52 protein-coding genes and 1 pseudogene (1 of these 53 only partly in view) are annotated in these 55,947 nt (G+C 66.5%); 21 read left to right on the top strand and 32 right to left on the bottom strand.

From position 1 onward, the window contains the following. The 3 genes from dinG to aroE all read right to left on the bottom strand — a co-directional run. A protein-coding gene (gene dinG / locus G4G00_RS16275) for an ATP-dependent DNA helicase DinG (protein WP_164275025.1) crosses the window boundary here: on the bottom strand, positions 1 to 61 show its 5' end (the start). It extends 2,042 nt beyond the left edge of the window; only the first 61 of its 2,103 coding nucleotides appear in the window; the start codon lies at positions 59 to 61; its stop codon lies beyond the left edge, outside the window. Positions 62 to 334: 273 nt separating this feature from the next. Continuing rightward, complete coding sequence (locus G4G00_RS16270; protein ID WP_108751257.1) at positions 335 to 691, bottom strand: hypothetical protein; 357 nt, start codon at positions 689 to 691, stop codon at positions 335 to 337. A gap of 3 nt (positions 692 to 694) precedes the next feature. Next, entirely contained in the window at positions 695 to 1,540 is an 846-nt protein-coding gene (gene aroE / locus G4G00_RS16265; RefSeq protein ID WP_108751258.1) for a shikimate dehydrogenase, read from the bottom strand. A 48-nt stretch (positions 1,541 to 1,588) separates the two neighbouring features. On the opposite strand from aroE, the gene G4G00_RS16260 reads away from it, so the two are divergent. Beyond that, entirely contained in the window at positions 1,589 to 2,452 is an 864-nt protein-coding gene (locus G4G00_RS16260) for a PD40 domain-containing protein (protein WP_164275077.1), read from the top strand. A 113-nt stretch (positions 2,453 to 2,565) separates the two neighbouring features. Here G4G00_RS16260 and G4G00_RS16255 read toward each other — a convergent pair whose 3' ends face one another. The 4 genes from G4G00_RS16255 to G4G00_RS16240 form a co-directional block, all read right to left on the bottom strand. Beyond that, positions 2,566 to 2,835, bottom strand: a complete 270-nt coding sequence (locus tag G4G00_RS16255; RefSeq protein ID WP_108751260.1) for an SHOCT domain-containing protein — start codon at positions 2,833 to 2,835, stop codon at positions 2,566 to 2,568. A 45-nt stretch (positions 2,836 to 2,880) separates the two neighbouring features. Beyond that, positions 2,881 to 3,870, bottom strand: a complete 990-nt coding sequence (gene hemB, locus G4G00_RS16250) for a porphobilinogen synthase (protein ID WP_164275023.1) — start codon at positions 3,868 to 3,870, stop codon at positions 2,881 to 2,883. Positions 3,871 to 3,889: 19 nt separating this feature from the next. Next, positions 3,890 to 4,807: a bestrophin family ion channel gene (locus tag G4G00_RS16245; RefSeq protein WP_164275020.1), complete on the bottom strand. Its 918-nt coding sequence runs from the start codon at positions 4,805 to 4,807 to the stop codon at positions 3,890 to 3,892. 124 nt (positions 4,808 to 4,931) lie between these two features. Further along, on the bottom strand, positions 4,932 to 5,180 hold the full coding sequence (locus tag G4G00_RS16240) for a hypothetical protein (RefSeq protein ID WP_108754522.1): 249 nt from the start codon (positions 5,178 to 5,180) through the stop codon (positions 4,932 to 4,934). A gap of 177 nt (positions 5,181 to 5,357) precedes the next feature. Between G4G00_RS16240 and G4G00_RS16235 the strand changes: the two genes are divergently transcribed. Next, entirely contained in the window at positions 5,358 to 5,822 is a 465-nt protein-coding gene (locus G4G00_RS16235) for a hypothetical protein (RefSeq protein ID WP_108754523.1), read from the top strand. Positions 5,823 to 5,997: 175 nt separating this feature from the next. Here the strand turns inward: G4G00_RS16235 and G4G00_RS16230 are convergent, their stop codons facing one another. The 3 genes from G4G00_RS16230 to G4G00_RS16220 form a co-directional block, all read right to left on the bottom strand. Then, positions 5,998 to 7,794, bottom strand: a complete 1,797-nt coding sequence (locus G4G00_RS16230; RefSeq protein WP_108754524.1) for a DUF885 domain-containing protein — start codon at positions 7,792 to 7,794, stop codon at positions 5,998 to 6,000. A 155-nt stretch (positions 7,795 to 7,949) separates the two neighbouring features. Next, positions 7,950 to 8,300, bottom strand: a complete 351-nt coding sequence (locus G4G00_RS16225) for a hypothetical protein (RefSeq protein WP_164275017.1) — start codon at positions 8,298 to 8,300, stop codon at positions 7,950 to 7,952. Positions 8,301 to 8,352: 52 nt separating this feature from the next. Next, complete coding sequence (locus G4G00_RS16220) at positions 8,353 to 8,712, bottom strand: hypothetical protein (RefSeq protein ID WP_108754526.1); 360 nt, start codon at positions 8,710 to 8,712, stop codon at positions 8,353 to 8,355. 1,262 nt (positions 8,713 to 9,974) lie between these two features. Here G4G00_RS16220 and G4G00_RS16215 point away from each other — a divergent pair. Further along, positions 9,975 to 10,340, top strand: a complete 366-nt coding sequence (locus tag G4G00_RS16215) for a hypothetical protein (protein WP_108754527.1) — start codon at positions 9,975 to 9,977, stop codon at positions 10,338 to 10,340. 27 nt (positions 10,341 to 10,367) lie between these two features. Continuing rightward, on the top strand, positions 10,368 to 10,871 hold the full coding sequence (locus G4G00_RS16210; RefSeq protein ID WP_159094022.1) for a hypothetical protein: 504 nt from the start codon (positions 10,368 to 10,370) through the stop codon (positions 10,869 to 10,871). A gap of 171 nt (positions 10,872 to 11,042) precedes the next feature. Here the strand turns inward: G4G00_RS16210 and G4G00_RS16205 are convergent, their stop codons facing one another. The 10 genes and pseudogenes from G4G00_RS16205 to G4G00_RS16160 all read right to left on the bottom strand — a co-directional run bounded on the left by G4G00_RS16205 (position 11,043) and on the right by G4G00_RS16160 (position 23,935). Continuing rightward, a complete protein-coding gene (locus G4G00_RS16205) occupies positions 11,043 to 11,363 on the bottom strand; it encodes a hypothetical protein (protein WP_108754529.1) in 321 nt (106 codons plus the stop codon). Between the two features lie 394 nt (positions 11,364 to 11,757). Next, positions 11,758 to 12,087: a hypothetical protein gene (locus G4G00_RS16200; RefSeq protein ID WP_159094023.1), complete on the bottom strand. Its 330-nt coding sequence runs from the start codon at positions 12,085 to 12,087 to the stop codon at positions 11,758 to 11,760. A gap of 603 nt (positions 12,088 to 12,690) precedes the next feature. After that, entirely contained in the window at positions 12,691 to 13,083 is a 393-nt protein-coding gene (locus G4G00_RS16195; protein WP_108754530.1) for an ankyrin repeat domain-containing protein, read from the bottom strand. Between the two features lie 442 nt (positions 13,084 to 13,525). Beyond that, a pseudogene (locus G4G00_RS16190) lies at positions 13,526 to 13,996 on the bottom strand (RHS repeat-associated core domain-containing protein); the annotation flags it as partial. An 82-nt stretch (positions 13,997 to 14,078) separates the two neighbouring features. Then, a complete protein-coding gene (locus tag G4G00_RS16185; RefSeq protein WP_159094024.1) occupies positions 14,079 to 14,441 on the bottom strand; it encodes a hypothetical protein in 363 nt (120 codons plus the stop codon). Positions 14,442 to 14,498: 57 nt separating this feature from the next. Continuing rightward, complete coding sequence (locus tag G4G00_RS16180; RefSeq protein ID WP_205515568.1) at positions 14,499 to 19,175, bottom strand: RHS repeat-associated core domain-containing protein; 4,677 nt, start codon at positions 19,173 to 19,175, stop codon at positions 14,499 to 14,501. Between the two features lie 214 nt (positions 19,176 to 19,389). After that, positions 19,390 to 20,019 carry a hypothetical protein gene (locus G4G00_RS16175; protein ID WP_164275011.1) on the bottom strand — a complete coding sequence of 210 codons (630 nt, stop codon included), beginning with the start codon at positions 20,017 to 20,019 and terminating at the stop codon, positions 19,390 to 19,392. Between the two features lie 326 nt (positions 20,020 to 20,345). Continuing rightward, a complete protein-coding gene (locus G4G00_RS16170; protein ID WP_164275008.1) occupies positions 20,346 to 20,861 on the bottom strand; it encodes a cytochrome c oxidase assembly factor Coa1 family protein in 516 nt (171 codons plus the stop codon). Between the two features lie 24 nt (positions 20,862 to 20,885). Next, positions 20,886 to 23,111 carry a S9 family peptidase gene (locus tag G4G00_RS16165; RefSeq protein ID WP_164275005.1) on the bottom strand — a complete coding sequence of 742 codons (2,226 nt, stop codon included), beginning with the start codon at positions 23,109 to 23,111 and terminating at the stop codon, positions 20,886 to 20,888. 134 nt (positions 23,112 to 23,245) lie between these two features. Next, the gene (locus G4G00_RS16160; RefSeq protein WP_108751277.1) at positions 23,246 to 23,935 is read right to left on the bottom strand and encodes a glutathione S-transferase N-terminal domain-containing protein; all 690 of its coding nucleotides are present in this window, start codon (positions 23,933 to 23,935) and stop codon (positions 23,246 to 23,248) included. 110 nt (positions 23,936 to 24,045) lie between these two features. Here G4G00_RS16160 and G4G00_RS16155 point away from each other — a divergent pair, with 110 nt between their 5' ends. The 3 genes from G4G00_RS16155 (at position 24,046) to G4G00_RS16145 (ending at position 26,732) form a co-directional block, all read left to right on the top strand. Then, positions 24,046 to 24,669 carry a TIGR00645 family protein gene (locus G4G00_RS16155; RefSeq protein ID WP_164275002.1) on the top strand — a complete coding sequence of 208 codons (624 nt, stop codon included), beginning with the start codon at positions 24,046 to 24,048 and terminating at the stop codon, positions 24,667 to 24,669. A 199-nt stretch (positions 24,670 to 24,868) separates the two neighbouring features. Then, positions 24,869 to 25,885: a TonB family protein gene (locus G4G00_RS16150; protein ID WP_108754535.1), complete on the top strand. Its 1,017-nt coding sequence runs from the start codon at positions 24,869 to 24,871 to the stop codon at positions 25,883 to 25,885. A 208-nt stretch (positions 25,886 to 26,093) separates the two neighbouring features. Further along, positions 26,094 to 26,732 carry a transposase gene (locus tag G4G00_RS16145; RefSeq protein WP_164274999.1) on the top strand — a complete coding sequence of 213 codons (639 nt, stop codon included), beginning with the start codon at positions 26,094 to 26,096 and terminating at the stop codon, positions 26,730 to 26,732. Here the strand turns inward: G4G00_RS16145 and G4G00_RS16140 are convergent. From G4G00_RS16140 to G4G00_RS16125, 4 genes are all read right to left on the bottom strand, one after another. Continuing rightward, positions 26,719 to 27,903: an ABC transporter permease gene (locus tag G4G00_RS16140; RefSeq protein WP_108754537.1), complete on the bottom strand. Its 1,185-nt coding sequence runs from the start codon at positions 27,901 to 27,903 to the stop codon at positions 26,719 to 26,721. The two genes, G4G00_RS16145 and G4G00_RS16140, sit on opposite strands and share 14 nt — an antisense overlap. Continuing rightward, positions 27,900 to 28,646 carry an ATP-binding cassette domain-containing protein gene (locus G4G00_RS16135; protein WP_164274996.1) on the bottom strand — a complete coding sequence of 249 codons (747 nt, stop codon included), beginning with the start codon at positions 28,644 to 28,646 and terminating at the stop codon, positions 27,900 to 27,902. The genes G4G00_RS16140 and G4G00_RS16135 overlap by 4 nt, the downstream gene beginning before the upstream one ends. Continuing rightward, the gene (locus G4G00_RS16130; RefSeq protein ID WP_164274993.1) at positions 28,643 to 30,169 is read right to left on the bottom strand and encodes an alpha/beta fold hydrolase; all 1,527 of its coding nucleotides are present in this window, start codon (positions 30,167 to 30,169) and stop codon (positions 28,643 to 28,645) included. Before G4G00_RS16130 ends, G4G00_RS16135 begins: the two co-directional genes overlap by 4 nt. Before the next feature lie 144 nt (positions 30,170 to 30,313). After that, entirely contained in the window at positions 30,314 to 31,063 is a 750-nt protein-coding gene (locus G4G00_RS16125) for a ferredoxin--NADP reductase (protein WP_108751286.1), read from the bottom strand. A gap of 84 nt (positions 31,064 to 31,147) precedes the next feature. Here G4G00_RS16125 and G4G00_RS16120 point away from each other — a divergent pair, with 84 nt between their 5' ends. The 5 genes from G4G00_RS16120 to G4G00_RS16100 all read left to right on the top strand — a co-directional run bounded on the left by G4G00_RS16120 (position 31,148) and on the right by G4G00_RS16100 (position 35,692). Next, positions 31,148 to 32,116, top strand: a complete 969-nt coding sequence (locus tag G4G00_RS16120) for an ABC transporter ATP-binding protein (protein WP_164274990.1) — start codon at positions 31,148 to 31,150, stop codon at positions 32,114 to 32,116. Continuing rightward, positions 32,113 to 32,904 (top strand): ABC transporter permease, encoded by a 792-nt coding sequence (locus tag G4G00_RS16115; protein WP_108751287.1) that lies wholly within the window; start codon positions 32,113 to 32,115, stop codon positions 32,902 to 32,904. The genes G4G00_RS16120 and G4G00_RS16115 overlap by 4 nt, the downstream gene beginning before the upstream one ends. 165 nt (positions 32,905 to 33,069) lie before the next feature. After that, a complete protein-coding gene (locus G4G00_RS16110) occupies positions 33,070 to 33,621 on the top strand; it encodes a hypothetical protein (protein WP_159094025.1) in 552 nt (183 codons plus the stop codon). 221 nt (positions 33,622 to 33,842) lie between these two features. Then, positions 33,843 to 34,781, top strand: a complete 939-nt coding sequence (gene panE, locus G4G00_RS16105; protein ID WP_164274987.1) for a 2-dehydropantoate 2-reductase — start codon at positions 33,843 to 33,845, stop codon at positions 34,779 to 34,781. Then, positions 34,778 to 35,692, top strand: a complete 915-nt coding sequence (locus G4G00_RS16100) for an NAD-dependent epimerase/dehydratase family protein (protein WP_108754542.1) — start codon at positions 34,778 to 34,780, stop codon at positions 35,690 to 35,692. Before panE ends, G4G00_RS16100 begins: the two co-directional genes overlap by 4 nt. 304 nt (positions 35,693 to 35,996) lie before the next feature. Here the strand turns inward: G4G00_RS16100 and G4G00_RS16095 are convergent, their stop codons facing one another. Beyond that, positions 35,997 to 36,794 (bottom strand): TatD family hydrolase, encoded by a 798-nt coding sequence (locus tag G4G00_RS16095; protein WP_108754544.1) that lies wholly within the window; start codon positions 36,792 to 36,794, stop codon positions 35,997 to 35,999. A gap of 68 nt (positions 36,795 to 36,862) precedes the next feature. Between G4G00_RS16095 and hrpB the strand changes: the two genes are divergently transcribed. Both hrpB and G4G00_RS16085 read left to right on the top strand, forming a co-directional pair. After that, positions 36,863 to 39,367 (top strand): ATP-dependent helicase HrpB, encoded by a 2,505-nt coding sequence (hrpB, locus tag G4G00_RS16090; RefSeq protein WP_108754545.1) that lies wholly within the window; start codon positions 36,863 to 36,865, stop codon positions 39,365 to 39,367. Between the two features lie 214 nt (positions 39,368 to 39,581). Beyond that, positions 39,582 to 39,971, top strand: a complete 390-nt coding sequence (locus G4G00_RS16085) for a hypothetical protein (RefSeq protein ID WP_108751293.1) — start codon at positions 39,582 to 39,584, stop codon at positions 39,969 to 39,971. Positions 39,972 to 40,069: 98 nt separating this feature from the next. Here the strand turns inward: G4G00_RS16085 and G4G00_RS16080 are convergent, their stop codons facing one another. Next, positions 40,070 to 40,609: a pseudouridine synthase gene (locus G4G00_RS16080; RefSeq protein ID WP_108754546.1), complete on the bottom strand. Its 540-nt coding sequence runs from the start codon at positions 40,607 to 40,609 to the stop codon at positions 40,070 to 40,072. 80 nt (positions 40,610 to 40,689) lie between these two features. Next, on the bottom strand, positions 40,690 to 41,550 hold the full coding sequence (locus tag G4G00_RS16075; protein ID WP_108754547.1) for a class I SAM-dependent methyltransferase: 861 nt from the start codon (positions 41,548 to 41,550) through the stop codon (positions 40,690 to 40,692). Positions 41,551 to 41,719: 169 nt separating this feature from the next. Between G4G00_RS16075 and G4G00_RS16070 the strand changes: the two genes are divergently transcribed. Together G4G00_RS16070 and G4G00_RS16060 are read left to right on the top strand one after the other, a co-directional pair. Beyond that, the gene (locus G4G00_RS16070) at positions 41,720 to 42,676 is read left to right on the top strand and encodes an aldo/keto reductase (protein WP_108754548.1); all 957 of its coding nucleotides are present in this window, start codon (positions 41,720 to 41,722) and stop codon (positions 42,674 to 42,676) included. A 396-nt stretch (positions 42,677 to 43,072) separates the two neighbouring features. Beyond that, the gene (locus G4G00_RS16060; RefSeq protein WP_108754550.1) at positions 43,073 to 44,293 is read left to right on the top strand and encodes an RtcB family protein; all 1,221 of its coding nucleotides are present in this window, start codon (positions 43,073 to 43,075) and stop codon (positions 44,291 to 44,293) included. Between the two features lie 50 nt (positions 44,294 to 44,343). On the opposite strand, the gene G4G00_RS16055 is transcribed toward G4G00_RS16060, so the two are convergent. Next, entirely contained in the window at positions 44,344 to 45,285 is a 942-nt protein-coding gene (locus G4G00_RS16055; protein ID WP_164274984.1) for an NAD(P)/FAD-dependent oxidoreductase, read from the bottom strand. Further along, on the bottom strand, positions 45,275 to 45,730 hold the full coding sequence (locus G4G00_RS16050) for an Rrf2 family transcriptional regulator (RefSeq protein ID WP_108754552.1): 456 nt from the start codon (positions 45,728 to 45,730) through the stop codon (positions 45,275 to 45,277). The genes G4G00_RS16055 and G4G00_RS16050 overlap by 11 nt, the downstream gene beginning before the upstream one ends. A gap of 183 nt (positions 45,731 to 45,913) precedes the next feature. On the opposite strand from G4G00_RS16050, the gene G4G00_RS16045 reads away from it, so the two are divergent. After that, entirely contained in the window at positions 45,914 to 48,034 is a 2,121-nt protein-coding gene (locus G4G00_RS16045; protein ID WP_108754553.1) for a methyl-accepting chemotaxis protein, read from the top strand. Positions 48,035 to 48,078: 44 nt separating this feature from the next. Here the strand turns inward: G4G00_RS16045 and G4G00_RS16040 are convergent, their stop codons facing one another. Continuing rightward, a complete protein-coding gene (locus G4G00_RS16040; RefSeq protein WP_164274981.1) occupies positions 48,079 to 48,981 on the bottom strand; it encodes a LysR family transcriptional regulator in 903 nt (300 codons plus the stop codon). 105 nt (positions 48,982 to 49,086) lie between these two features. On the opposite strand from G4G00_RS16040, the gene G4G00_RS16035 reads away from it, so the two are divergent. Next, positions 49,087 to 50,301 carry an MFS transporter gene (locus tag G4G00_RS16035; RefSeq protein WP_164274979.1) on the top strand — a complete coding sequence of 405 codons (1,215 nt, stop codon included), beginning with the start codon at positions 49,087 to 49,089 and terminating at the stop codon, positions 50,299 to 50,301. Positions 50,302 to 50,387: 86 nt separating this feature from the next. Then, positions 50,388 to 51,197, top strand: coding sequence for a 2,5-didehydrogluconate reductase DkgB (gene dkgB, locus G4G00_RS16030; RefSeq protein WP_108754556.1), 810 nt, complete (start codon positions 50,388 to 50,390; stop codon positions 51,195 to 51,197). 115 nt (positions 51,198 to 51,312) lie between these two features. Here dkgB and G4G00_RS16025 read toward each other — a convergent pair whose 3' ends face one another. Next, a complete protein-coding gene (locus G4G00_RS16025; protein WP_108754557.1) occupies positions 51,313 to 52,020 on the bottom strand; it encodes an alpha/beta hydrolase in 708 nt (235 codons plus the stop codon). Between the two features lie 123 nt (positions 52,021 to 52,143). On the opposite strand from G4G00_RS16025, the gene G4G00_RS16020 reads away from it, so the two are divergent. Both G4G00_RS16020 and G4G00_RS16015 read left to right on the top strand, forming a co-directional pair. Further along, entirely contained in the window at positions 52,144 to 52,524 is a 381-nt protein-coding gene (locus G4G00_RS16020) for a YbjQ family protein (RefSeq protein WP_108754558.1), read from the top strand. 157 nt (positions 52,525 to 52,681) lie between these two features. Then, positions 52,682 to 53,041, top strand: a complete 360-nt coding sequence (locus G4G00_RS16015) for a hypothetical protein (protein ID WP_108754559.1) — start codon at positions 52,682 to 52,684, stop codon at positions 53,039 to 53,041. Between the two features lie 31 nt (positions 53,042 to 53,072). Here the strand turns inward: G4G00_RS16015 and G4G00_RS16010 are convergent, their stop codons facing one another. After that, positions 53,073 to 55,793, bottom strand: a complete 2,721-nt coding sequence (locus tag G4G00_RS16010) for a bifunctional acetate--CoA ligase family protein/GNAT family N-acetyltransferase (RefSeq protein WP_164274976.1) — start codon at positions 55,791 to 55,793, stop codon at positions 53,073 to 53,075. Positions 55,794 to 55,947: the final 154 nt, after the last annotated feature.

Below are 55,947 nucleotides of genomic sequence, written 5' to 3'. Positions count from 1 at the left end.
TGCGGATCGCGTCCTTCAAGGCGTCATCGAGTTTGCGGGGGGCGGCGACAGTTTCGGTCACGCCGGAAGTTACCGTGGCTGGATCAGGCCGGTCATTGTCGCATGGCCGGCCGACGGGACCGGCGCGGCGGCGCTGAACAGGGTCAGCGGCGTCGGCCGTTGGCGGCCATGGGCCGGGCGCAGCCCCGCGGCCAAGGCAGATGGCGCCACCCGCACACCGCCTGGTAGGTGCCAACCTTGGTTGGCACAGCTCTGGTAGGTGCCAACCTTGGTTGGCACACCCCAACAGCGCCGACCAAGGTCGGCCACTACCAACAGCAGGCGTGGCCCCGCGTTACGGCGCCGACGCCGCCGGGCGGGCGCGCAGCAGCCGCACCAGCGCCCAGACCAGCAGCACGATGCCGAAGGCATCCAGCAGGGCCAGCACGAAGTGCACCCCGCCCAGCACCGCGCTCATCGCCGAAACGGCGCTGAAATCGCCGCTGCTGACCAGCCACAGCGGCACCACGCTGGCACCCAGGCTGCCCAGGTTGGCAGCCAGCAACAGCAGCAGGCCGGCCAGCGCGCCGCTGCGGGCCGCATCACGCGGCGCGCCCAGCACCCACACCAGGCCCACGCACAGTGCGATCAGCACCGGCAGGCGCACGCCCAGCAGGCTGAGCACGCTCATCAGCATGGCCGATGCATCCATGGTTCAGTCCTGCCCGGCGAAGGTGCCGGCACCGGCGCGCAGCTGCTGGTAGACCTCGTCGGTCTGCGGGCGCACGCCATGCCACTGCAGGAAGCTTTCGGCCGCCTGTTCGACCAGCATGCCCAGGCCATCGACGGTGTTGCGGCAGTTGGCCGAACGCGCCCAGGCCAGGAAGGCGATGGCGGCCTCGCCGTAGTTCAGGTCCACCGCGGTGGTCATCGAATTGACCAGCGACAGCGGCAGCTTGAACTCGACATCGCGGTCGCGACCGGCCGAGGTGGCGTTGAGGATCAGTTCGAAATCGCCCAGCTCGCGCAGGTCTTCCCAGTAGCGGCTGATGGCGCGGCCGGGTTCACCCATCGCATCGATCAGTTCGTCGGCACGTTCCGGCGTGCGGTTCACCACCACCAGTTCGGTGATACCGGCATCCAGCAGTGCCGGTGCCACGCTGCGCGCCGAACCACCGGCGCCGATCAGCAGCACGCGGCGGCCGCGCAGGTCCAGGCTGTGGCGGTCGGTCAGGTCACGCACCAGGCCGATGCCATCGGTGGTGTCGCCGTGCCAGCGGTCGCCCTTGCGCAGCAGCGTGTTGACCGAGCCGGCGCGGCGCGCACGTGCGGTCAGGGTGGTGCACACGGAAAACGCGGCTTCCTTGTGCGGCGAGGTGACATTGGCACCCACGCCGCCTTCGGCAGCGAAGGCTTCCAGCCCGGCCAGGAAAGCGTCCGGGGCCAGGTCGATGGCGCGGTAGTCCACGCTGATGCCTTCCTGGCGACCAAACGTCGCGTGGATCTGCGGCGACTTCGAGTGGGCGACGGGGTGTCCGAAGACGGCGTAACGGTCGGTCATGGAATCCTCAAGCTGGCTAGACTGATGCTCTTTCGTGCACGGACCTGGATGATGCGCATCACCCCGACCCTGCTGGTGCTCGCCGCCAGTCTACTCTCTGCCCCCGTGGCGATGGCGTTGAACGAGTACGGCATTGAAGGCATGGGGGTGGTATCGACCCGGGCCGATGAAGGGCGCGCGACGATCAGTGCCGATGGCCAGCGCATCGTCTTCGCCCGCCGCGGCGAAGCGGGCTGGGGGCTGTGGCAGGCACGGGTGGTGGACGGGCGCTGGCAGCAGGCGCAAGCCCTGCCGGTGGCGGTGCCCGGCGAGGTGGTCGATCCGTACTTCAGCCGCGATGGGCGCTGGCTGCTGTTTGCCGCCGGCCGCGAGGACGCGCTGGCGCTGTACCGCGCGCCGCTGGCGGCCGATGGCAGCCTGGGCCCTGCGCAGGCGCTGGCCGGCATTGGCAAGAGCCGCCCCGAGCGTGGCCCGGCGCTGAGCGCCGATGGCCGCCGGCTGCTGTTCGCGCGCCACCAGGGCCGGGGGACGGGCTGGGATCTGTTCGTGGCACCGCTGGATGCGCAGGGCGTGCGTGGCGCGGCGGTGGCACTGGACGCGCTGAACAGCGCGGGCGACGAGACCGATGGTGACTGGCTGGGCCAGGACGGCGCGGTGGTGTTCAGCCGCGTGGGCGCCACCGCGGCGCAGGTGATGACCAGCGGCTGCGCGTGGACCGGGGCGGCGCTGCAGCCTTTGGGGCTGTCGTTCAACCAGAACGGCGGCTGGACCGCGGCACCGGTGATCGACAACGCCAAGCCCGGCGAAATGCTGGTGGCCAGCAGTGCCGCACGCGCGCCGCGCGCCGGTGGCGTGGATGTTTACCGGTTGGCAGTGCCGAAGATCGCGGCCGTGGCCGGGTGCGTACAGTAGATCCACGCCATGCGTGGATTAACGTCACGGTAGGTGCCAACCTTGGTTGGCACACCCGCGAAGGGGTCAGAGCCCTTTCCTGCGGAAAGGGATCCGACCCCGGGTCGCGAAGTTCAGCGCGCCAACACCTTGGCCCGCTGCTGTTCGTACTCGGCTTCGCTGATCTGGCCGCTGTCCTTGCGCTGGTTCAACGCGGCCAGCTCGGCTTCCACCGCATCCGGCAGGGCCTGGCTGCGGGCCACATGGCGCGCGGCGGACGGCTGTTCCGGCGCGCGCCGGGCGGCACGGCGGGCGGCCAGGAACACGAACACGATGATGGCGCCGAAGATCGTGGTGCCCACGATCCAGATCAACCACTGCATCCATCCCAGTTCCGGTGCCATCGCCTGTGTCTCCCTAGTTCGTGAACGCGTTCGTGGGCGCTATTGTCAGCGCTCGCGCAGCCAGCGCGCTACCTGCGGGGCGAAATAGGTCAGCACGCCATCGGCGCCGGCGCGCTTGAAGCCCAGCAGCGATTCCAGCACGCAGGCGCGTTCGTCCAGCCAGCCGTTGGCGAAGGCGGCCTTCATCATCGCGTACTCGCCGCTGACCTGGTAAGCAAAGGTCGGCACGCCGAACTTCTCCTTCACCCGGCGCACCAGGTCCAGGTAGGGCATGCCCGGCTTGACCATCACCATGTCGGCGCCTTCTTCCAGGTCCAGCGCGATCTCGCGCATCGCCTCATCACCGTTGGCCGGGTCCATCTGGTAGGTCTTCTTGTCGGCCTTGCCAAGGTTGCCGGCGCTGCCCACCGCATCACGGAACGGGCCGTAGAAGGCCGAGGCGTACTTGGCCGAGTAGGCCATGATGCGCACGTTGACGTGGTGGTCGGCATCCAGCGCACGGCGGATGGCGCCGATGCGGCCGTCCATCATGTCCGACGGCGAGATGATGTCGGCGCCGGCTTCGGCGTGCGACAGCGACTGCTTCACCAGCGCTTCCACGGTGATGTCGTTGAGCACGTAGCCCTTGTCGTCGATGATCCCGTCCTGGCCGTGGGTGGTGTACGGGTCCAGCGCCACGTCGGTCATCACCCCCAGTTCCGGGAAGCGGGTCTTCAGCGCGCGGATCGCGCGCTGTGCCAGGCCGTCCTCGGCCCACGCCGCCGACGCGTCCAGCGTCTTCTGCGAGGCATCGATGACCGGGAACAGGTCGATGACCGGAATGCCCAGCTCCAGCGCTTCTTCGGCCACCTTCAGCAGCTCTTCGATCGACAGCCGCTCCACGCCCGGCATCGACGGCACGGCCACGCGACCGGCCGGCTCGTGCACGAACACGGGGTAGATCAGGTCGTCGGTGGTCAGCGTGTTCTCGCGCATCAGGCGGCGCGAGAATTCGTCATGGCGCATGCGCCGCGGGCGGTAATGGGGGTGAGGCATGGCAGGCTCCGAGGAGTGGCTATTGCAACAGGTAGCCCTGCGGCAGCAGGGGTTCGGGCAGGGGGCGTTCGCCCAGCGCATCCAGCTGGTCGATTTCGATGGTGCGCACCAGGGCATCCAGCGGCAGATCGTTCGGCTCCAGGCCGAACGGGTCCTCCATCTCTTCGCCCAACTGGTCCAGGCCGAAGAACGCATAGGCCAGCACCGCCGACAGCACCGGGGTGGCCCAGCCCAGCGAGCTGGCCAGGCCGAACGGCAGCAGCACGCAGAACATCCAGGCGCAGCGGTGCAGCAGCAGGGTGTAGGCGAACGGCAGCGGCGTGGTGACAATGCGCTCGCAGCCGGCCTGGATGGACGACATGGCGTGCAGGCGCTCTTCCAGCTGCGTGTACAGGATCGAATCGAGGGTGCCGGCGCGCAGGGCCTGGGCCAGTTCGGCGGCGATCATCGCCAGCAGCGCATCGGGCACGTTCTCGCGCTGGGCCAGCTGCGCGCGCTGGTCATCGTCCAGCCACGGCACTGCCGCCAGGGCCACCTCACGGCGGCGCAGGCGCGCGGCCAGGGCGGCGGCGAAGGCAATGGTGAGGTAGCTGACGCGCTGCCGGCGCGGCGCATCGTCGGCCAGCAGCAGGTGCAGCTGGCGCGCCAGCGAGCGCGATTCGTAGACCAGTTGGCCCCACAGCTTGCGGCCTTCCCACCAGCGGTCGTAGCAGGCGCTGTTGCGGAAGCTGAGGAAGATCGACAGCACCAGGCCCAGCAGGGTGAACGGTGCGGCCGAGACGCGCTCGATGCCGGGCGGCTGCGCCAGTTCCACCACCGCGGCAACGGCGATGGCCAGCACCAGGATGGCCAGCACCTTGGGCGCCACCGCCGGAACGATGGAACCGCGCAGGATGTACAGCAATTGCCAGCCGTGCGGCCGGGGGCGAATGATCATCGGGGCTACCGCGGCGGACGCGGTCCTGCAGGCACGCGGGGGGCTCGCGCAGCCGCCCATTCTACGCCCCTGCCCGCGCCGCGACCGCGCACCTGCGACGCCCGGTCGCACCCGCCGGGGGTGTTCAGATCACCCCGCCGCCCAGGCCCAGGCGGAAGATGCCCACCACCACCACGATGCCGTTCAGCACCAGGCCGGCCCAGGCGCGGCCGCGCTTGCTGGGGTGGGTGAACAGGATGCCGATGGCGGCGATGATCGCGCCGACGGCCGCAAAGGGAATGAGGAACCAGTTGCCCCACCCCAGAAGGGGGATCAGCGCCAGGATCATCCACAGCAGCGCCACCACACCCCACAACAGACTGATAACGCCCATGCCACGCTCCGTGCTTGGTTGCCGCCACCATAGCCGTTCCCGGGGCGGCCGCCTACCGGTGTTGGCGACAGCATCACCGCCGCCGTGCCAGCATGCGGCCAGGGCCAGCATGCCGGTGTTGGCGCTTATTCAGAGTGCCGGTCCGATGATCCGAGGCAATCCACAGGGGTATACGCCATGAACATCCGTTGGGTCGCATTGGCGGCCATGCTGCTGGCCGCTGCCGGGTGCGCCAGCACCTCCAAAGTCATGCTGGGCCGGGCGCGGGCGCCGATCGACCCCGCTCTGGTGCAGATCTATTCCACCCCGCCGGCCGGTTCGCTGGAAATCGCCCAGCTGGAATCCTCTTCGGCGGTGGGCTTCGGGACTCAGGGCCAGACCGATGCGGCCGTGGCGCGGCTGAAGCGCGAAGCCGCCGCGCTGGGCGCCAACGGCGTGATCCTGATGGGCGTGGGCAGCAGCGGTTCGCCGGTGGGCATGTCGGTGGGCGCCGGCAGCTACGGCTCGCACGTGGGCGGCGGCGTGGGCATTGGCATTCCCACCACGCAGAAGCGCGCGGCCGGCGTGGCGATCTGGGTGCCCAACCCCGAACCGCCGGCACGCCTGCCGACGCAGACCATTACGCCGGAACCGCAGCGCTGATACCACGGTAGCGCCGGGCCATGCCCGGCGGCGTTGCTCCTGCGCTCGCCGGGCATGGCCCGGCGCTACCGGTCGGGTGGCTGGTAGATCCACGCCACGCGTGGATGGGCTTTGCCGATAACCGCTGGGGTCAGAGCCCTTTCCTGCGGAAAGGGATCCGACCCCGGGTCTGGCGTTACCGGTACTTCGGCACGAACTGCTGCTGCACGGCTTCGGCCAGCTGGTCCGGCGGCAGCAGGCCCTGGTCGAGCAGGAAGTTGTTGAACGCCAGGCGGTCAAACTTCGCGCCCAGCGCCAGTTCGGTCTGCATGCGCAGTTCCAGGATGCGGGTGTAACCGTAGAAGTAGCTGCCGGCCTGGCCGGGCATGCGCACCATGTAACGGTCCAGCTCCTGCGTGGCCATGGCCTTGGACAGACCCACCTGATCGATCAGTACGCGCTCGCCGGTGGCACGGTCGGTCAGGCCCAGGTTGAGCATCGGGTCGAGCATCGCGCGCGCCGCGCGCAGCAGGCGGAACTGCAGGGCGATCATCTGCCCGTCCAGCGGCTCGTACGGCACCATTTCGGCCTCGGCATACAGGGCCCAGCCTTCCACGTTCACCGAATTGAACGCGAACATGGTGCGTGCCAGCGACACGCCGCGCTCGACCATGGCGGTGAACTGCAGCTCGTGGCCGGGGCGGCCTTCATGCGCGCTCAGGGTCCATGCGGCCGAACCGAAGTTGAAATCGTCGTACTGCGCGCCCTCACCGGCGGCCGGGTTGCCCAGCGGCAGCACGAAGGTGCCCTGCTGCCCGGTGTTGTTCACCAGTGGCGCCGGCAGGAAGTGTGGGGCCGGGCTGGCCGCGCTTTCCGCCGCCGAGCCCAGGCGCATCTGCATGGCGCGCTTGGGCACGTCGACAATGGCGTGTTCGCGGATGAGCGGATCGATGGCGTCGATCACCTTGCGGTAATGGCCTTCCAACTGGTCATTGGCAATCTTGTTGGCCTTCAGTGCACGAATGACCGCCACCGGATCGCTCGGGTCGGCCACTTTCAGGCCCTTCTCCTTGGCCACCAGCGGGGCCAGCTGCTGCATCGCCGAGCGGGTTTCCATGAATTCCAACTGGGCGCGCTGCATCAGCAGCTTCGGGTCGATATCAATGCCCACCTGCTTGAGCTGGTAGGCATACAGCGGCGCCGGCAGGCGCGCGTCGGTGCGGGCCTTGGGCAGCACTTCCTTGCGGGTCCATTCGGCGTAGTCCTTCATCTGCCCGGCCAGCGCCTGCATGGCTTCATCGGCACCGGCAATCTGGTACTTCTTCAGCAGCGACTCGATGCCGGTGATGTAGGTCTGCACGTTGTCCAGCGACTGCTGCACTTCAATCGTGGTTGGCTGCAGCAGGCTGCTGTCCTTCAGCCGCTCTTCGTAGCGCTGGCGGGCCAGGGTGGTGAAGGCGGTGCTGCCCGGCTGCAGGCCGGCATAGGCCTTCAGGCGATCCAGCGCCTTGCCGCGGCGCTCGGCCGGCACCTGGTCGGACAGCAGCAGGTTCAGGCCACTGAACACCGTCTGCGGCGCATCGCGCCAGGGCAGCAGGTACTTGTCGTTCAGTTCGCTGCCTTCGATGTTCTGGTTGGCCGCGGCGATCATGATCTCCAGGTCCTGGCGGACGTTGGGGTCCTTTTCGCTGGCCAGCTTGGCCTTCAGTTCGTCGCGGGCCTTGGCCATGGCGGCGCGGTAGCGCTGGCCGTTGTCCGGGCCCAGGTCGGCCACCTTGTCGTCATAGCCGGGCACGCCGAAGAAGCCAGTTTCCTCGGGCTGGAACGGCCCCTGCGCGTCCAGCAGGATCTGCGCCAGCGCGTTGCTGCGCGCCACCCAGGCCGGGCTGGCCGGGGTTGCCGCCTTGGCGGCGGGTGCGGCCAGGGCCGACGGTGCGGACAGCAACGGGGCGGCACTCAGGGCCAGGGCAACGGCCAACGCGATGGGCTTCATGGGACACTCCAGCAAAGGGTTGCCCGCAACTTACGCGGTTGGGGCGATGGCGACAATCGGCTGGAGGTCACGGCCCGCTCTGGTAGACGCTCACCTTGGTGGGCGGCTCCAAGGGGCCAACCAAGGCTGGCCTCTACCAAGGCAAGGGCTATCGATCAGCTGCAGCGCTCGGCGGCCTTGGCAATGACGGCCGCGCTGGCATTCCTTTCCTTCAACCGTTGAAGCAACCCGTCGCACGCCACACGGTCACCAGGCTTTTCGGCGTAGATCAGAAGCTCGCCGGCCCGGTCCACGCCATCCAGATAGAGCACCCGGCAATCACCGGCACTGGTATGGATTTTCATGACGCGAATATCTGCGATCTGCTCGTCGGCGGTGGCCGAGCCCTCGCACATTCCCCCGTAGTAAGCCCTGCTCATGAGTGCGGAAATGGGCTTGGTCTGCAGCTCGCCCAGTCGATCACCACCGTTGCAGGCCGCCAGGGCTGACGCTGTACCAAACATCATGAAAAGTCTGCGTCTCATGAAGATCCCGGATACATGGCAGTGTGCGGGCCACTCACGCGTTCGGCCTGCGCGCGTAGCTGTAGTTGGGATCCCGCACGGCACGGACGATCGGGCTTCGTGCGTGCCTGATCGCTCCGGGAAACCAACACAGCACCATTGCCACCAGCCAGATTGCGCCCAGCCATGCCCATGCGTTGAGGACATACGCCACGACCAGCGCCAATGACGCCAGCAGGGTGATGACCTCGGCGTACAGCAGGTACAGCAGGTGCGTGCCCCGTGGAGGGTTCGAGCACACAACGATGCCACAGTCCCGGCAGGGGACCTGCGCCCGACTCTTCCAAGCCGTACGCATGGGGAAGCGTTGCCGGTGCGCGCCACAGAGTGGGCAGGTGAAGGTCACCAGGCGCATCAGGGTGGATCCTCTCCACGATTGGCATCGTCTGCCGGGCACTTCGCCGAGCCTAGCATGGGGCTGATACGGCAATGCCACATGCAACAACGCACGGCAGGGCCGCCGCTTGTTCGCAAGCATCCGGGACGATGCCAAGCATTGGTCGCGCCACGCGCGCAGCCACAATGCCGTCTGGCTTGATCGGACCAAGCTCGCGATGAGGGGCCACTAGCGTCTACTGGCGGGGCATCGAGATGTCGCATCTGCGCTGCCCTTGGCGCCTCAGGCACCGCTGCAATTGCCAACGCGCCTGAGCTGCCGATACCGGTGAACGCCTTGCATGCCAAGGCGCTTGGCACACGGCGAAACTTACAACGATTCTGAGAACGTTGCATGTAGTGACGACGTCGGCCCTACTCCCTTGGCATCGCGCATGACCGGTCGTTTTCCTCTCGATGCCACCGTGCATCGGCGACCGAGATTCGAAACCCCGTTTGTGTGGATGCTGTTTCCGCTTGCCAGTCGGCACCACTTTCGCGTGGTGTCGGCTGGCAATCCGTCGGCCGGCTATGGCGGGCGGTGCGTGGAGGCCTTGTGCCTGCCGGTTTCGCGAACACCGGGTTTCGAACCACGCATCGTCCGCCACCTTTATCGGTGGCGGCTACTGCCTTCACGCAAGGAGCCCGCCATGACCGCACCCTACTCCCCTGCGCCGCAGCTTGTTCGATAGCAACCTGGACGATGCCAAGCACTGGTCGCGCCACGCGCGCAACCACACTTCCCTCCGGCTTGAACAGATCAGGGTCGCGATGCAGGGCCACTGATGTCTGCTGAGGGGCATCGGGATGTCGCATCTGCCCTTCCCTTGGCGCCCCAGGCACCTTTGCAATTGCAAACGCGCCTGAGCTGCCGATACCGGTGAAAGCCTTGCATACCAAGGCCTCGACCACACGGAGAAATTTGCAACGATTCTGAAAATGTTGAATGCAGTGACGGCATCGGCCCTACTGCCTTGGCATCGCGTATGACCGGGCGTATTCCTTCCGATGCCACCGTGCATCGGTGGCCGGGATTCGAAACCCCGTTTGTGTGGATGTTGTTTGCGCTTGCCAGTCGGCACCACCATCGCGTGGTGTCGGCTGGCAATCCGTCTGCCGGCTACGGCGGGCGGTGCGTGGAGGCCTAGCGCCTGCCCGTATATCCACACACGGGGTTTCGAACCACGCATCGTCCGCCACCTTTATCGGTGGCGGCTTCTGCCTGCACGCAAGGAGCCCGCCATGACCGCACCCTACTCCCCTGCCCCGCATTCCATCCAGGAACCGCCGGCAGGCGATCCCGCGCCAGACCCCAACACGCTCACCCACCTGCTGCGCAGTATCGGCGCCGGCGCCGCCGCCGACGGCCAGCCCTGGCCGGAACGCCATCCACTTCGCAGTCGGCAGATTGCCTTGGCTGATGCCGATTGCGCCCTGGCTGGCCAGCGCGTGGTGCAGGAGCTGCTGCTGGCCGCCGAGCGCGCGCGCCAGAATGGAGACCCTGACCAGAACGTCGGCGACCGCGTGATGGAAGGCTTGGCAATGGCCTGCCTCGCACTCAATGTCTTCATCCAGGAACGCGTGCGGCCGCTCGGCGCGGGGGCGTGAGTGAGGTCGTTCCTGGCATCTGGCCTGATGGTCATCGGTGCGCTGGCCGCTATTGCCTTGTTGCCATGGCCGCAAAGCGCAGCCGAAGAGACGTGGGTCTACCCGAAGACAGGATTCGCGGAATTCGAGAAGCTCTATGGCAGTGCGCACGGCTTTGTTTCCACGCGCCGAGCAACCGGCTTCACGATCTACCCGGCGGATGCCGTTGCGCCCTCTTTCCAGGTCCGCTGCAAGGGCTTTCCCGTGCTGAGGGTGGAGCGCACAAAAGCGACGGTCGTGCTTCGACTGCCGGCGGACGCCCTGCAGCGTGCGCCGGAATCTGAGGCGCTGTATCTGGATCTGCAACAGTTGATGGCGTTCAACCAGATTGAGGGTGTCAGCATTCCCGATGGGCGGGCCCGACCGTGGTGGCGGGCTGGGCCTGCGGTGCCGAAGGATGAGCGGTGTGCGTTGCCATCTGGCGGCCGGTTGATGGACTGGTACCGGGCCGTCCGTTCGGTGTTGTGGGCGTTGGTGGAGCGAGATCGGTAGTGGTGATGAGGTATCGGGGTTCAGTTGAACAAGCTCGACTCCGCGGCGCGCCAGAGGGCCATGACCGTAGATAGGAACGCCTTCATGGCCTATCTCCCAGCATGGCGACCTTCTTTTCATAGCCCAGCAGACCGCCTAACAATTCCCTCGGAGCATCGCCATCTCTGCTCGTCAGTAGATGCTAGCCATAATGCGGATGTAATCATCCAGAGAGGCGACCCTCTTATCGATCGCGACGCCACGCTTTCTTGCCAATGACTGAACTTCGACAATCAATACGCCGTACCCCGCGTCCCACGCATGCAGTTGTCCGGGCGATAGCTCCTTCGAGAAGCGATCTGTTGACCGAAGTTTCCCTGCAGGGAGTCGAAGCTCGTCTGCAACGTGCCTGAGCAACTCGATCACGGTCTCCTGCTCGAACCCGCTGTCTAGATAGTACTGTGCATAGAAATCAGGTGCAGATAGTTCGTCTCTCTCTTCCGGTTCGCTCATCACTTAAGGCCCCTATTCGCCGACTGCGCGACAGCCACAATAGACCATGGATCCGATATCCCAGAACCTCTCCGAAACAACCGCTACCGCAGCCTTACGCCCTAAGAGTCGTCCCGCCGTACTCCAAGACGCTTGAATAGGGCCGAATCGTCGACCATTGGCTGCTCGCTGCATGATGGCCACGTGCTTCGCCGTCCACCGCGGTCAAGCGATGGCTGCTAGCGGGATAGGTGCAATCGGCCACACCGGCCGCACTGGTCAATGCAGTGCGGTTGCCAATGGCAACGTACGCATACGTCTCAATCGGCGTGTCCGTCGTACCACTCCCGGTCTGGGTCAGGCGGCCCAGCTTTCGTAGGCATAGGTGGCCAACACAATTGAGCCTCCGACTTCTTCAGTTCGTTGATCGCGCAATTGGAATCCTAGGCACCCCATCACAAGCGACGCCCCTCTTTAGGATCACCTGCTTCTTCCTGATTTCAGAATCCATACCAGAGGCCCGCCCAGAACGTAAAAGACGGCCTTCAGCATTTGAGCCATCTTTTGGCGCCTGCTCGATGCGACGCTCGCTGAGTACTTCTCCCGAATAGCACGCCTCTTGCGTGCGAGGTCCGCCCTGGCATCGACTCGTAAATCCGGATTTTTTCTCTTTGATTTCTGTGCCATCAACCTTGTCCATTCTTCGGGAAACAGCCAAGTTCATGGCTTCTCCAGGAACGATCATCTACCGAAAACCTTCATCGAATATTGATGGCACAGGTTGACTCCGACCCAACATCGGCAATGCATCCGATTGATGCGCATCGGACAACACCAGCTCCCGTGAACTGCAATCAACCAGGACCGCGCCCCTTATTTCCTCGACGAAGCGGGTTTTCCCTCCTTCCGATCAACATCGAGGCAACAACAAGCATGGATCCGCCAATGACCCACAGCCCCCCCCCAATCAATCTGTTGTAGTGCGCCTGCCCAACCAATCGGATGATCGACATGTACAGATCACAGTTGACTCTACATGGCCCTGCCCCAATCAATGCCCCGGAAATTACGGCCACTCCAAAGGCGATCGTAACGATCCCCACCAGAGTTCCAAATGCTCGGAGCATCATCAAATCACCTCCGCGACCGCCAGTTCATTAGTGCAACCAGAAGAAGTTCAATCAGATCAAGAAGACCTGCCTCGGGATGAGACAGCAACGGGCGCGAAGTATTCGAATAATGCGTATGGGTATTGATCGCGGCGACCACGCATCGAACCCAGCCTCCGCATCATATCCTCATGCGCAGACAAGCAAGCTCTCGACCATTATCAACTGGCGCTAAGAAATCAGCGCCTGGGGCTCACGCGAGCCTCGACAACCGCTACAAGCCGCTCAAACCCGGGATTCTCTCTCATGAAATCCAAGGCTGAGCGTCCATCTTCGGATTTTATGAATGGGTCGGCACCACAGGAAAGAAGATACTCAACTGCATCTACATTTCCATGCAAGGCCGCAGCCGCCAATGGCGTCAGGCCAATATCGCCAATGACATCAATGTTGGTTACGTAGGGCATTAAATCCCTGAGAAGTTCCACTTCATTACCAGCTGCCGCTGAGTGAAGGGGGGTGTCATCGCAGACACCATGAGTTTCTGGACTGACGAGATCGTATCCTTCAAATGTGTACTCTTCCGCAAACTTGGCCAAAATCCCCTTGAGCTTTTCATCATTCGCATTCATTTGGACACTCCTTACGGAACTGCTCTTCAAGAATTTTGAGCCGAGCCCAATCCTGAAAATTTTGCGCAAGATGCCTTCCACCGGGACACTTTGGCGCCATCCATTTCATGCCCCAGGCATGTCGGCGCAACGAAACATCTTTGAGGAATTCGATTCTATTCCGCAAATTTTTACAGGGATCGTCGTCCCGTTGATACCCCTCCTGCTGAATTTCTTTGTACTTTTTATACTCAGCACTTCTGCGCGCGTCGTCAGTAAGCCAAGCTGCATTCATGACCGCGGAAAGCGTGGCCGCGTTGCCGCTGGTCGGGTCCAACCATGCGCCCGGATCCATGAACTGGAACGTTAAACCCGCAGCACCAATCGGGCCTGCCATACCATCACCGGATTGCCCGGGATAGCCATCGCCTTGATTCTGAAGCACTCGCTGAAGCTCCCGCAGCCCGGAAGGGTCACTCGACCCAATGGGTGCTCCGCTGACGTAGGAGTAGCTCGATATCCCACCCGCCAACCCAATCGGGTCACTCTGCGAGTACCGCCCCACCGCCGGGTCATACTCCCGCTGGTAGTTGTAGAACATCCCACTCGCATCCGTCGCCTGCTGGCCCGGGAAGCGCAGCGCCAGTTCGAACGCCACACCATCACCGTCCGGGTCGGCACTCGGGATCTGGTTGCCGAACACTTCGCTCTTGTTGCTCCACTCCCAGATCGCCACATCCCGCACGGGGTCGATCACCACGCGCGGGGTACCCAGGTGATCGGGCTGGATGTAGGCCAGCTCCGGCACGCCCGCAGCGGGCACATTGATCAGCGCGACCGGGTAATTGTCCAGCCAGATGGCCTGCTGCTGCGCGTCACCACTGGCGCTGTAATTGCCCAGCCATTGCCCTGCCTCGTCATACAAGGTGATTTGCACGCAGACTATTCGATGTTCCAACGCAAAGCCCCAGGGCTGAGCTTAAGGTCAATCACAATAACCCAGGCGATCAGCCTCGTCACTCAGCTTCCGGGCAATATGTTTCAACCGAAACACCAAGCCTGAGACCGATAATCTCCCTCAAAGCCTCATAATCAAGCTCAAAGTTCCCCATCCCCTCCGACATGAAGATACTCACATAGAACTCCGCCTTTCCGCCACCCTCAACAATTTCGGAAAGAAATGAAGCCTTACAACTCAAAATACTGCACAACCTTAGTAACTCCTCATCCAACTCAACATCAGCTCCACGTACGAGAGGCATGGAAACATAGGTTTTTTCGTAGACGCCTCCGTCCGAGGACGGCGGGCGCACATCCCCCGCAGTCCAAGAGAACCTCGGCACCAAACCAAGTTCCAATGCAATCTTGCTCGCTGGCATGGACGGATGCCAGACCCGCAGAGATATATTTGTGCGCTGAATAGTCATAGTTTTTCGCTAGTACTCATAGTCGCTGATATTGCCCTCTTTCCTGCCCTTTCCATCCCGTGTACCTACCCATATATCGCCATTGGGAGCAACGCCTGTCCAGGTAGGCGCATCAGCGCCCACGCCGTCCTTCAGGGCTTCAACTGTTTCGTGATCCAGCCCGAATCGCTTCTTTGCCTCGCTGATGGGTAGCGTCCCACTTGGACAATCACTCGGCTTTGTTCGAGAACCGTCTTTTTTACTCCCATGCCGCTGATTCGTCACAATGTTGATTGAGGCGGGCAGGATGGGGAACATCGTCTCAAGCGCAAGGTACCCGGGCGCTATGAAGTCACTGGGGTATAGCATCGGCCCTTGATCCGTAGGTACGTATCCAAGATCAGGGTGGTAGTAGCCTCCACTCGAGGATGGGAAACCCGTCGAATGAGCGCGCTGTATTGCTGCTTGGCGGGCCGCTGCAGATTGGAGGCCTAGCGTATCGAGATCGCTAATCGGTCGTGACAGGGCGTATGAGAAGGTGCTTATTCCACCCACCAAACCAATCGGGTCACTCTGCGAGTACCGCCCCACCGCCGGGTCATACTCCCGCTGGTAGTTGTAGAACATCCCACTCGCATCCGTCGCCTGCTGCCCCGGGAAGCGCAGCGCCAGTTCGTACGCCACACCATCACCGTCCGGGTCGGCACTCGGGATCTGGTTCCCAAACACTTCGCTCTTGTTGCTCCACTCCCAGATCGCCACATCCCTCACTGGGTCGATCACCACGCGCGGCGTACCCAAATGATCCGGCTGCACGTAAGCCAGCTCCGGCACGCCCGCAACGGGCACGTTGATCAGCGCCACTAGATAGTTGTCCAGCCAGATGGCCTGCTGCTGCGCGTCACCACTGGCGCTGTAGTTGCCCAGCCATTGCCCTGCCTCGTCGTACAAGGTGATCTGCGCAGTGCCGCCCGTCGGGGTGCGCAGCACGCGTTCACCACGATGGTTGTAGGCATAGCTTTCCAGCACTGCGTTGCCCTGCTTCACCGCATTCATGCGGTTGGCGTCGTTGTAGGTGAACGCCTTGCCGCCAATGCTGGTGGTATTGCCCGCCGCATCATGGCTGCGGGCTTCGCCATCCACCGCAGTCAAGCGATGGCTGCTGGCGGGATAGGTGTAGCTGGCCACACCGGCCGCGGTGGTCAATGCAGTGCGGTTGCCGGTGGCATCGTACGCATACGTCTCAATCGGCGTGCCCGTCGTACCGTCCTGGGTCTGGGTCAGGCGGCCCAGCGTGTCGTAGGCATACGTGGCCAACACGGTTGAGCCCGCACCATTCTTCAATTCGGTGATGGAGCCCACCGGGTCATAGCCGTAGCTCAGCGACAGGCCGCCGGCGGCCGGGTCGTGAACCGCCTGTGGGCGGTAGTCCAGATCCAGCGGACGCTGCAGTTGGCGCCCATTGCCATAGCTCCATCCGGTCGCGGGGCCGAAGGCGGCGTAGGTCACGTTGTCGACCACCACCTGCCGCGCTTGCCCCGGGCGGGTCAAGCCAACCTGGCTGATGCGCCCCAAGGGGTCACGAACATAGTCGGCCACACTGCCATCGGGATAGGTCAGCGCGGTCAGGCGGCCCGCCTTGCTGTAGGCATAGCGCAAGGTGCTGGCCACACCGTTGATCGTCTGCACCTTGCGGGTGATCTGGCCGAAGCGGTCGTGGCAGTACTGTGTGCTGCCATCGGCATGCAGTACCTGGCCCAGGCGCCCCTTGGCGAAGCGCTCGTCGGCGGCACAGGCAGCCGGCGCCACATCGTAGCTGTAGCCGATATCCAGATTCGGATCTGGGTACGCAACACCGATCAAGCGATTGAGCGCGTCATAGCTGTAGGTGGCCGTAACGCCACGTGCATCGGTGCGGGTCTTGCGATTGCCCGCCGCATCCACGGTGAAGCTGCTGGTGCCGCTGTCGGGACTGACCTGGCCGGTCAGGTCACCGAATCCGTTGTAGGCATAGGCAGTGTGCAACCCCTTGGGATCAGTCACCTGGGTGACCTGATCCAGCGCGTTGTACTGGCTGCGGATCTCCGCCGCCACGCCGCCCACATCCTGCAGGGTCTTGGCCAGACGGTTCAGCGGATCGTGCTGCTGGCTGGTCACACGCTGAAGCGCATCGGTCACCGTCTGCGGGTTGCCGTTGGCGTCGTAAGTGAAGCCGGTGGCATGGTTGCCCGCATCTTTCAGCGCGGTCAACTGGCCAAGGATGTTGTAGGTCCGCGCCAGTGTGCGCCGCAGGGTGCCACCCGCATCAACGGTGTCCTCGTTGAGGCGGTTGCCGGCATCGTCCAGCGTGTAGTGGATGGTGTTCCCGGCACTGTCTGCGATATCGGTCAGGCGCTGGGCCGCGTCGTACACGTAGGTGACGCTGCTGCCGTCAGGCTCGGTGACCTGTTGCACCTGGCCAGTGGGCCAGTAGCTGATCTGGGTAGAGCGGTCGTCAGCCGTGGTCGCGCCGCGCACCGTGATCGATGTCGGCCAACCGCGCGGGTGGTAGCCATAATCGGTTACCACGCCATTGCCATCACGCACGGACAACGGGCGCCCGAAGGTATCGTAAGAAAGCGTCTCCGTGGTGTGGCCCAGCGCATTGCTGATGCTGCGCAGGTCGCCCTTGCGGAAACTGCAGGTGCCAGCGCTTGCACAGCCCGCATCGTCCGCGGTGTACCACGCACGGGTCGTAATATCGCTCACGTCAGTACGGGGGCCATCGGTCGACCGCAGGGCACCCACTTGGGCACAGTCAGGACCTTCGGCCTCGCAGTAGGTCAGTGTGGTGACACGGGTCTCATCCGTGGCCGTATCACGCATGGTGATGACCGTGGGCTGCAGGCGTGCATTGCGGGCAATGCGGGTTTCCTGCGTACCCACGGTCTGCAGGACAACCCGGTTGCTGTCTATCGCAACGCGCGTTTCACTCACCCGCTCCTGCGGGGTTCCCGCAGCTTCCGTCGTAGTCGTGACCCGCACGGCGCCTGCCAGCGGGTCGGTCCCCTCGGCGTAGGCATATTGGGTTACCGTGCCGCGTCGATCCGTGCTGGATGCAACACGCCTGCGGAAATCCGTACTCTCGGGCAGCAGCACAGTTGTGGTGGTACCCGCGGCATCAGTTGAACCCGTGACCATGCGCGGGAGCGTGCCTGGGCCACCTGCGGTCAGTTGGTAGGTGGACGTCTTTCCCAAGGCGTCGGTCACGACGGTGTCACCGGCCGGCAGGTACGCGAGGTCAATCCCATCGATTCCTGCACCCGCCGTGCCTGGACCAGGGGAGTGACGGCTGTAGATCACGCGCCCCTTGTCGTCATACCCGAACCAGCTGAAACGGCGGTTGTCCTCGGCGGTAACACCGGTGAGGTAATTCGGGTAACGCGCATCCTCATAGTGGTAGCTGCGCACGCTTCCATCTGCGTACGTGGCGCTGAGCAGATTCTCGCTGCTGGAATAAGCGTACGAAACCAACGCCTGCCCGGCCAATGAAATGGATGAGATCCGCAACGCATTGCCCGGCACTGCGTAGTGAAGCGTCAACTGGCGCCCGCTGGAATGGGTGACCGACAGCAAGCGCCCGCGCGCGTCGTAGGCATAGGCCAGCCATGTTCCGTCTTCGAAGTCGCGGTGCTGCATGCGGCCTTCGTTATTGAAGTACAGGCGCTCCGTTGCACGCGAAACCTGCCAACCCGATGTCTGCTGGACCGCGCGGTCGCCGCTGCCGTCGTTGGCCTCGTACTGGGTGCCGACTTTGACAAAGGCGATCTGGTTTCCATCAGGATCGATCAGGCCGACCGACAATGCTGGTGGGAACACCGAAGGATCGTTGCCGGTGGCAAGGCGGATGTTGTGGGAATGGGTCCAGCCGATCCCCAGCGACTCTCCGGCAGTGCTAGTCAGGGAGTGATAGTGCCGCTGGAAACTCACCCAGCCCAGGTCGAAGTCAGGCTCTGGCTGGCTCTTGTCACCGGTAGCGGGATTGCAGGGATTACCGCGCATCGGGCACTGCTTGGGTTGTGGCGGGCCCTTGTAGGTCATCATGCCGGCAGTGCGCATCTCGCACATGCCGCTGGCCGCGTTCCATTGGGTGCTGGACCTGTTGGGGCAGTCCACGCGGCGTTTGCGCTCCAGCACACCGCGCACGAAGGCGCCCAGGCACGAGCCCCCACCGAAATCAAGGTAGCGTGTTCCCGACAGCATTGCCGTGTCGCGTCGGCTGCTGCCATCGGGTCCTTTGTCGGAGCCTTCCACCCACTGGATGTGGTCCAGCTGCAGGGCCGGGCACTGCGGGTCGGACGCGTTCTGCGTGCGGATCGCCTGCATGAACAGCTCTTCGCTGGCGTAGGGTTGCGAGGCGTACGTGTAAGTCCAATCGGCCTTGATCAACGCAAGTGGCTGAAAGCGATAGTCGGTGGTGGTCTCACGAGGGCTGACCGCTTGGCTGTGCACATACCACTGGAAGGGGACATCCACCTGGTCGCCGGCGAATATCGCCTCGATGGATTGGCGCGCGGCGCGCTCAAAAGGAAATTTCTGGCCTGGCAGATACGGGAAAGCCGTCCATTCCTTGCCAACTTCCTGTGCGTATGCGCTGGCACCCATGGCAAGACCCGGAATGGCCAACGACAGTGCCAGCAGCCATTCGGCTTTGATTCGCTTGAACATCCCTGTTCTCCACTCCTGGGCGGGGGTCGCACCGGCGGAGGAACACCCACACGCCAGCATCGCCATGGCGCGCTGTACGTCGGACCGTCCCTGTTCCGGTAATGCGGCTGGGCCGCATGGGCGAAGTTATCTCCGAAATAACCGGCACGTTCAAGGCATGAACTGTGCTGTCGGTCGAATTTCGGATTATTCCTAGTGGCGTGAAGCACCAGCGTCACGCAGTGGCGGGTCCCACGAGATACCGGCAACGACTCCCTTTGTCGCACACGTGGCGCGCCCTCTCTGCCGGCAGGTCGGGAGCCGGCCGATTCGGCCGTCGGTCCCTCACATCATCGCGCTCGTCGCGTCGAGCGCGGCGCACGTCCCGCTTTACCAACCGCTCGCCGTCGAGCGCGTAGTTCCAGAACCCGTAATTGAATCGTGCATGCGTCCCCGACGCGTCCGACCAGATTCTCACCGCCCTGGACTGCCCAGGCGTTGCCTCGACACCCGGCCCGAGGAGCTTCACTCTACCCACCCACTGCAATCCTGAGAGCGTACGCACTTCTCGATGCGCGTGTTCGCCCTGCGTAGGCCGGTAGATCACATGCTGGGCTTCCTCGAACAATGGCGCGGTGGGATCTCGAACAAGATGCAGAACGGTGTCGTGGAGATCGACCGTATGCTCATCAGCGGCCAAGGCCGCCTCGTTCACGCGAACACGGCGTACCCAGTCCACATGGTCGCCAACACTGCGCAGTTCCTGTGCCGCTTCATCCAGCATTGCATCTGGAAGCATCTGCAGCAGTGGCTCGGCCGCCATGGCGGGCCCGATAGAGGCCAGCAAGCAGACCGTCACTGCCATCCATCTTGTGATTGCATACCTTCGCATCGCATGTTCCTTCCAGGATCAAGAGAAATGCTGCAGCTGGACGTACGCTGCAACGGATCAATGATTGGAATGAAGGTACGTCCACGTGCACGGACGCCGCTCACACTATGAAACGTGCGTCTGAAAGCAGCAAAAATCGAAGGCTTCACCAATAGGGAAATGGCTCAACGACGTCGTGCAATGTCGGTAGCAGAAAATCTCACGCAGGATCTGCTGATCCAACAGACGGCCTGATCGAAGGAGATGGGTTCAACCGCGGCAGATCGCGACAGCCCCCGCAGCGAGCTGGCGACACCCCGTCACAACGCCAACCCCACCCCACACCCGCCCCGCGCACGGCACTCCCGCAGCGCACACGCTTCTGCGGCTTCCGCATCGTCCAGCGCGCTCAGGTCGAAGGTCTGTTCGTCCTCGCCCAGCACGTACATCACCGGGTAATCCCAGACGTCATCACGACGGCTGCCCTGTACGAACAGTCGCCCGCGCGCGTCTGGTCCCTGCAGGCCGACAATCAGACCAACATTGCGCTGGCCGTCGATTGCGGTCTGCATGCTGCCCACCGGCATTGCGTCGGCCTGCAGCGGTTCGCCGAAGGCCTGCACGACTTCAATGCTGCACCCGGCGCGGCGCATGGCCTCGCGCATGGGTGCGCTGTCACGCGCGGCCTCGCTCCAGCGCAGCAGGCTCCACGCGGTAGCGCCGCCCAGGCTGGCCAGCAGCAGCACCACGGCCAGCGGCATGGCCCAGCGCCAGTGGCGCCGCCACCAGCCGGTGGCGGGGGCGGCATGTGCGGGAACGGGCGGTGGCAGCGGCATCGGCGGGCTCCTTCCCAGTCGCGATCAGGGCTTCAGGCAGCGCTCCAGGAAGGCTTCGGCCACGCGGTAGCGGTGCAGCGCATCGGCGCCGGACAGGCCGTGCTTGGCGCCCGGGTAGGTCATCAGTTCGAACGGCTGGCCACGCTTCTGCAGCGCGCTCATCAGGCTGGTGGAATTGGTGAACAGCACGTTGTCGTCGGCCATGCCGTGGATCAGCAGCAGCGGCGAGCGCAGGCCATCGATGTGGGTCAGCACGCGCGCTTCGCGGTAGCCGGCGTCGTTGCGCTTGGGCAGGTCCATGTAGCGTTCGGTGTAGTGGCTGTCGTACAGGCCCCAGTCGGTGACCGGTGCGCCGGCCACGCCGCAGGCATAGCTGTCCGACGCCTTCGCCAGCAGCATCAGGGTCATGTAGCCGCCGTTGGACCAGCCCTGCACGCCGATGCGCGCCGGGTCCACCCAGGGCTGCTGCTTCAGCCACGCCACGCCGCGCAGCTGGTCGGCCACTTCCACCGTGCCCTGCTTGCCGTACAGCGCGCCGCCGAAATCACGGCCGCGACGCGGGGTGCCGCGGTTGTCCAGCGAAAACACCACGTAACCCTGCTGGGCCAGGTACTGGTTGAACAGATGGTCGCCACGGCCGGGCCAGCTGTCGGTGACGGTCTGGCTGGCCGGGCCGCCATACACGTACACGGCCACCGGGTAGCGCTTGGACGGGTCGAAGCCGGTCGGCTTGATGATGCTGTAGTTCAGCGCGGTCTTGCCATCGGCGGCGGTAAGCGTGCCGAACTCGATCGGCCGCTGCGCGTCGCGGTAGCGCGCGTAGGGATGCTTGGGGTCGGCCAGATCGTTCTGCAGCAGGGTGGCGATCTTCTCGCCATTGGCGCGGTACAGCTCGATCTGCGGCGGGGTGTTGCTGTTGGACCAGGTGTCCACGTACACGCTGGCGTTGCGGGCGAAGCTGGCGCTGTGCATGCCCGGGGCCTGCGACAGACGCTGCGGCGCGCCACCCTGCAGCGATACGGCGTAGATCTGGCTTTCGCGTGCCGAGTCGATGCCGGCGCGGAAATAGACCTTGCCCGCCGCTTCGTCCACGGCCAGCAGTTCGTCCACCGGCCAGTTGCCCTGGGTGAGTGCGGTGGTCTTGCCGTCGTTGCCAATGCGGTACAGGTGCTGGAAACCGCTGCGTTCGGACGACCACAGCAGGCTGCCGTCCTGCAGGAAGCGCAAGCTGTTGTGCAGCGGCACCCAGGTCGGGCTGGTTTCATGGGCCAGCGTGCGCGTGCCCTTGCCGGCCAGGTCCACTTCCACCAGGTCCAGCTGCTTCTGGTCGCGCGACTGGCGCTGGTAGGTCAGGCGCTGGCCATCGCGCCAATCCACGCGCGCCAGGTAGATGTCCTGTTCCTTGCCCAGGTCGATCCAGCGCGGCGCGGCAGCGGCGGCCGGCGCGATCACACCCAGTTTCACGGTCACGTTGGCATCGCCGGCGGCCGGGTAGCGCTGCTCGATCACATCGGTGCGGTCGGCGTAGACCTCGTAGCGCTTCTGCACCGGCACCGGGCTTTCATCGATGCGGGCGAAGGCGATGGCCGAATCATCCGGCGCCCACCAGTAGCCGGTATGGCGGTCCATTTCCTCGTCGGCCACGAATTCGGCCACGCCATTGCCGATGGTCGCGCTGCCATCGTGGGTGAGCTGCACGGCCTTGCCGCTGGCCAGCTCGATCACCCACAGGTTGCGGCCGCGGATGAAGCTGACGAAACCGCCCTTGGGCGACAGCTTGGCGTCGGTGGCGAAGCCTTCGCCGTGGGTGAGCTGGCGCACGGCCGCGGCACCCTGCTGCTTCAGGTCGTACAGATACAGTTCGCCGCCCAGCGGGAACAGCAGGCGCTGCGCGTCCGGTGCCCACTGGTAATCGACGATGCCGGTCATGGCGGCGATGCGCTGGCGCTCGCGGCGCGCCTTTTCTTCATCGCTCAGGGTTTCGGTGCCGGGCAGCACCACCTTCGAATCCACCAGCAGGCGGGTCTGGCCGCTGCCGATGTCGTAGCTCCACAGGTCCAGCTGGTTGCGGTCGGTGTCCTTGCCACGCAGGAAGGTGACGCGCGAGCCGTCCGGGGCCACCTTGGGCTTCATCAGCGTGGGGCCGGACAGCGGCAGCGGGCCGGTGATGGCTTCCAGGGTGAGTTTTTCGGCGTGGGCAACAGTGCTGGTGGCGATCATGAGGGCAAGCGAGGCGAACAGGTGGCGCATGGGACATCCCGGGCAACGTCAGTGTCCATCCTAACCAAGCCGGTGCGCGAAGGCAGCATGACCTTCTGCCCATGGCCAGCGGGGGGCAGAGCCCTTTGCGGCGCAAAGGGATCTGACCCCGGTTTCGCCAAGCGTCAGCGCTGGCCGAACAGCTGCTTGCGCTCTTCGTCGCTCAGCGGCTTGCCGGCGTTGGGGTTCACCTTGTCGCGCAGGGCGTAGGCGCGCTGGGTGGCCGGGCGTGCGGCGATGGCTTCGTGCCAGCGCTTCAGGTTCGGGAACGCGGCAAAGTCGACCGGAATCTTGTCGTAGGCGCCGATCCACGGGTAGCTGGCCATGTCGGCAATGCTGTACTCGGCACCGCCCAGGTAGGCGTGCTCGGCCAGGCGCTTGTCCATCACCCCGTGCAGGCGGCGCACTTCGTTGTCGTAGCGCTCGATGGCATAGCCGATCTTTTCCGGCGCATACACGTTGAAATGGCCCATCTGCCCGCTCATCGGGCCCAGCCCGGCCATCTGCCAGAACAGCCATTCCAGGGTGGCGATGCGCCCACGCGGGTTGGTGGGCAGGAACTGGCCGGTCTTTTCGGCCAGGTACAGCAGGATCGCGCCGGATTCGAACACGCTCTGCGCGGCGCCGCCGTCGGCCGGGGCATGGTCGACGATGGCCGGCATCTTGTTGTTGGGCGAAATGGCCAGGAAATCCGGCTTGAACTGGTCGCCGGCGCCGATGTTGACCGGGTGCACGCGGTAATCCAGTCCGGTTTCTTCCAGCAGCAGGGTCACTTTGTGGCCGTTCGGGGTGGGCCAGTAATACAGGTCGATCATGGCGTCGGCTCGGCGTCGTTCAGGAAAGTGCCAGTCTAGTGCCTTGGTTGGCTTGGCACCGTCATGGTGGGCCGGTAACCTCGCCGCTTCCCCGCAACGCACTGTCCTGCATGAGCCCCCAACGCCCCCTGTCCCCGCTGTCCTCGCTGATCTTCGCCTCGCGCTGGCTGCAGCTGCCGCTGTACCTGGGCCTGATCGTGGCGCAGTGCGTCTACGTGTTCCTGTTCGGCAAGGAGCTGTGGCACCTGATTTCCCACTCGGCCTCGATGGGCGAGCAGCAGATCATGCTGATCGTGCTGGGCCTGATCGACGTGGTGATGATTTCCAACCTGCTGGTGATGGTGATCGTGGGTGGCTATGAAACCTTCGTGTCGCGCCTGCGCCTGGAAGGCCACCCGGACCAGCCGGAATGGCTGAGCCACGTCAATGCGAGCGTGCTGAAGGTGAAGCTGGCGATGGCGATCATCGGCATCTCCTCCATCCACCTGCTGAAGACCTTCATCGCCACCGGCGCGCTGGGCGGCATTCCGCTGTGCACCCCGGAACAGATGGCCGTGGCCGCCGCCAACATCGGTGCGGCCCGCTGCGCCATGCTGACCGCCGATGGCGTGCTGTGGCAGACCATCATCCACTGCGTGTTCATCCTGTCGGCCATCGGCATTGCCTGGACCGACAAGCTGATGTCCAACGGCCACGACAAGGCCGAGGGCCACGGCAAGGGCGGCGCGCACTGAGCCCTGCGGGCCGGCAGCAACCCCGCGTTGCTGCCGGCCACGGCCACTGCCCTTGTACGCGATGGCGGCGGGGATGCTAGATTGCACCCTCGCCGCAGTCGGCGCCGGCGTCGGGAAACGCCGGCGACCACGCCCGGATCCCGATCCCGGCGCTGCAGCCACACGCACTACGTAACGTCGTCTTCTAAAGGGGAGCAGGATGTCGCACGTCTCTACGATCGCTGCCGCGCGCCGGTGGATGCCGGTTGCCCTGGTGCTGGCCCTGGCGGCCTGCTCGGGCAAGGAAGAAACACCCGCCGCTGCCGCACCCGGCGCCGCCGCGCCCGCCGCAACGGCCCCGGCCGATGCCGCCGCACCGGCGGTGGCTGCCAAGGTGCAGTCGATGGGCACCGAACAGCTGCGCGAGGCCGCCAGCCAGGCCCTGCGCGAGAACCGCATGTACGCGCCGGCCGGCGACAACGCCATCGAGTACTACCTGGCCCTGCGTGACAAAACCCCGGACGACGCCTCGGTGAAGAGCGCGCTGACCGATCTGCTGCCGTACACGCTTATTGCCGCCGAACAGCACCTGGGCCGCGAGGACTTCAGCGAAGCCCAGCGCCTGGTGGCGCTGATCGAGAAGGTGGACCCGTCCGCCCCGGCCCTGCCGCGCCTGAAGGAAGGCATGACCAAGGGCGTGCAGGTGGCCGCCAAGCGCACCGAAGACGAGACCGCCAAGGTCAAGAAGGACGCCGAAGACCGCGCCAAGCAGCTGGTGGAACAGCAGCGCCTGGCCGACCAGCGGGTGAAGGAAGCCGAGGCCGCCAAGCAGATTGCCGCCCAGCAGGACGCGGCGCGCCGCGACAGCGAGCGCCAGGATGCCGAACGCCAGGCCGCCGCACGCCGCGAGGCCGAGCAGAAGCAGCAGCAGGCGGCTGCCCAGGCCGCGACGGCCGCGCGCCAGGCCGCTGCCACCGCGGCACCGAGCCTGCGCCCGGTCAGCACCCCGGCGCCGCGCTATCCGTCTGAAGCCCTGCGCTCGGGTACGTCCGGCGAAGTGCTGGTGGAGATCACCGTGGGCACCGACGGTTCGGTGACCAATGCACGCGTACTGCGCGCCACGCCGTCGCGCGTGTTCGACCGCGAGGCACTGAACGCGGTGAAGCGCTGGCGCTTCGAGCCGGTGGGGGCACCGGTCACCACCCGCCGCACGCTGGTGTTCGCGCCGGGCGGTTGATCCACCCGCCACGACGGCATGCTGCCTGCAGGGCCCGGAGCGATCCGGGCCCTGTTGCGTTGTGGGTGCCTTGCCGTGGGGGAGCCTGTCGCGTCTGGCTGCGGGGCGGCTGCCGCCGGCACGCTGCGGGCCTTGCTGGCGTGTTGCCCGCTCGCGCCGCCGTTGCGGGCCGTGCAGGCTGGGGGATTCCCTGCGCCAGGCACGCGCGATGCGCCATCCGCCACTGTCCCCCTACCCGCCCTGCCTGGTGCGGCAGCGCGCGCGCCACCCGGCCACCCTGTTCGTCGACGATGACGACCGGCGCCAACTGCTGGCCCTGCTGCACAGCGCGCTGCTGAAGCACGGGCTGCTGCTGCATGCCTACGTGGTGATGGATGACCACCTGCACCTGCTGGCCACGCCGCGCACGGGCGATGGGGTGGTGCGTGCGCTGCGCGCGTGCTGCGCCGCCTACAGCCGGGCCTTCAGCCAACGGCATGGGCGCCCAGCGCCGCAGTGGCAAACCGGGCTGCAGTGCCTGCCCGTGCAGGACCCGGCGTATCTGCTGGGGGCGCACCGCCATGTGGAACGGGGACCGGTACATGCGCGTGCAGTGGAACACCCCGAACAGCACGCCTGGTCCAGCATCCACGGCAACCTGGGGCTGCGCGAAGATGCGCTGCTGACAGCGCACCCGCAGTATCTGGCGCTGGGCGCAGATACGCAGGAGCGTGCCCTGCGCTACGCCGCCTTCCTGTGCGATGGCACCGCGCATGCCGATGCCATCGCGATCGAGGCCCTGGCACGGCGACCGCCTGCCCTCGGGGCGGCGGTCACCCTGCGCGCGCCCCGGCTCAGCCGGAAATAGCCAGGCGCTCGTTGTGGTAGCGGCGCACGGCAGCGAACCACAGCACCGCGGCCAGGCCCAGGCTGGCACCCAGATAGATGCCCCACACCGTCGGCGAGATCGCTTCGTGGCGGATCACCTTCAACAGCATCTGGTTCTGCGACAGGAACGGCACCGCGTACTGCCACAGCTCGCTCTTCACCGGGTAGGCCATCAGCGCGTAGCCCGGCAGCATGGGCAGCAGCACCAGCCAGGTCATGTGGCTCTGCGCTTCCTTCATGCTCTTGGCGGCCGCCGACAGGTAGGTCAGCAGCGAGGTGCCGATCAGCAGCATGGGCAGCATGACCAGCAGCATCTGCAGCATGGACACGATGTTCATGTTCAACTGCCGGCCGACATTGCCGGGGGCGATCTGCGCGCTCAGTTTGAATGCCACCAGCGTGAGCAGCAGCGAGGCGAAACCAACCACACAGGCCGCGGCGATCTTGCCGCTGACAATCGCACTGCGCGAACCGGGCGTGGCCAGCAGCGGCTCCAGCGACTGCCGCTCACGCTCGCCGGCGGTGGAATCCATCACCAGGTAGGCGCCACCAATGAACGAGGTGAGCGTGAGCAGCACCGGCAGCAGCATGGACAGCATCATGCCGCGCTTGGCTTCGGCGCTGGCCATGTCCTGCTGGGCCACATCCAGCGGGCGTGCCACCTGGGCATCCACGCCGCGTGCCATCAGCCGCAGTGCCCCCACTTGGCCGTTGTAGGTGGCCAGCGCCGCCTGCAACCGCGCACTGGGCACTTCGGCGGCACGCCGGGTGCTGTCACGGATCACTTCCACCAGCGCCGGCTTGCCGTCGGCCCAGTCCTTGCCGAAATCGGCACTGATGCGCAGGGCAACATCGATGTCCTGCGAACGGATGGCCTCGGCCAGATCGGCCGGTGCGGTGGTGGCATTCAGGCCCTGTGCGGCCAGGAAGCGCACCAGGTTGGGCGCGTGTTCGGCGCCGATGGTGGGAATCTGCAGCGGTTGTTCAATCTGAGTGCGCACCCGGCTTTCCGACAGCTTGCCCATGCCCAGGATCAGCAGCGGGTACAGCAGCGGCCCGAACAGCAGGGTCAGCGCCAGCGTGCGGCGGTCACGCGACAGATCGCGCAGTTCCTTGCGCATCACCGTCATCAGGGTCGACATCATGCTCATGCGTGCAGGCCCTCTTCGCTGCCGATCAGTTTCACGAACGCATCTTCCAGATTGGTTTCGCCCGCCTGTGCACGCAGTTCATCGCTGCTGCCGGCGGCCATCACGGTGCCCTTGGCGATGATGACGATGTGGTCACACAGCGCGCCCACTTCCTGCATGATGTGGCTGGACAGGATCACGCAGCGCCCTTCTTCGCGCAGGCCCAGCAGGAACCGGCGCAGTGCGCGGGTGGTCATCACGTCCAGGCCGTTGGTGGGTTCGTCCAGGATGACGTTGCGCGGGTCGTGCACCAGCGCACGCGCGATCGCGGTCTTGGTCCGCTGGCCCTGCGAGAAGCCATCGGTCTGCCGGTCCAGGATGTCGCCCATGTCCAGCGCATGCGACAGCACCTCGGTGCGTTCGCGGATCTGCTGCGCCGACAGGCCGTGCAGTTCGCCGAAGTAGGCGATGTTCTCGCGCGCGGTCAGCCGCTTGTAGACGCCGCGGGCGTCGGGCAGTACGCCCAGGTGGCGGCGCACTTCCACCGGATCGCGCGCCGCGTCGATGCCATCGACGGTGATGCTGCCCTGGTCGGGGGTCATCAGCGTGTACAGCATGCGCATGGTGGTGGTCTTGCCGGCGCCGTTGGGGCCCAGCAGGCCGGTGATGCGGCCAGCAGCAGCAGTGAAGCCGACGTTGGCCACGGCCTGGATGCGGCCGGTGCGGGTGTCGAAACCCTTGTGCAGGTTCTCGGCGACGATCATGGGGCCCATCCGTTGAACGAGGTGAATGCCGGCACGTAGCTCAGCGTGTCCAGGCAGCTGGCATCCAGTGCCTTGGCGTCGGTGGTGTCGATGAACTGGCCGAGCAGGCGCGGCATGCAGCCGGCGCTGAGCGTGCCGTGGCCCTGGCCGCGGGCGACCAGGGCTCGCCCGTTGGGCAGGCCCTTGACCACCTGGTCGGCGTAACGCGGTGGGGTGACCGGGTCCAGCTCGCCGGACAGCAGCAGCACCGGAAGATCGCCCTTCAGCGCGGCGGTGGTGGCTGCCGGCGCCGGCTGGTGCGGCCACACCGGGCAGGCGGCGAAGAACGCGCGTGCCGCCTCGGCACCGAACAGGGCGTCATCGCTTTCCGGCGGCGCCTGGAAGCGCGGCGCGTCTTCGCTGCAGATGACCGACCACTGCATGCCGCGGTTGATCTGGAAATCCATGCTGCGGGTGGCACCGCGTACCAGCGAGGCCAGCGGCGCGTAACGGCCCTGGGCCGCTTCATCCAGCACCAGCGGCAGCAGCGAGGAATATTCGGGCACGTAGGAGAAGGCGAACGCCAGGCCAACCACGCTGTCCGGCGACAACACGTCCTGGCGCGGCGCATTGGTGCCGGGGTCGCGGTAATCCACGGTGACCGGCGCACGGCGCAGGGTGTCGGCCACGCTGCGCAGCTGTTCGCGGGTATCCACCGGGAAGCGCTTGCTGCAGGTGGCATCCTTGCGGCACTGCGCCGACTGCAGGGTGATGGCGTTGTCGAAGGTCTTGGCGAACTCGCCGCCGACCACCAGGTCGTTGGGCACCACGCCGTCAATGACGATGCTGCGGGTGTGCTGCGGGTAGGCCATGGCATAGCGCTGGGCCACGCGCGTGCCATACGAGCCACCCACCAGGTTCAGCTTTTCCGCGCCCAGCGCCTGGCGCACGGCGTCCAGATCGGCAATGGCTTCGGTGGTGGTGTAGAAGCGCGGGTCGGCACGGCCCTTCAGCGAGGCCAGGCACTGCGTGGCGAAGTCGCGCATCACCGCTTCGGTGGGCGCAGCGTCTTCGTCCAGCTGCAGTTCCTTGCCATCGGCACCCAGGCAGCTGAGCGGGTTGGAGCCGCCGGTGCCGCGCTGGTCGATCAGGAAGATGTCGCGCTGCTTGCGCACCTGGCGCAGGGCGGTATCGACAATGACGGCCACTTCGCTGGCGGCCTGGCCCGGCCCACCGGCCAGGAAGAACACCGGGTCCGGCGCACCGGCACCGCTGTTGCCCGCTTCCAGCAGGGCAATGCGCAGGTCGATGCTGCGGCCGGCCGGGTTGGCGCGGTCCTCGGGCACCTTGAAGGTGGCGCACTGTGCTTCCACGTTGGCGCTGGCGCCCACGGTGGACAGCGTGCAGGGACGGAAATCGATCTGGCCGTAACGGCGGCTGGGACTGTCGCCGCCATCGGCGGTGCCGGCGGAAGGCGGCGCGCTGCAGCCGGCGGCAAGCAGGCTGGCCAGTACCCCGGCCAGTACAAGTGGGTGCTTTTGCATCGTGCGTGTTTCCCCTGGAGGACGTTCCTGTCGACCACGACGCGCGGTCGCGGCGGATGTGACCAACTGCAGGGGACAACTTACACGGGCACGCTGCTGGCGGCGATGGGCGCCGGTCGAAAAACCGGGCGCCCTCCAGCTGCCTTACTTGCTGCTGACGTACTTCTCGCGCCGCACCTGCGGGTTGCCCAGGCCGGCCGCCTTCAGCGCCTCGGCGCAGGCATCGACCATGTCCGGGTTGCCGCACAGGTAGGCGATGTCGGTGGCCGGGTCCGGCTGGATGCCGGCCAGGGCCTGCTGCACGTAGCCGTGGTGCACGTCCGGGTGCGGCTCGGCCGGCAGTTCGCGCGACAGGCACGGCACATAGCGGAAGTTGGGGTGCTTTTCGGCGAAGCTGTAGAAATCATCGCTGTACAGCAGTTCGCCGGGGCTGCGTGCGCCCTGCAGCAGCACCACCTGCACGCCGCGCTCGGCCATGGCCGTAGCCAGCAGTGGCAGCATCGACCGGTACGGGGTGACGCCGGTGCCGGTGGCGATCAGCAGGTAGCGGGCATTGTGGTCGCCGGGCTGCAGGCAGAAGCGGCCGTAGGGGCCGGACGCGCTGACCTGGCCGCCGATGTCCAGCGCCTCGAACAGCGCCGTGGCGGCGCCGCCGGGCACGAAGCTGACGGCGATGTCGACCGCTTCGCCGGGGCCCAGGGCGTGGTCATGGATGGTTGCCAGCGAGTAGCTGCGCTTGGTTTCGGTGCCGTCGGCGTAGGCGAAATGGACCTGGATGAACTGGCCGGGCTGGAAATCCAGCGGCTGGCCGTCATCACGCACGAACTGGTAGTGGCCGATGGTCGGCGCCAGCATGCGGCGGCCGACCAGCTTGATGGGGAATTGGACAGGCACGACTTTTCGGGACAGTGTGTAGCCGGGGCAAGCCCTCGGGGTCTTCTATAATAGACCCTCCCCGCCCCTCTCCTGCGCCAGCCCATGGGCGCGAAGGCTGCAAGCTTGGCTTCCCTGAACGAAACGGCGCCCGCCCTGCGCGTGCGCGACCTGCGCAAGACCTACGACAACGGCACCCAGGCCCTGAAGGGGGTCTCGCTGGAGGTCGCCCCGGGCGACTTCTTCGCCCTGCTGGGCCCCAATGGCGCCGGCAAATCGACCCTGATCGGCATCATCAGCTCCCTGGTCAACCTGAGCCAGGGCAAGGTGGAAGTGTTCGGCAGCGACCTGGTGCAGCACCGCAGCGCCACCATGCGCCTGATCGGGCTGGTGCCGCAGGAAATCAACTTCAACCTGTTCGAGAAGCCCTTCGACATCCTGGTGAACTACGCCGGTTTCTACGGCGTGGCCCGCGAGGAGGCCGAGCAGCGCGCCGAAGAAGAGCTGAAGCGCGCGCACCTGTGGGAAAAGGCGCAGGTGATGAGCCGCACCCTGTCCGGCGGCATGAAGCGCCGGCTGATGATCGCCCGCGCGATGATGACCCGGCCGCGCCTGCTGATCCTGGACGAACCCACCGCCGGTGTGGACATCGAGATCCGCCGCGACATGTGGCGGGTGCTGAAGGAGATCAATGCCGCCGGCACCACGATCATCCTCACCACCCATTACCTGGAAGAGGCCGAGTACCTGTGCCGCAACCTGGCCATCATCAACCACGGCCAGATCGTGGAGCAGGGGCCGATGCGCACCCTGCTGGCCAAGCTTGATGTGGAAGGCTTCCTGCTGGACATCGACGGTGACCTGCCGGCGCAGCTGCCGGTGATCGAGGGCGCGACCCTGACCGCACCCGATGCGCACACGCTGGACATCGACATGCCGCGCGCCATGGACCTCAACCGCGTGTTCGCCACGCTGAACGAGGCCGGCATCCGCGTACGTTCGATGCGCACCAAGAGCAACCGCCTGGAGGAGCTGTTCGTGCGCCTCACCGGCAACCAGGAGACGTCTGCATGAGCACCACCGAGCTGACCGACGGCCAGCGCAACCGCATCGCGCTGATGACCATCGTGCGCCGGGAAGTCGCGCGCATCCTGCGCATCTGGGGCCAGACCCTGGTGCCGCCGGCGATCACCATGACCCTGTACTTCCTCATCTTCGGCCGCCTGATCGGCTCGCGGGTGGGCGACATGGGCGAATACAGCTACATGGAGTTCATCGTGCCGGGCCTGGTGATGATGAGCGTGATCCAGAACAGCTACGGCAACATCAGTTCCTCGTTCTTCGGCGCCAAGTTCGGCCGCCACGTGGAAGAGCTGCTGGTCAGCCCGATGCCGAACTGGGTGATCCTGTGGGGCTACGTGGCCGGTGCGGTGCTGCGCGGCCTGATGGTTGGCGTGATCGTGCTGATCATCGCCATGTTCTTCACCCCGGTGCGCATTCCGCACCCGCTGGTGACGCTGAGCACGGTGATCCTGGGCGCGACCATCTTCTCGCTGGCCGGCTTCATCAACGCGGTGTACGCCAAGAAGTTCGATGACGTGGCGATCGTGCCGACCTTCATCCTGACCCCGCTGACCTACCTGGGTGGCGTGTTCTATTCGGTGAAGCTGCTGCCGACCTGGGCCGAAGCGGCCACCCATGCCAACCCGATCTTCTACATGGTCAACGCGTTCCGCTACGGCCTGCTGGGCAGCAGCGACGTGCCGGTGTGGGTGGCCTATGCCCTGATGATCGGTTTCGTGGTGGTGCTGACCGCACTTGCGCTGTGGCTGCTGCGCCGCGGCGTGGGCATGCGCAGCTGAGGTAATCCCCCCCCCCTGCGTGGGGGGACCGGTTCCGGAGGCGCCAGGGCACTTGCCTGGCGCCCGGTTCGGTCGTCTAATCGGTGCGCTTCACCAGACCGACCAGCGGGCCCCCGGGCCGGCTGGTTTTTCATATGTCATGGACGCACCAGGGGACCCAACCAGATGTTCACCCGTCGTACTGCCGGCCCTGCCCGGCTCGTCGCTGCATCGCTGTTCCTGCTCGTTCTGGCCGGCTGCGCTTCCCGGCCCATTCCGTTGAACTACGCCCCCAGTTCGGTGCTGAGCGCCGAAGGCCGGGTGGATGTGACCGCGTTCGAGTACCTGCCGGCCAAGGGCGGGGAGATCAAGCCCAACCAGGTGCGCAACACCGCCATGGGCAACATCCTGTTCGAGAAGAACGTGGATGCGATCATGCGCGATGCGGTGTTTTCCGAGCTGCGCCTGGTCGGCATCAAGATGGACAAGGAAGGCAACGTCCTGAGCGGCAAGGTGGAAGAGTTCCTGATCGACGATCTGGGCTACAGCGTGGACTGGACCCTGCGCGTGCGCTACGTGGTGACCGACCCGCAGGGCCAGGTGGTCTACGACCAGGTGAAGAACGTGCAGCGCAACACGTCCAAGTTCGTGAACATCTTTGGTTCGTTGAACGAGACCATCAAGCTCAACATCGAACAGACCATCAAGGATCCGGCCTTCATCACCGCGATCAATTGAACCGTGGCGGGTCATCCATGCCCTGCGTGGATACCGTCTGCTGAAGAGCCGGGCGCATGCCCGGCTTTTCTTTCTGCTGCTGCGCCGCGCGTGGCAGTGGTCAACACCGTCAGCGCGAACGTCTTCCCGCCCCTTGTTCTGATCCGCCACCAGCTGCACCGCCACGGACTGCGATCTCCGGCACAATCTGCAGGTGACCCCACAACTGCGGTGAAGGTGTGATGCGTATCCTGATTCTTGGTGCCGGCGGCACCGGCGGTTACTTCGGCGGCCGCCTGGCCCAGTCCGGGGTGGATGTGACCTTCCTGGTGCGCCCCGCGCGCGCCGCCCAGCTCGACCGCGACGGGCTGGTGATCCAGAGCCCGCTGGGCGATGCGCGCTTCTCGGTGCAGCATGTCACCGCCGATGCCCTGCCCGCGCTGGCCGCCGCGCAGCCGTTCGACCTGGTGATGCTGAGCTGCAAGGCCTACGACCTGGACAGTTCGATTGACGCGATCGCCCCGGCCGTGGGCCCGGCGACCACCGTGCTGCCGATCCTCAATGGACTGCACCACTACGCCGCGCTGGATGCACGCTTCGGCCGCGAGGCGGTACTGGGTGGGCTGTGCTTCATCAGCGCCACCAAGGCCGCCGACGGCGCGGTGCTGCACCTGGGCCGGCCGGCCAAGCTGACCTTCGGCGAGCGTGATGGCGGCGCCCTGTCGCCGCGCGTGCAGGCCTTCGCTGCCGCCTGCGTACAGGCCGGCGTGGACCACCTGGCCAGCGGCCAGATTGGCCAGGAGCAGTGGATCAAGTACACCTTCCTGACCGCGCTGGCCGCCGCAACCTGCCTGCTGCGCGCGGACATCGGCACCATCGTGGCCACCGACGATGGCCAGGCCATCGTGCGCGGCCTGTACGACGAATGCCTGGCCGTGGCCGAGGCCGCCGGCGAACCGATTCCCGACGATGCACAGGACGTTGCCCGCAGCACCCTGACCCAGGCCGGTTCGGCGCTGAAGGCCTCGATGCTGCGCGATCTGGAGGCCGGCCAGCAGGTCGAGGCCGCGCAGATCGTGGGCGACATGCTGGCCCGTGCACGCACCGCCGGCCAGGAAGCCTTGCTGCTGCAGGTGGCCTACAGCAGCCTGCAGGCCTACCAGGCACAGCGCGCGGCGTGAACACGGCGCTGCCCGCACCGGTGCTGATCCTGGGCCTGGGCTGGAGCGGCCGCGTGCTTGCCGCCCGCCTGCAGGCGTTGGGGGTGCCAGTGGCAGGCACGGTGCGTGACCCCACCGCCGCGCCCGCTGACGGACTGCAGCGGTTCGCACTGCATGCCGATGCGGCGCCGCCAGCGGCCCTGCTGGAGGCCGTTTCGCAGGCGCAGGCCGTGCTGTGCAGCGTGCCGCCCGATGCCGACGGAGATCCGGCGCTGCGCGTGCTGCAGCCGGCGTTGCTGGCCAGCCCGGCGCTGCGCTGGGTAGGCTATCTGTCGTCCACCTCGGTGTATGCCGACCGCGACGGTGGCTGGGTGGATGCACACAGCGTGGCCGACAGCACCGAGGCGGCGGGTGTGCAGCGTCTGCGTGCGGAAGCGCAATGGCAGGCGCTGGCGAGGGAGCGCGGCATCGATTCGGCGGTGTTCCGCCTGCCGGGCCTGTATGGCCCTGGCCGCAATGCGCTGCTGCAGTTGGCGCAGGGCCGCGCCCGCCACGTGCTGCGGCCCGGGCTGGTGTTCAACCGGCTGCACGTGGAGGATCTGGCCGCGGTGGTCATCGCGGCGATGCGACGGCCCACGCCGGGGGGGTTGTACCTGCCCGCCGATGACGAACCGGCGCCACCGCAGGACGTGCTGGCGTATGCCGCGCAGCTGGGGGGCTTCACCCTGCCCCCGGCAGTGGCCTGGGACGACCCGGCGGTGAGCCCGACGCTGCGCCGCTTCTATGCCAGCAACAAGCGCATCGACAGCCGTGGCACGCGCGAAGCGCTGGGGTGGGCGCCGCGGTTTGCGACGTATAGCGAGGGGCTGGAAGATCTGGCCGCTGCGCTCGCCGGGCATGGCCCGGCGCTACCTGCTGCCGGCGTTGATTGATCCGGGCGCTCGTGGATTGCCCGCACCGCCGGGCGATGACGGATGACGGATGACGGATGGCCGGATGGCCGGATGGCCGGATGGCCGGATGGCCGGCATCGTAGAGTCGAGCTTGCTCGACTGCTTCTGCCAACAGCAGTCGAGCAAGCTCGACTCTACGGCGCAAGGTCGGCTCGTTCGACATCGCGGCGCAATGTCGGTTCGTTCGACATCACGGCGTATGATCGATGCGTTCGACATCACGGCGTAACGTCGGTCCGTTCGACATCGCGACGCGTGGCGTTTCGCCACGCCGCCCACGCGCTCAACCCGCGTCGGGCAACCGGAAGAACGTGCGCGTGGCTGCGGTGGCGTTGGCTGCGGTCACCGCCACGTCTTCGCCACGGTCGCGAGCCAGCTCTTCCACGATGTGCGACAGGAACATCGGTTCGTTGCGGCGGTCCTTCGGCATCGGCTTCAGGGTGCGCGGCAGCAGGTACGGCGCGTCGGTCTCGATCATCAGGCGGTTGGCCGGAATGTTCTTCACCAGTTCGCGCAGGTGTGCGCCGCGGCGTTCGTCGCACAACCAGCCGGTGATGCCGATGTACCAATCCTGGTCCAGGTAATCGAACAGTTCGTCACGCTCGCCGGTGAAGCAGTGCACCACTGCCGGGCCCAGGCGGCCGTCGAAGTTCTTCATCTGCGCCATGAAATCGGCGTGCGCGTCGCGCTGGTGCAGGAACAACGGCTTCCCATTGTCGGCCGCCAGCTGCAGCTGGCGCTCGAACGCACGGTGCTGCGCCGGGCGCGGCGAGAAATCACGGAAGTAATCCAGCCCGCATTCGCCCACGGCCACCACTTCGGCATGCGCATGCAGCGCGCGCATTTCCGCATCGCATTCGTCGGTGTATTCCACCGCGTGGTGCGGGTGCACGCCGGCGGTGGCGTACAGGAAGCCCGGATGCTGCTGCGCCAGCTGCAGGGCCAGCGGCGAATGCTCGCGGCTGGCGCCGGTGATCACCATCTGCACCACCCCGGCCTGGCGTGCGCGGTCCAGTACGGCGTCGCGGTCGCGGTCGAAGGAATCGTGGGTGAGGTTGGCGCCGATATCGATCAGGTGCATGGGGGCAGCAGAGACAGGAAAACCCGCGCATTGTACCTGCGCCGCGCTGCGCCCCTTATCCTTTGCACATGAATGCCCCGCTCTTCCCGATTTCGCCGCTGCTGCCGCAGATCCAGCAGCACCTGGCCGACCACCCGCGCCTGGTGCTGGAAGCCCCGCCCGGTGCCGGCAAGACCACCCAGGTGCCGCTGGCCCTGCTGGATGCACCGTGGCTGCAGGGCCGCAGGATCATCCTGCTGGAACCGCGCCGGGTGGCCGCACGCAGCGCGGCGCTGTTCATGGCCCGGCAACTGGGCGAGGACGTGGGTGGCACGGTGGGCTACCGCATCCGCTTCGAGAACAAGGTTTCGGCGCGCACCCGCATCGAGGTGGTCACCGAGGGCATCCTGACCCGCATGCTGCAGGACGACCCGATGCTGGAGACAGTGGGCGCGATCCTGTTCGATGAATTCCACGAACGCCATCTGAGCGGCGACCTGGGGCTGGCACTGGCGCTGGACGTGCAGGCGCAGCTGCGCGAGGACCTGCGCCTGCTGGTGATGTCGGCCACCCTGGACGGTGAGCGCCTGGCGCGCTTCCTGGATGCACCACGACTGAGCAGCGAAGGCCGCAGCTACCCGGTGGCGATCAGCCACTTCCCGGCCCGGCGCGACGAGACGCTGGAACTGCAGGTGCGCCGCGCGGTGCAGCAGGCCCTGGCCGAACACCCCGGCGACGCGCTGGTGTTCCTGCCCGGCCAGCGCGAGATCGCGCGCGTACAAGCCGGCCTGCAGGACGCGCTGGACAGCAGCGTGGAGGTGCTGGCCCTGCATGGTGAACTGCCGGTGGAACAGCAGGCGCGCGTGCTGCAGGCGGCCAGCGATGGCCGACGCCGCGTGGTGCTGGCCACCAACGTGGCCGAATCGTCGGTGACCCTGCCCGGCGTGCGCGTGGTGATCGACAGTGGCCAGGCCCGCGAACCGCGCTACGACCCCAACAGCGGCTTCACCCGGCTGGACGTGGTGGCGATCGCGCAGGCCTCGGCCGACCAGCGTGCCGGCCGCGCCGGCCGCGTGGCCGAAGGCGTGGCCTGGCGGCTGTGGCCGCAGTCGCAACGGCTGGAGCCACAGCGGCGTGCGGAAATCGAACAGGTGGAACTGGCCGGGCTGGCGCTGGAGCTGGCCGCCTGGGGCAGCAGCGATCTGCGCTTCGTCGATACCCCGCCCAGCGGGCCGATGGCCGCCGCGCGCGAGCTGCTGCAACGGCTGGGCGCACTCAGCAGCAGCGGGGCGATTACCGCGCTGGGCCGACGCGTGCTGGCGCTGGGCACCCACCCGCGGCTGGCGGCGATGCTGCTGGCCGCTGCGGATGCACGCGCGCAGGCGCTGGCCGCCGATCTGGCCGCCCTGCTGGAAGCACGCGATCCGCTGCGCCAGGGCGGCGATGCGCTGGCGGCGCGCTGGCGCGCACTGGCCGCGTTCCGCAATGGCCGTGCACCGGCCGATGCCAACCGCAGCGGCCTGGCCGCGATCGATGCGGCGGCCAAGCAGTGGCGCCGACGCCTGCGATGCGATGCGCTGCCACCGGCCAGCATCGAAGCGCACGAACTGGGCGATCTGCTGGCCCATGCCTTCCCCGACCGCATCGCGTTCCAGCATCCGTCCGACCCGCTGCGCTACCTGCTGGCCAACGGCCGCAGCGCGCGCCTGCACGAGCTGAGCGACCTGCGCGGTGAACCGTGGCTGGTGGCCAGCGAATTGCGCTTCGAGGCCCGCGATGCACTGCTGCTGCGCGCCGCGCCGGTGGACGAAGGCTATCTGCGTGCCACCTGGCCGCAGCGCTTCGTGACCGAGGACACCGTGCGCTGGGACAGCGAACGGCGCGCCCTGGTGGCCCTGCGCGAGACCCGCTTCGACCGCATCGTGCTGGACAGCCGTTCGGCCGGGCGGGTGGACCCGCAGCACGCCGCGCAGGCGCTGACCGATGCCGTGGCCGAACTGGGCCTGCAGGCATTGCCGTGGACCGAGGGCCTGCGCCAGTGGCAGGCGCGGGTGGAGTCGCTGCGCCGCTGGATGCCCGACCTGGGCCTGCCCGACTGCAGTGATGCGGCCCTGCTGGCCGGCCGCGCGCAGTGGCTGCAACCGGCCTTTGCCGGCAAGACGCGGCTGGATGCGCTGGACGAGAGCAGCTTCGGTGAAGCGCTGAAATCGCCGCTGGAGTGGGCGCAACGGCAACTGGTGGAACGCCATGCGCCCACCCGCATCAGCGTGCCTTCGGGGCTGGAGCGGGCGATCACCTATGGCCTGGACAGTGAAACCGGCGAGCCGCAGCCGCCGGTGCTGGCGGTGAAGCTGCAGGAGCTGTTCGGCCTGGCCGACACCCCGCGCATTGCCGATGGCCGGGTGCCGCTGACCCTGCACCTGCTGTCGCCCGGCGGCCGGCCGCTGCAGGTCACCCAGGACCTGCGCAACTTCTGGGAAAACACCTATGCCGAGGTGAAGAAGGAAATGAAGGGGCGCTACCCGCGCCACCCCTGGCCGGATGACCCGTGGACGGCCACCGCGACCCACCGCGCCAAACCGCGCGGCACCTGAGTGATGGGGGTCGGATCCCTTTGCAAAGCAAAGGGCTCTGACCCTCTGGGCGCGCAGCGGGGTCAGAGCCCTTTCCCAGGGGAAAGGGATCCGACCCCACCCTTCCTGTTGCTGAACGGCTGCGGTAGCGTCAAGGCGCATGCCCGCCTGCCTGACATACCGTTTACAGGCAGCACGACACACTGGACTTCGACCCGAGGCAAAGGACCCCCGCATGAGCAAGCTGACCGTAATCACCGACCGCGCCCTGGAGCGCGCCCTGGACCTGGCCCACAGCGCTGGCGATGGCCTGAAGAGTGCCGGCGGCAGCCTGCGCCACCTGGGCCCGCAGGCCAGCGACTGGATCAAGACCGGCGCTGCGCTGGGTGCGGTAAAGACCGGGGGCAAGGTGGCCACCAAGTTCGCCCGCCGCAACCCGGCGGTGACCATTGCCGCCGCAGCGGTGGGCGTGGGCCTGCTGGGCTACGCGCTGTACCGCAAGCAGCAGAAGAAGAAGGCGGCCAACGGCCATGTGGTGAATGGCCAGGCGCAGCGCATCCACGCGCGTGACCGCCGCAACGACACCGTGGTGGACGAGCACAGCGATATCGGCAGCGATACCTGAGCCCCATCAGAGGGGTCAGAGCCCTTCCTGCGGAAGGGGTCTGACCCCGATCAAGGGTCGGATCCCTTCCGCGAGGAAGGGCTCCGACCCTTTTCGTTTCAGCCGATCTGCCGCCACTGCCCCGGCTGCAGGTCGTCCAGCCGGTACGGGCCCATCGCCACGCGCACCAGGCGCAGGGTCGGCAGGTTCACCGCGGCCGTCATGCGCCGCACCTGGCGGTTGCGGCCCTCGCGAATGGTGATGGCCAGCCAGCTGTCGGGCACGGTCTTGCGGAACCGCACCGGCGGATCGCGCAGCCACAGCTCCGGCGCGGGATCGAGGCGCTCGATCTTCGCCGGCAGGGTCGGCCCGTCATTCAGTACCACGCCATCGCGCAGCTGCTGCAGCTGCTCGTCGCTGGGCGTGCCTTCCACCTGCACCCAGTAGGTCTTGTCGGCCTTGTGCCGCGGGTCGGTGAGCTTGTGTGCCAGCGTGCCGTTGTCGGTCAGCAGCAGCAGGCCCTCGCTGTCATGGTCCAGGCGGCCGGCGGCATACACGCGCGGCGGCAGGCCGAACCCGGCCAGGGTCGGCCGCGGCGGCACGCTGCGGTCGGTGAACTGGCAGAGCACGTTGAAGGGCTTGTTGAAGGCGATCAGCATTGCAGGGGGCGGCAGGCGGCGATGGGCTATTGTCCCACGCCGCGCTGCGCGCTCGCCGGGCGTGGCCCGGCGCTACCCTCTTACGGCTTCACGAACCGCAGGGTCATGCGGTCGCTCTCACCGATGGCCTGGTACTTGGCGTCGTCGGCCTTGTCATGCTGGTTGGTCGGCGGCAGGGTCCACACGCCATTGGGGTGGTCCTTGGTATCGCGCGGGTTCGCATTCACTTCGGTACGCGCGTCCAGCTTGAAGCCGGCGGCCTCGGCCATGGCGATCACCTGCTGCTGGCCCACATAGCCGGTGTCATCGTCGTCGGCCACGTCGGCCTTGGCACGGTGCTCGACCACGCCCAGCACGCCGCCCGGCTTGAGCACGTTGAAGAAGCCCTGGAACATGCCCTGCGCCTGGCCGGCCTTGCGCCAGTTGTGCACGTTGCGGAAGGTCAGCACCACATCGGCCGAAGCGGCCGGGCCGAACACCGGCTTGGCCGGGTCGTAGGCCACCACGGCGGTCTTGTCGAACTGCGCCGGGGCGCCGGCGAACTTCTTTTCCAGGCCATCACGGCTGCGCTGCTGGTAATCGCGGCCACGCCCTTCGGCCACCGCCTGCGGATCGACCACCGCGGCAATGTAATGGCCCTTGTCGCGCAGCAACGGCGCCAGGATTTCCGAGTACCAGCCGTTGCCGGGGGTGATCTCGATGACGGTCTTTTCCGGTGCCACGGTGAAGAACGCCAGCGTCTGCGCAGGATGACGGTATCCGTCACGCTTTACGTTGTTGGCATCGCGGGTAGGCGCCTTGATCGCAGCTTCCAGTGCCGGCGATACCTGGATCTTGGCCGGCGCCACGACGGCAGCGGGTGCGGCGATGGCGGGAACCGCTACCAGCAGCGCCGAAGCAAGCAGCAGGCGGCAACCACGCAGGGACGAAACAGCATTCATCGGGACGACTCCAGCGGAAGATGCGGCGAGACTAGCAGTCGCCGCGCCGCAGGTGTTCACAAAACGTTAGCGGCGTGCGCGCTGCGGAACACTGTTTTGTGGTCACCGCCGCAGCATGGTCACAGGTGGCGCTCTATGCTGGAGGACTTCCCCCAAGGAGTCCGTGTCCATGACGGCAACCCGCGAACTCGGCCGTTCCGGCCTGCATGTACGTCCGCTCGCCTTCGGCGGCAATGTGTTCGGTTGGAGCGCCGATGAAAAGGCCAGCTTCGCCCTGCTCGATGCCTTCGTCGATGCCGGGTTCAACCTGGTCGATACCGCCGATGTGTATTCGGCGTGGGTACCGGGCAACCAGGGCGGTGAATCGGAAACGCTGATCGGCAAGTGGTTCGCCCGCAGCGGCAAGCGTGACAAGGTCATCCTGGCGACCAAGGTGGCCAAGTGGGCCGAGCGCCCGGGCCTGACCCCGGACAACATCAACGCGGCGGTGGAAGATTCGCTGCGCCGCCTGCAGACCGATGTGATCGATCTGTACCAGGCCCACGAAGATGATGAGTCCACCCCGCTGGAGGCCACTCTGGCCGCGTTCGGTCGGCTGATCGAGGCCGGCAAGGTGCGCGCCATCGGCGCGTCCAATTACAGCGCCACGCGCCTGGCCGATGCGCTGAAGGTATCCAGCGATTACAAGCTGCCGCGCTACGAAACCCTGCAGCCGGAGTACAACCTGTACGACCGCGCCGGCTATGAAACCGAACTGGAGCCGCTGGTGCAGCGCGAACAGATTGGTGTGATCGGCTACTACGCGCTGGCCAGCGGCTTCCTGAGCGGAAAGTACCGCACCGCTGCCGATGCGGCCAAGAGCCCGGCGCGTGGCGAGATGGTGGTCAAGCGCTATCTGAACCCGCGCGGCCTGCGCATCCTGCAGGCGCTGGATGATGTGGCAAGCAAGCACAACGCCAGTGCCGCACAGATTGCACTGGCCTGGCAGATCGCACGGCCGTCGATCACCGCGCCGATTGTCAGCGCCACCAGCGTTGAACAGCTGCACGATCTGCTGGCCGCGGCCAACCTTGGCCTGAGCGTGCAGGACATCGCGCAGCTGGATGCGGCCAGCGCGGAAGGCTGAGGCAACGGATCAATCGCCCTGCATTGCGTGGTTGCGCACCACGGGTTCGTGGTTTATGGTGCGCGCCACGTTTCAACAGCTACCGGATTCCTTCCTTGAACACACCCGCCGTCGCCATCGCCAACCTGCTGCCATGCCTGCGCATGGACGTGGCGATTCGTGCGTCGGTGAAGGAATTCCCGCTGACAACGGCCTGATACCCGCGCTGCGGAGATCGGTCGCCCCGATCTCCGAGGCTTGGCGACGCCCTCGGAATGCAGTTCCGGGGGCGTTTTCGTTTGCGTCGTCACACGTATCGGCATTGCGCCGCGCACGCCTTCGTGCCCGCACTGCAACCACAGGAAAATGCCCACGGCCGCGCCGTGGTGCGGGCCTGTGCAGGACATTCATCACGACATGGACATTCAACACAATTATCAATGGCTGCATGCCGAAGGCAGCACGCCGATCAAGGGCTGGGTGGACGGCGTTCCGCTGGAAGCCGAGGCCCACGCGCAGCTGCGCAACATCGCCGCGATCCCGTTCGTCGGGCCGTGGGTGGCGGTCATGCCCGACGTTCACCTGGGCAAGGGCGCAACGGTCGGCTCGGTCATCCCTACCCGGGGCGCGATCATTCCCGCCGCGGTGGGCGTGGACATCGGCTGTGGCATGGCGGCGGTACGCACCACGCTGCGCGCCAACGACCTGCCCGATGACCTGCGCCAACTGCGCAGCGGCATCGAGCGCAGTGTGCCGGTCGGCAACGGCCGTGGCGGCGAACACCAGCGGCTGCCCGACAGCATCGGCACCCGATTGGTGCAGTCGGGGCTGGCCGCGGGGCTGGAGCGCATCAAGGAAAAGCACCGGAAGATCCGTACCGACAAGCTGGACTGCCAGCTGGGCACGCTGGGCGGTGGCAACCATTTCATCGAACTCTGCCTGGATGAAACCGATGCAGTGTGGGTGATGCTGCACAGCGGCTCGCGCGGCACCGGCAACCTGATCGGCACCTACTTCATCGAGCAGGCGCGGCGTGAACTGGAACGCCGCGTGCTCGGCTTCCATCTGCCCGACAGGGACCTGGCGTTCTTCATGGAAGGCGAACCGCTGTTCGACGATTACGTGCAGGCGGTGTCGTGGGCACAGGACTACGCCCGGCAGAACCGCGAAGCGATGATGGCGCGCGTGCTGGCCGAGATGCGCCAGCGCCTGCCGAAGTTCAAGCTGGCGGCGATGGCGGTGAACTGCCACCACAACTACGTGCAGAAGGAATCGCACGCCGGGCAGGAACTGCTGGTGACGCGCAAGGGTGCCGTCAGCGCCCGTGCCGGCGAACTGGGCATCATTCCCGGCAGCATGGGCACGCGCAGCTACATCGTGCGCGGCAAGGGCAACGCGGACAGCTTCCACAGCTGCAGCCACGGTGCCGGCCGGGTGATGAGCCGGGGTGCGGCGCGCCAGCAGATCACCCTGGCCCAGCACCGCGAAGCCACCGCGCACGTGGAGTGCCGCAAGGACAGCGGCGTGCTGGATGAATCACCGGCGGCGTACAAGTCGATCGATGATGTGATGGCCGCGCAGCGGGACCTGGTGGAAGTGGTGCACACGCTGCGCCAGGTGCTGTGCGTGAAGGGCTGAGGGTTCCCACCGCTCCGGTAGGTGTCGACCTTGGTCGACACATCGCGGGGTCAGAGCCCTTTCTGCGAAAGGGATCCGACCCCGGATCCGACCCCGCTGCTGTCTTCGCTCACCAGGGCGTGGTGGACGCCGATGCCGGCGCGCACGCCTTCGGCCATCGCCAGGGTGATGTTGCCCACCGTGGTCGCATCGCCTGCGGCATATACGTTCGCCACGCTGGTCTGCTTCATCGCATCCACCTGCACCAGCACGCCCAGCGGGTGTTCCACCAGCGCGCAGCCCAGCTGCTGTACCAGCGGGGTCGCCATCGCCTGCGGTGCGGCCACGAAAAGCGCACGCTGGGCGATGCGGCGGCCGTCGGCCAGCTCCACTTCCAGCCACGTGTCCTGATCGCCGCGCACGCCCAACACCGGGGTGTCTTCCACCTGCACGTTGCGCTGCTGCATGGCCGCGCGCTCGTCCTCGCTGATCGGCAGGCCCTGGCTGTAGAACGTGACATTGCCCCATTCGGCGAACAGCGGCGCCTTTCCTGCCGACAGCGGATGGCCACCCAGCACGCCGATGGCGCCGCCGCCCACCTCGTAGCCATGGCAGTACGGGCAGTGCAGCACGGTGCTGCCCCAGCGCTCGGCCAGGCCCGGCAGATCCGGCACCTGGTCGGCGATGCCGGTGGCCAGCAGCAGCTTGCGCGCGGCCAGCACCTGTCCATCGGCGGTGCGCACCTGCACGCCGTCGGCGCCGGCCTGCGCATCCACCGCTTCGCCGTGCAGCCAGCGTACGGTGGGGTAATCCAGCAGCTGCTGGCGCGCGTTCTTCAACAGATCGGCACCGCTGATGCCGTCCTGCCCCGGCACGCCGTGCGAGTGGCTGGCGAAGCGGTTGCGCGGCAGGCCGCTGTCGATGACGGTGATCGGGCGCCGTGCGCGCGCCAGGATCAGGCCGGCGGCGATGCCGGCGTAGCTGCCGCCGACGATGATGACATCAGGATTCATGGGAGCCTTCCAGGGAACGGTGATGGGCAAGGTGACGGGCGAAGTCGGCGCCCAGCTGGTCCAGCGTGCTGGCCTGCAGGCGCGCTTCCAGCAGGCGCTGGGCCTCGCGCGCGCCGTCCAGCAGCGCTTGGTTGACCAGCTGCTGGATCGGGCAGCCGCCGCCGCTGTCACGCGTACCGATCTGCACCAGCGGCGGTGAGCCCACCGCCACGTAAACGTCGTGCAGGGTGATCGCGGCCGCATCGCGGGCCAGTTGGCTGCCGCCGCCGTGGCCGCGACTGCTGTGCACCAGCCCCGCCTTGTGCAGCTGCGCCAGCAGGCGGCGGATCACCACTGGGTGGGTGGGCAGGCACGCGGCCAGTTGTTCGGAGGTACGCGGGCCCGGCTGGCCGACCAGATGGGCCATGACATGCAGCGCGTCGGACAGTGGATTGGCGGATTTCATGTAACAACAATAGTTACATTTAAACCGCCCGTCTACTGTCCGCTTTCGTCTCGTCTGGACACATCTGTCCTATGAAACACAACCTTCACCTCCCTAAACGGAACGGTAATGTGATCTGAATCTCACTTCAGGAGGCTCAAGAACGGTCGATACCGCATCGCCATTCATCCGTGAGCCCCTTCCATGAACGTGTCGTCCGCTGCGCCGCGACTGCAGTCCAAGTTGCTCGGTGCCGTCTCTGTTGGTCTGGCTGTCGTACTGCTGTGTGCCCTGGCCGGTCTGGCCACGGCCTGGCTGAAGTTGTCCACCGAAGTGCCGCCGGAGGTCGCGCTCAGCCGCGATGCCGAGCGCCTGCAACGCGAGTTCCGCAGCCAGGTGCAGGAGTGGAAGAACGTGCTGCTGCGCGGTCACGACGACGCGCTGCGGCAGCGCCATCTGGATGCCTTCGACAGCGAGGGCCGCGTGGTGGCCGAGCTCGCGCAGCGTGTGGCGGCCAGCCCCGATGCACGCACGCGCGAGCTGGCGCAGGCCTTCAGCGCGCAGCACACGCAGCTGCAGCAGGCCTACCACGGTGCGCTGCAGGCTTTTGCCGAGGCCCAGTACGACCCGGCCGCCGGTGACACCCTGGTGCGCGGCAAGGACCGCCCGGTCGCCGCCGCGCTGGATGCCCTGGGTGACCACACTGCGAAGGTGGCCGAAGCCGCGGTGGCCGCACGGTCGCAGGCGGCGCGGCACATGCTGGTGGTCAGCGGTGGGCTGACGATAGGCGCTGCCATCGCTCTGCTGCTGGCCCTGGGCTGGTGGCTGCGGCGCGCGGTGGTGCAGCCGGTGCTGGCGGTGGAAGCCGCCGCGCGCGCGGTCGCCGCCGGCGATCTGGACCACACCGTGCAGGTCCGCAGCCGTGACGAAATCGGTCGCCTGGCGCAGGCCATGCAGGCCGTACAGAACACCCTGCGTGGCGTGCTGGCCGCACAGGCCGGCATGGCCGAGCAGCACGAGGCCGGCACCATCAGCCACCGCATGGATGCCAGCGCTTTCCCCGGCGCTTACGGGCGCATGGTGGCCGACACCAACGCATTGGTGGACGCGCACATCCAGGTAAAGATGCGCGCGATCGCCATCATGGGCCGCTATGCCATTGGCGATCTGAGCCAGGACATGGAACGCCTGCCGGGCGAAAAGGCGGTGATCACCCAGGCGCTGGATGCAGTGAAGGCGAACCTGGGGGCGATCAACGGGCAGATCCGCGGTCTGGCCGAAGCCGCGGCGGCAGGTGATTTCAGCCAGCGCGGCGACAGCAGCCGTTTCCAGCACGACTTCCGCAGCATGGTGGAAGGCCTGAACCGCCTGATGCAGACCACCGAGCACAACCTGGGCGAGGTCTCCAGCATGCTGCGCGCCATCGCCGATGGTCGCCTGGGCGCGCGCATGCACGGCGATTTCCAGGGCGTGTTCGCCCGCATTGCCGGCGATGCCAATACCACTGCCGCCCAGCTGGCTACCATCGTCACCGATATCAAGCACACCTCGGGCAGCATCCACAGTGCGGCGGCGGAAATTGCCGCGGGTAACAACGATCTGTCACGGCGCACCGAGCAGCAGGCGGCGAACCTGGAAGAAACCGCCGCTTCGATGGAAGAGCTGACCTCGACCGTGCGGCAGAACGCCGAGCACGCACGCCAGGCCAATCAACTGGCGATCGGCGCACATGGCGTGGCCTCGCAGGGCGGCGCGGTGGTCGGCCAGGTGGTGGCGACCATGGATGCGATTGAAGCGTCGTCGCGGCAGATCGCCGAGATCATCAGCGTGATCGACGGCATTGCGTTCCAGACCAACATCCTGGCGCTGAACGCAGCGGTGGAAGCGGCGCGCGCGGGCGACCAGGGCCGTGGTTTTGCGGTGGTGGCCAGTGAAGTGCGCACGTTGGCACAGCGCTCGGCCGGCGCCGCCAAGGAGATCAAGGCGCTGATCGAAGCATCAGTGGAACAGGTGGGCCAAGGCACGCAGCACGTGCGCCAGGCCGGCAACACGATGGCCGAAATCGTGGCGTCGGTGCAGCGGGTGACCGACATCATGGCCGAGATTTCCGCCGCGTCGCAGGAACAGAGCGCGGGCATTGAACAGGTCAGCCAGACGGTGATCCAGATGGATGGCACCACCCAGCAGAACGCTGCGCTGGTGGAAGAAGCCAGTGCCGCAGCACGCAGCCTGGAACAGCAGGCCGACCGCTTGATCGACGCGGTGGATGTGTTCGATCTGTCGAGCGACACCGCGACGAAGAAAGCGTTGGCGCGCGCGGCGTAACGGTGTTGCATGGGTAGCGCCCGACCGTTGGTCGGGCGACGACCTCAGCGCGGGTCCTGGCCCTGCGCCATCGCCTCGCCCAGGTAATCCAGGAACGAACTGATGCGTGCCGATACGGCGGTGTTGCGGTAGTACACCGCGTGGATTGGCTGGTACACATCCAGCGTCTGCGCGGACAGCACCGGCACCAGCGTGCCGGCGGCGCGGTCGCGCGCGGTCACGAAGTCGGACAGGCAGGTGATGCCCACGCCTTCCACCGCCAGCCGGCGCAGCGTTTCACCGCTGGAAACGGCCACGTCCGGGCGCACCAGCAACTGCCCGTCGGCATCGCCCGGCAGCGGCCAACGATTCAGCGATTCCGGTTCGTTGAAGCTCAGCAGTGTGTGCTGCCCCAGCGCCGCCACGCTGCTCGGCTCGCCGTGGGCGGCCAGGTAGGCCGGGCTGGCCACCAGCTGCAACCGATAGCGGCCCAACGGCCGCGCATGCAGGGTTGAATCGGCCAGCGGGCCAATGCGGATGGCCAGGTCGGTACGCCGCTCCAGCAGGTCGATATAGCGCTCGGAACTGTTGAGCTCCAGCTGCACTTCGGGATAGCGCGCACGATAGCCGGCCACCAGCGGTGCGATCACATGCAGTACGAACGGCATCGCCGCATCCACCCGCAGTCGACCGACCGGGCGCTCGCGGCGAGCGGCCATCTGCTCCTCGGCCGATTCCACCGCATCGATGATCGCCCGCGCGTGGCGCAGGTAGGCCTCGCCTTCGGCGGTCAGGTGCAGCCGGCGCGTGGTGCGGGTCAGCAGGGTGGTACCCAGCTTTTCTTCCAGCCGGCCCAGCGCGCGGCTGACCCCCGAAGGGGTCTGCCCCAGCTGCTCGGCGGCGGCACTGATCGAACCGCTGTCGATCACCGCCAGGAAGGCCTGCATTTCGTCGAGGGTGGTCTTCATGCCGCCATTATTGACCAGCAGGCAATAGTGATTGGCGTGAAGACCGGTTTTTCAGCAAAGGTGGGCCGCGCACACTGCCCGCCTTCTCCTCCTCTGGACCCTGTCATGATCCGTGGCATTCCCCTGGCCCTGCTGGCGCTGACGCTCGGCGCGTTCGCCATCGGCACCACCGAATTCGTCATCGTCGGCCTCATCCCGACCATCGCCGCCGACCTGCACGTCAGCCTGCCCTCGGCCGGCCTGCTGGTTTCCCTGTACGCGCTGGGCGTGGCCATCGGCGCGCCGGTGCTGACCGCGCTGACCGGGCGCGTACCGCGCAAGCAGCTGCTGGTGGCGCTGATGGTGCTGTTCACCCTGGGCAACATCATTGCCTGGATGGCACCGGGCTATACCTCGCTGATCGCCGCGCGCATCCTCACTGGCCTGGCCCACGGCGTGTTCTTCTCCATCGGCTCGATCATCGCCACCGCGGTGGTGCCGAAGGAAAAGGCCGCCAGTGCCATCGCCATCATGTTCACCGGCCTGACCGTGGCGCTGGTGACCGGTGTGCCGCTGGGCACCTTCATCGGCCAGCACCTGGGCTGGCGTGCCACCTTCCTGGCCGTGGCCGCGCTGGGCGTGGTCGCCCTGCTGGGCGCGCTGCTGTTCGTGCCGCGCACGGTGCCGCAGAGCGCGCCGGCCAGCTTCCGCCAGCAACTGGGCGTGCTGGCGCAGCCGCGCCTGCTGCTGGTCTATGCGATGACCGCGCTGGGCTACGGCGGCACCTTCCTGGCCTTCACCTACCTGGCGCCGATCCTGCAGGACGTGACCGGCTTTTCGGCCAATGCGGTCAGCCTGGTGCTGCTGGTGTACGGCGTGTCGGTGGCGATCGGCAACCTGTGGGGCGGCCGCCTGGCCGACCGGCTGGGCCCGGTGCCCGCACTGAAGCGCATCTTCGCCCTGCTGGCGCTGGTGCTGTTCGTGCTCACCTTCACCGCCCACAACACCTGGTTGATGCTGCTGACCGTGCTGGCGCTGGGCGCGGTCGCCTTCGGCAACGTGCCGGGCCTGCAGGTGTACGTGGTCAAGCAGGCGCAGCGCTATGCACCGCAGGCGACCGACGTGGCCTCGGGCCTGAACATCGCCGCGTTCAACATCGGCATCGCCCTGGGCGCCTCGCTGGGTGGCCTGGTGGTGGAGCATATCGGCCTGATGCACACGCCGTGGCTGGGTGCGCTGGTGGTCCTGGCCGCCTATGCACTGACCGCACTCAGCGGCCGCCTGGACCGCCGCGATGGCGTGGACCACCGCGCCGAAGGCATTGCCGCCGCCGCACATTGACCGGCCATGCAATGCACCGTTGCCGGCATGCATACGGCCGCTGACCTACCCTTCCTGTTCACTCCTTTCCCCCGTTGGAGCTTCCCATGACTGTCCCCGCCTTTGGCCTTGGCACCTTCCGCCTGAAAGACCAGACCGTGATCGATTCGGTGCGCAACGCACTGGACGTCGGCTACCGCGCCGTGGATACCGCGCAGATCTATGACAACGAGGCCGAAGTCGGCCAGGCGATCGCCGAATCCGGCGTGCCGCGCGAGGATATCTACCTGACCACCAAGGTGTGGATCAGCGAGTTCAAGCACGACGCGTTGCTGGCCAGCCTGCGCACCAGCCTGCAGAAGCTGCGCACCGACCATGTGGACCTGGCCCTGATCCACTGGCCTTCGCCGAACGACAAGGTGGATGTGCCGATGGAGGAATACCTGCCGGCACTGGCCGAGGCCAAGGCGCAGGGCCTGACCCGCGAGATCGGCATTTCCAACTTCACCATCGCCCAGACCCGCAAGGCGATCGAGATCCTGGGCGCCGATGCCATCGCCACCAACCAGATCGAGATCCACCCGTACCTGCAGAACCGCCTGCTGGTGAAGTTCCTGCAGGACAACGGCATCCGCATTACCGCCTACATGAGCCTGGCCTATGGCGAGGTGTTGAAGGACCCCGTAATCCAGGCCATTGCCGGCCGCCACCAGGCCACCCCGGCCCAGGTTGCGCTGGCCTGGGCGCTGCAGCAGGGCTTTGCGGTCATTCCCTCGTCCACCAAGCGCGAGAACCTGGCCGGCAACCTGGAAGCCGCCGCGATCCGCCTGACCGACGATGATATGGCGCAGATCGCCAAGCTGGACCGCGGCCATCGCCTGGCCAACCCGGAAGGCATTGCCCCGGCCTGGGATTGATCCCGGCTGCGGTTACCGGCTGGAATTGGTAGGTGCCGACCTTGGTCGGCACTGGGCTCTGATCGATCGTTGAAACACCGTGCCGACCAAGGTCGGCACCTACCAGAAGCGGGGTTCAGCCCCTGCTCTGCAACAGCCAGCCGCGCATTGCCGCACTGACTTCGTCCGGCTTTTCCATCGGTGCCAGGTGCCCGCAATCGGGCACCACCACCAGCTGCGACTGTGGCACCAGCGCGTGCATTTCCTCGCTTACCGCCAACGGCGTGATGCGGTCGTTGGCCCCGCAGACGATCAGCAGCGGATCGCGGTAGGCGGCCAGCACGTCATGGCCATCGCGGCGTTCCAGCCCACTCTGGCGCATGAAAACTTCCGCCCCCAGGCGTGCGGTCATATCACGTACGCGCTGCACCAGCACGTAGTCGTCCAGCCGCGAGGCATCAATGTAGCTGCGCATCAGCGCATCGCCAAACCCATGGAATTTGCCCGGCAGGCGCACGCTGGCGCGCTGACTGCGGCGCTGCTCGGCGCGCTCCGGCGAATCGGCATGGATCGAGGTATCGACCAGCGCCAGCCGCAGCACGCGCTCGGGCGCGATGCGCAGGATCTGCTGGGCGACGAAGCCGCCCAGGGAGAAACCGGCCAGCGCGAAGCGCTCGGGCGCCTGCGCCAGCACGTCCTCGGCCACAGCCTGCAGGGTTTCACCACGGGTCTGGTCGCCCACCGTGCAGTCGGCGATGTCGGCCAGATCGGCCAGCTGCGCGCGCCACAGCTCGGCATCGTTGAGCAGGCCGGGCAACAGCAGAAGGGGGATGCGTTCGGTCATGGGGGTATTGTCGCGCCGGCGGGGCGACGTGGCCATGCCGGAACGGGCGATTGCACGGTAGAGTCGAGCACAGCCAGTCGAGCACGGCTCGACTCTACAAAAGGCACCGACACGGACGCGATCATGGCAGACCCTTACAACAGCGGCATCCCTTCCCCTCCAGCCCTGCGCTTCGAGGATTCGCTGGTCACCACCGCCTTCGAGCTGCCCGGCTACCGGGTGGCCCGCAACCTGGGTGTGGTGCGCGGCATCACCGTGCGCTCGCGCTCGATCGTCGGCAATTTCCTTGGTGGCATCCAGACAATCTTTGGCGGCAACATCACCATCTACACCGAGCTGTGCGAACAGGCCCGCGAGGAGACCTACCGGGATATGGTGAAGCATGCGCGGCAGCTGGGGGCCAACGCGATCATCGGCATGCGCTACGACGCCACCGATGTGATGACCGGACTGACCGAGGTGCTGTGCTACGGCACGGCGGTGGTGGTGGAGCCGTTGCGATGATCCTGGCGTAGAGTCGAGCTTGCTCGACTGCGGTGCGCAAAGCAGTCGAGCAAGCTCGACTCTACGAAGATCCAAAGCAGTCGAGCAAGCTCGACTCTACGAAGATCCAGAGCAGTCGAGCAAGCTCGACTCTACTCTTTGTCCGGGGAGATGAGTGATGTCCAGATTGTCGATGATCACGCTGTGCCTTGTTCTGGCATGCCTACCCGTTGCGTGTGGAGCCTCCGGGAAGGTTTCGCTGCAGACACTGCCTGAAAAGACACGCGCCAATATTCTGGCCGCCAGGGAGCAACCCGACTGCGTGCGTGTTGTGGACGCCTACGTCTCGCGTACCCGGGCTTGGAAAGCCACGACCTACTTTGTAGCCCTGTCGTCCTCCGTGGCAGATGGTCGTGCCTTTGACGTATTGCATGAGGAGGACCTTGCCGATCCACTGTCCATGGCCGAACGCAGATCGTTCCATGTGGAGTTGGATCAATCCTGCAGCAAGGTGACTGAAGAGTTGCGCTTCCAGTAAGGAGCGCGGGATTGCGCTATCAAGGCGCCGGTCATGCCGGCGCCGCGGGCACCTCAACCTGCTGCACCGGCAGGGTCACCACCATCACGGTAGGGTCGTCCGGGTCCAGCTTTGCCTTGAAGCCCAGGCTCTGGCACATCGCCAGCATGGTGCTGTTCTCGCGCAGCACCTGGCCTTCCACTACGTCCAGGCCCAGCCACTTGGCGTACTCGATCATGATCGCCATCAGGCGCCAGCCGATGCCGTGGCCCTTCAGGTCCGAGCGGATCAGGATGCCGTACTCGCCGCGATGGTAATCGGCATCGGCATGCAGGCGCACCGCGCCCAGCATGTCGCCGCTGCGCGGGTCGATGGCCACCAGCGCGATCGAGCGCGCGTAGTCGAGCTGGGTCAGGCGCGCGATGAATTCGTGGCTGAAGTGCTTCACCGACTGGAAGAAACGCAGGCGCAGGTCTTCGTCGCTGACCCGGGCGAAGAACGCGCGGAACAGCGCATCGTCTTCCGGCCGCACCGGGCGCACGAAGGCGCGGCCACCATCGGACAGATCGATGGTGCGTTCCCACTCCTTCGGGTACGGGAACACCGAGAAGCGCGGATGGCCACGGCCCTTGTGCAGGATACGCGAGGGTGCGATGGCCACGCGCGCATCGAGGGCCAGGATGCCCTTGCTGTCCACCAGCAGGGGATTGATGTCCAGCGTGCGCACTTCGGGAATGTCGGCGGCCAGCTGTGCCAGCTTCACCAGCGCCAGCGCCAGCGCGCGTTCGTCGGCCGCGGGCACATCGCCATAGGCCTTGAGGATGCGCGAGGCGCGGGTCTGGCCGATCAGTTCGTGCGCCAGGCGCAGATCCAGCGGTGGCAGCGCCAGCGCCTTGTCGTTGATCACTTCCACGGCGGTGCCGCCGCGCCCGACCACGATCACCGGCCCGAAGGTTGCATCATCGGCAATGCCGACGATGATCTCGCGCGCCTTCGGCCGCACGATGGTGGGCTGCACCAGCAGACCGTCGATGCGCGCATCGGGGCGCAGCTGGCGCGCGCGGGCAAGAATCGCGTTGGCCGCGCTCTGCACCGCCGGCAGCGTGGCCAGGTTCAGGCGCACGCCATCCACTTCCGATTTGTGCGGGATATCCGGTGACAGAATCTTCAATGCGACCGTGGCGCCGCGCTCCAGCAGCGGCTGGGCCAGGTCCATCGCCTCGTGCGCATCGCGCGCATGCAGCACCGGCGCCGACGGAATGCCGTAGGCCTTCAGCAGCTCATGGGTGGCCAGCGGATCGAGCCACTGCTGGCCGTTGCCCAGTGCAGATTCGACCAGCGCGCGCGCACGCGCGGTGTCTACGCTGAAATCCTGCGGCAGGCTGGGTGGCGTTTCCATCAGCGCGTTCTGCGCCTCGCGGTAGCGCACCAGGTGCTGGAAACCGCGCACGGCTTCGGCTTCGGTCGGATAGGTTGGTACGCGCGCGGCATTGAGCGTGGCGGTGGCCTGGTCATCGTTGCCCAGCCAGACGGCGAACACCGGCTTGTCGCGGTGGTGGCGCGGGCGCAGGCCAAGGGTGCGGGTGAGGGCCTGCGCCGCATCGGCCGACGAGGTGAACGCGGTGGGCACGTTGACCACCATCACCGCATCGTTTTCGCTGTCGGCCAGCAGCGCCTCGATGGCGGCGGCGTAGCGGTCACCATCGGCGTCCACCACGATGTCCACCGGGTTGCTGCGCGACCAGCCCTGCGGCAGCACCTTGTCCAGTGTTTCGACCGTGCTGTCGGACAGCTGTGCCAGGGTGCCGCGCAGGGCGACCAGCTGGTCCACGGCCAACCGGCCGACGCCGCCACCGTTGCTGAGCACGGCCAGTCGGCGGCCCGGGAACGTGCCGAGGCGGCCCAGGGTTTCGGCGGCGGTGAACAGCTCGTCCAGCGCACTGACGCGCAGCAGCCCGGCGCGGTTGAAGGCGGCGCCGTAGACATCATCGGCGCGGGCGAGCGCCTGCACATGGGTATCGGCGCTGCCGGGCTGAACGCGCTCGGCGCGGCCGGACTTCACCACGACCACCGGCTTGGCGCGCGCGGCGGCACGCGCGGCCGACATGAACTTGCGCGCGTCCTTGATGTGTTCGACGTACAGCAGGATGGCGCGGGTGCGATAGTCGGTGGCGAAGTAATCGAGCAGGTCACCGAAGTCGACGTCCAGGGTGTCGCCCAGCGATACCACGGCGGAGAAGCCGACCGAACGTGCGACGCCCCACTCCACCAGCGCCGCGGCAATCGCCGAGGATTCGGAAATCAACGCGAGGTCGCCGGCCTGCGGGAAATGCGCGGCGATGCTGGCATTGAGCCGCGCGTGCGGCGCGATCACGCCCAGGCAGTGCGGGCCGAGGATGCGCAGGCCATGCTTGCGCGCCACCGTTTCCACCTGTTCGGACAGCGAGCCCGGGCCTTCGCCCAGGTGCGCGGTGAGGATGATGGCCGCCTGCACGCCGCGTTCGGCGGCGGTGCGCACCACCTGCGGCACGATGGCCGCCGGCGCGGTGATCACCACCAGGTCGGGTACCCAGTCCAGGTCCTTCAGCCGCTTCACCGTGCGGATGCCATCGATCTCGGCATGGCGCGGGTTGATCCACGCCACCTTGCCGGGGAAGCCAGTGCCACGCAGGTTGCGCATCACCGCGCGGCCGGCCGAGCGTTCGCGCGGGCTGCCGCCGATCACCGCAACCGACTGCGGGCGGAACACGGACTGCAGATGGTAGGTACTCATGCGCCTACGGTACCGAAATTCCGTGGTGAAGGGGTCGGATCCCTTTCCGCAGGAAAGGGCTCTGACCCCCGCGTGACCGTGGCGCGTGCCCACCAAGGTGGGCACCTACCAGAGCACGCGGCGCGCGTTGGTGAAGGGGTCGGATCCCTTTCCG

This window comes from Stenotrophomonas sp. B1-1, assembly GCF_010894375.1.
GTDB lineage: Bacteria > Pseudomonadota > Gammaproteobacteria > Xanthomonadales > Xanthomonadaceae > Stenotrophomonas.
Note: the sequence above shows the minus strand (reverse complement) of the source record. Positions and strands in the feature narration are given on the sequence as shown.

Bases quoted from the DNA above. Each gene is read 5' to 3' on its own strand.
- G4G00_RS16240 (WP_108754522.1), bottom strand. From the start codon at position 5,180: ATGGGCGTTATCAGTCTGTTGTGGGGTGTGGTGGCGCTGCTGTGGATG.
- G4G00_RS16175 (WP_164275011.1), bottom strand. From the start codon at position 20,019: ATGGCAGTGACGGTCTGCTTGCTGGCCTCTATCGGGCCCGCCATGGCG.
- G4G00_RS16075 (WP_108754547.1), bottom strand. From the start codon at position 41,550: ATGAATGCTGTTTCGTCCCTGCGTGGTTGCCGCCTGCTGCTTGCTTCG.
- G4G00_RS16035 (WP_164274979.1), top strand. From the start codon at position 49,087: ATGATCCGTGGCATTCCCCTGGCCCTGCTGGCGCTGACGCTCGGCGCG.
- G4G00_RS16110 (WP_159094025.1), top strand. From the start codon at position 33,070: ATGTTCACCCGTCGTACTGCCGGCCCTGCCCGGCTCGTCGCTGCATCG.
- G4G00_RS16230 (WP_108754524.1), bottom strand. From the start codon at position 7,794: ATGAAGCCCATCGCGTTGGCCGTTGCCCTGGCCCTGAGTGCCGCCCCG.
- G4G00_RS16130 (WP_164274993.1), bottom strand. From the start codon at position 30,169: ATGCAAAAGCACCCACTTGTACTGGCCGGGGTACTGGCCAGCCTGCTT.
- G4G00_RS16020 (WP_108754558.1), top strand. From the start codon at position 52,144: ATGGCAGACCCTTACAACAGCGGCATCCCTTCCCCTCCAGCCCTGCGC.
- G4G00_RS16185 (WP_159094024.1), bottom strand. From the start codon at position 14,441: ATGCCAGCGAGCAAGATTGCATTGGAACTTGGTTTGGTGCCGAGGTTC.
- G4G00_RS16010 (WP_164274976.1), bottom strand. From the start codon at position 55,793: ATGAGTACCTACCATCTGCAGTCCGTGTTCCGCCCGCAGTCGGTTGCG.
- G4G00_RS16195 (WP_108754530.1), bottom strand. From the start codon at position 13,083: ATGAATGCGAATGATGAAAAGCTCAAGGGGATTTTGGCCAAGTTTGCG.
- G4G00_RS16040 (WP_164274981.1), bottom strand. From the start codon at position 48,981: ATGAAGACCACCCTCGACGAAATGCAGGCCTTCCTGGCGGTGATCGAC.
- G4G00_RS16055 (WP_164274984.1), bottom strand. From the start codon at position 45,285: ATGAATCCTGATGTCATCATCGTCGGCGGCAGCTACGCCGGCATCGCC.
- aroE (WP_108751258.1), bottom strand. From the start codon at position 1,540: ATGACCGACCGTTACGCCGTCTTCGGACACCCCGTCGCCCACTCGAAG.
- G4G00_RS16180 (WP_205515568.1), bottom strand. From the start codon at position 19,175: ATGTTCAAGCGAATCAAAGCCGAATGGCTGCTGGCACTGTCGTTGGCC.
- hrpB (WP_108754545.1), top strand. From the start codon at position 36,863: ATGAATGCCCCGCTCTTCCCGATTTCGCCGCTGCTGCCGCAGATCCAG.
- hemB (WP_164275023.1), bottom strand. From the start codon at position 3,870: ATGCCTCACCCCCATTACCGCCCGCGGCGCATGCGCCATGACGAATTC.
- G4G00_RS16260 (WP_164275077.1), top strand. From the start codon at position 1,589: ATGATGCGCATCACCCCGACCCTGCTGGTGCTCGCCGCCAGTCTACTC.
- G4G00_RS16120 (WP_164274990.1), top strand. From the start codon at position 31,148: ATGGGCGCGAAGGCTGCAAGCTTGGCTTCCCTGAACGAAACGGCGCCC.
- G4G00_RS16170 (WP_164275008.1), bottom strand. From the start codon at position 20,861: ATGCCGCTGCCACCGCCCGTTCCCGCACATGCCGCCCCCGCCACCGGC.
- G4G00_RS16050 (WP_108754552.1), bottom strand. From the start codon at position 45,730: ATGAAATCCGCCAATCCACTGTCCGACGCGCTGCATGTCATGGCCCAT.
- G4G00_RS16245 (WP_164275020.1), bottom strand. From the start codon at position 4,807: ATGATCATTCGCCCCCGGCCGCACGGCTGGCAATTGCTGTACATCCTG.
- G4G00_RS16145 (WP_164274999.1), top strand. From the start codon at position 26,094: ATGCGCCATCCGCCACTGTCCCCCTACCCGCCCTGCCTGGTGCGGCAG.
- G4G00_RS16200 (WP_159094023.1), bottom strand. From the start codon at position 12,087: ATGATCGTTCCTGGAGAAGCCATGAACTTGGCTGTTTCCCGAAGAATG.
- G4G00_RS16215 (WP_108754527.1), top strand. From the start codon at position 9,975: ATGACCGCACCCTACTCCCCTGCCCCGCATTCCATCCAGGAACCGCCG.
- panE (WP_164274987.1), top strand. From the start codon at position 33,843: ATGCGTATCCTGATTCTTGGTGCCGGCGGCACCGGCGGTTACTTCGGC.
- G4G00_RS16115 (WP_108751287.1), top strand. From the start codon at position 32,113: ATGAGCACCACCGAGCTGACCGACGGCCAGCGCAACCGCATCGCGCTG.
- G4G00_RS16165 (WP_164275005.1), bottom strand. From the start codon at position 23,111: ATGCGCCACCTGTTCGCCTCGCTTGCCCTCATGATCGCCACCAGCACT.
- G4G00_RS16080 (WP_108754546.1), bottom strand. From the start codon at position 40,609: ATGCTGATCGCCTTCAACAAGCCCTTCAACGTGCTCTGCCAGTTCACC.
- G4G00_RS16045 (WP_108754553.1), top strand. From the start codon at position 45,914: ATGAACGTGTCGTCCGCTGCGCCGCGACTGCAGTCCAAGTTGCTCGGT.
- G4G00_RS16140 (WP_108754537.1), bottom strand. From the start codon at position 27,903: ATGAGCATGATGTCGACCCTGATGACGGTGATGCGCAAGGAACTGCGC.
- G4G00_RS16160 (WP_108751277.1), bottom strand. From the start codon at position 23,935: ATGATCGACCTGTATTACTGGCCCACCCCGAACGGCCACAAAGTGACC.
- G4G00_RS16235 (WP_108754523.1), top strand. From the start codon at position 5,358: ATGAACATCCGTTGGGTCGCATTGGCGGCCATGCTGCTGGCCGCTGCC.
- G4G00_RS16205 (WP_108754529.1), bottom strand. From the start codon at position 11,363: ATGAGCGAACCGGAAGAGAGAGACGAACTATCTGCACCTGATTTCTAT.
- G4G00_RS16255 (WP_108751260.1), bottom strand. From the start codon at position 2,835: ATGGCACCGGAACTGGGATGGATGCAGTGGTTGATCTGGATCGTGGGC.
- dkgB (WP_108754556.1), top strand. From the start codon at position 50,388: ATGACTGTCCCCGCCTTTGGCCTTGGCACCTTCCGCCTGAAAGACCAG.
- G4G00_RS16210 (WP_159094022.1), top strand. From the start codon at position 10,368: ATGGTCATCGGTGCGCTGGCCGCTATTGCCTTGTTGCCATGGCCGCAA.
- G4G00_RS16220 (WP_108754526.1), bottom strand. From the start codon at position 8,712: ATGCGCCTGGTGACCTTCACCTGCCCACTCTGTGGCGCGCACCGGCAA.
- G4G00_RS16270 (WP_108751257.1), bottom strand. From the start codon at position 691: ATGGATGCATCGGCCATGCTGATGAGCGTGCTCAGCCTGCTGGGCGTG.
- G4G00_RS16095 (WP_108754544.1), bottom strand. From the start codon at position 36,794: ATGCACCTGATCGATATCGGCGCCAACCTCACCCACGATTCCTTCGAC.
- G4G00_RS16060 (WP_108754550.1), top strand. From the start codon at position 43,073: ATGGACATTCAACACAATTATCAATGGCTGCATGCCGAAGGCAGCACG.
- G4G00_RS16015 (WP_108754559.1), top strand. From the start codon at position 52,682: ATGTCCAGATTGTCGATGATCACGCTGTGCCTTGTTCTGGCATGCCTA.
- G4G00_RS16150 (WP_108754535.1), top strand. From the start codon at position 24,869: ATGTCGCACGTCTCTACGATCGCTGCCGCGCGCCGGTGGATGCCGGTT.
- G4G00_RS16135 (WP_164274996.1), bottom strand. From the start codon at position 28,646: ATGATCGTCGCCGAGAACCTGCACAAGGGTTTCGACACCCGCACCGGC.
- G4G00_RS16070 (WP_108754548.1), top strand. From the start codon at position 41,720: ATGACGGCAACCCGCGAACTCGGCCGTTCCGGCCTGCATGTACGTCCG.
- G4G00_RS16225 (WP_164275017.1), bottom strand. From the start codon at position 8,300: ATGATGTTTGGTACAGCGTCAGCCCTGGCGGCCTGCAACGGTGGTGAT.
- G4G00_RS16085 (WP_108751293.1), top strand. From the start codon at position 39,582: ATGAGCAAGCTGACCGTAATCACCGACCGCGCCCTGGAGCGCGCCCTG.
- G4G00_RS16025 (WP_108754557.1), bottom strand. From the start codon at position 52,020: ATGACCGAACGCATCCCCCTTCTGCTGTTGCCCGGCCTGCTCAACGAT.
- G4G00_RS16155 (WP_164275002.1), top strand. From the start codon at position 24,046: ATGAGCCCCCAACGCCCCCTGTCCCCGCTGTCCTCGCTGATCTTCGCC.